Consider the following 57,196-nt stretch of genomic DNA (forward strand, 5'->3'; position numbering starts at 1 on the left):
ACGCCCGTGATCTCGGCCACGGCGTCGGCGAACGGCGTCACGAACACAGGCGTAACGACCTGGCTCGCCACGAAGGACACGGACGAGACGGCGATCCTGGTGGACGGGCTGACGGAAGGCGCGACGCTCAATGCCGGCGACGTCTTCACCATCGCGGGCGTCCATGCCGTGAGTCCCGTCACGAAGCAGGTGCTGCCCTATCTCCAGCAGTTCGTCGTGAAGGCGCCCGTTACGGCAACCGGCACCGCCGACGCGGTGAAGGTGTCGCCCGCGATCATTGTTTCGAGCCAGTATCAGACCGTGAGCGCGGCCCCTGCGGCCAACGCGGCGCTGACATTCGCGGGTGCCGCGGGCGCGAACTATCCGCAGAACCTCGTCTTCCATGAGAACGCGTTCGCGCTTTGCATGGTGCCGATGGAACTGCCGGAGGGCGCGGCCAAGAAGGCGCGGCAGAGCTACAACGGCCTCTCGATCCGCGTCATCTGCGACTACGACATCGTCAACGACATCAACATGTGGCGGCTCGACATCCTCTACGGCGTGAAACCGATTTACCCCGACCTCGCCACGCGCCTTTCCGGTTCGGCCGCGTAAGCCACGAGCGCCGGGCTTCGGCCCGGCCCCCTTCTCCGCCGCCAATCGCTTCATATCAGGAGAACATCCATGCCCGTTCGCCATCTCTCCGACGGCAACCCCGACGGCACAGTGCTCGGCCAAAGCCCGAGCGACCTCATCTCGTTCTACAACGCCACGCCCTCGCCGCAGCGCTGCGGCTCCGCGCAGGCTGCCGTGCCCGACGCCGCACCGACCAACGCCGCGCCCTACGGCTTCAGCGAAGCGCAGGCACAAGCGATCGTCACGCTCCTGAACGAGATCCGCGCGACGCTCGTCGGCCTGGGCCTGATGAAAGGCGCGTGAATGCACCTCGACACACGGCTCTGGATGTACCGGAGGGGCGAAGCTCGCCTTTTCGGTCATCCCGGCGACGTGCCGCACGGGGAAGGCTGGCAGCGCTTTCCGGTCGTTTTCGATGACGACGCGGCGGCGGATTCCCCGGAAGCGGCCTCACCCGACGTCGAGCCCCTCGAAACCATATCGCGCCGAGGGCTTCTCCAACTCGCGGCCGAGTGCGGTCTCAAAGTCGATCCCGGCTGGACGAAAGCGCGGCTCAGGCAGGCGCTCGGCGAGGTTCTGCATGACTACGGCGCGTGACGTCATCACCGGCGCGTATCGGCGGCTGGGTGTCCTGCCGCTCGGCGCGAACCTCGATCCGGCGCGCGCCATCGCCGGGCTGCAAGCCTATGGCGGCATGCTGTCGGCATGGGCCGCCGATGGCATCGTCGCGGGCAGCGTGACGCCCGAGACCGCCGACCTCGACGACGATTTCCCGCTTCCGCCTTGTTTCGTGGAAGGGGCGAAAGCGCTGCTCGCGGTCGAACTGGCGAGCGAAAGCGGGATCGAGGCGCAAACGTCGATCCAGAGCCGCGCGAAGAAAGCCTACGCGGCAATGCTCGCCGCCTTTGTCTGCGCGCCGGGCGCCGCGCAGGACCGGGCGCTCACCGCGCTACCGAGCCAGCGCCGATAGAAGCATGGGGCGGCGCCTGCCGCCGCCCCATGCTCGAAAAACGCTCTCAACCCGTCAACCGCCGTGGCGGTCAAGCTTCCGAGGCATGTCATGGTTTCCGTCGAATTCGGTCACACGTCGAACAAGGACAAAAGCGGCTTCGTGTCGAACCAGCGCCTGCTGAACGGCTATGCCGAGGCCATGGGACGGGCGGCGAAGTCCTCGCTTCCGGTTTACGCCGTGCCGGGCACGAGCCGTTTCGATCAGGGCGATACCGGCCTCGACGGTCCATGCCGGGGCATGCTCTATGTCTATGGCAAGGGGCTTTACGTCATCGCAGGCACCCGCGCCGCGCTGTTCGACGATGCAGGCAACGCCACAGAGGTTACTGGCGAGATCGCGGGCAGCGGCATGGTCATCATGGCCGCGAACCAGGAGACGGACCCGAAGGTCGGCATCGTCGCCGACAGCGTCTACTACGTGCTCGACACCGCGACGAACGCCATCGCCGCGCCCGGCATCACGACGCTTCCCGCGCCGAACAGCGTGACCTTCCTGGACGGCTATCTCGTGTTCTCCATCGCGGACGGGCGCATCTTTCACACCGCGCTGAACGACGCGGAGACGGTGAACGCGCTGTCCTTCGCCACGGCCACGAGCCGCTCGGACGGGCTACGCCGCATCGTCACCCATCGCGGCGCGCTGATCGCGCTCGGCGAGGCCAGCCTCGAGATCTGGGAAAACGCAGGCACAACGCCGTTCGCCTTCGCGCCGATCCGCGCCGACATCGACATCGGCTGCATCGCGGAGCACACGGTCGCGAGCGTGGCGGATTCGCTGCTCTTCGTGGACCACAACGGCGTCGTCCGGCAACTCACCGGCTCGGAGCCGGTCCGCATCTCCACACACGCCATCGAGCGCGCCATCGCCGCGCTGTCGTGGGAGGAGCGGCGCGCGCTCTACGCCGTCTACACGCATTTCAACGGCCACGATTTCTACGCCATCACAAGCGCGTACTGGACGTTCGAGTTCGATGTCGCGACGGGGCTCTGGCATGAGCGCGCGAGCGGCGACCTCGAATACTGGACGGCGCGCGGGCATGCCTCCTTCAACGGCAAGGTGGTGATCGGTTCGAGCCTCGACGCGAGTCTGCACGTGCTCGACGACGCGTCTTACACGGAGAGCGGCCAGCCTTACCTGTTCGTCGCGCAGTCCGCGCCGCTGCACGCCTTCCCGAACGGCCTGATCGTCGACCAACTCGACGTCGACATCATCCCCGGCGTCGGCATCACGAGCGACGACAACGAGGCGGCCGACCCGAAGCTCATGCTCGACTGGTCTGACGACGGCGGCACGACATGGACCGGCGGGCGCGTCGCCGCGCTCGGCCGCGTGGGCGAGCGCTTCACGGTGGCGAGCTTCCATCAACTCGGCGCGGCGCCACGCGGCGGGCGCACCTTTCGCCTCGCGTCATCGTCACCGGTGATGCGCGGCATCCTGTCGGCCAAAGCGCGCGTGCGCGCCATTGCACCGTGAGGGCCGCGACATGAGCGGAAAGGACAATCTGTTCAGCCCGTTCGGCTTTTCGGTCGACGGCAAGGGCCGCGTGGACAACAACACGCGCGCCTTCCTCTCCAAATTCAAGGGCCGCAAGGGCCCCGCCATCCCCGATCTGGCAAGCGACGCCTCATGGACCGAGGTGGCCGCCACGGCGAACGCGCTCATCCGCGAGTTTGCAGCGCAAGGCTGGATCGACAAGGGCTTCGATGCGGACGAGACCGCCTACGCCAGCGCCATCCGCGCCGTGACCATGATCCCCGCCGCGACCGAGTTCGCCTATGCGCCCTATGAGGTCGTGCGCGACCAGATCGTGACCGGCGCGGAATATGTCGCGACCGAAAACGGCTTCAGCATCTATGACCGCGAGGCTTGGCTCATCGCCTATGCCGCCGCGAAAAAGGCCGGGCGCATCGGCAATGCCGCGTGCGACTGGCGCACCTCGCTGGACCTGATGCAAAGCCAGTTGCCGAATGTCGGCCTCGTGAACCTGTTCGTGTCGTGGTACGGCACCGACCTTCGCGCGGGCGAGTGCAAGCTCATGCCGGGCGTCACGCGCGCGAGCTTCGAGACCATGCCGCACCCCTGGAGTTGCGCTGGCATGTCACGCGGCGAGGCGCATGTCGTCTCGCAGGTGGACGACAACGCGGCCTTCGGCGGCACACCCGACGACACGTCGCTGATCGACTGCATCAAGGACATGAAGGCGCGCAAGCTCGAAGTCGCCTTCACGCCGTTCATCCTGATGGACATCCCGGCGGGGAATACGCTGCCGGACCCGTATTGGGGCGGGACCGGACAATCGGTCTATCCCTGGCGCGGGCGCATCACCAAGGCTTACGGCACGGCGGACAAGTCGGCAGGGGTCGAGGGGGAAGTCGCGGCATTCGTGCAGCAGTATCGGGCGTTCGTGCTGCATTATGCGCAGCTTTGCGCCGACGCGGGCGGGGTCGATGTCTTCCTGCTCGGCACGGAGCTTCGCGGCCTCACATGGTTGCGCGGCGTGGGCGGCAGCTATCCGTTCGTGGCGGCGCTGAAGCAACTGGCGGCGGACGTGAAGGCGATCCTGCCGGGCGCGAAGCTATCATACGCGGCCGACTGGTCCGAATGGTTCGCCCACCAGCCGCCCGACGGCTCCGGCGACGCGATCTTTCACCTCGACCCGCTGTGGTCGGATGAAAACATCGACGCCATCGCCTTCGACAATTACTGGCCGCTGTCGGACTGGCGCGACACACCGCCCAACATCGACTGCGCGCTCAAAGACGACGGCACGCTGACCGCCATCACCGATTACGACTATCTGATGGGCAACATCAGGGGCGGTGAGGGCTACGACTGGTACTACGCCAGCACCGCCGACCGCGACGCGCAGGTGCGGTCGCCGATCACCGATGGCGGCTCCAACAAGCCGTGGATCTACCGCTACAAGGACATCTGGGGCTGGTGGTCGAACCCGCATTACAGCCGCCACGGTGGCGTCGAGGCGGCGGAGCCAACGGCGTGGGCGCCATGCTCGAAACCGTTCTGGTTCACCGAACTCGGCTGCCCGTCCATCGATAAGGGTTCGAACCAGCCGAACGTGTTCTACGACCCGAAATCGGCGGAAAGCGCCGTTCCATATTACTCGACCGGCCTGCCCGACAATCTCATCCAGCGCCGTCACCTGCATTCCATGCTGCGCTTCTTCGACGAGACGGACGGCGCTTTCGAGGAAGAGAACAACCCGCAAAGCACGGTCTATGACGGCCGCATGGTCGATGTGTCCCGCATCATGATCTACACGTGGGATGCGCGGCCCTATCCGCACTTTCCGCTCTTCTGGTGGGTCTGGAGCGACGCCGCGAACTGGGCTTACGGCCACTGGATCGCGGGCAAGCTCTCGACCTACGCCTTGCCGACGGAGCTTGACAGCATGGCCAAGACGACGACCTACGCCCCCCGCCACCCTTATATCGTGGACCCGGCGACGGGCAAGCTCGACAAGCAATATGCGGATTTCTTCGAGAGCATCGAATTCGTGCGCGGCAGAGCCATCGCGAACGTGCCGCTCGAACCGACAACGTCGGAAGCATCGGCCACGATCAATTCGCTGCTTGCGGTGCTCCGCGCGCAGAACAAGCTCGCCACATGAGCGGCGTCGTGCGCCAGGCGGGCGAGGCCGACGTCGCCCGCTTCGTGGAACTGGCCCTGCGGTTTTACGCCGAGGAAGGCGGACGCCGCGCCGATCCGCGCGCGCTCGCCCGCTTCGCCTTCGCGCAGGTTTGCGAGCCGAACCGGGTTCTGCTGGCGGCGAAGGAGCCGGCGGTGGCGGTCCTCGCGGGCATGATCGCACCGCATTACCTCACGGGCGAGCCGACCGCGTTCAAGACGGCGTGGTACGCGCTGCCCGGCGCGCGCGGCCACGGCGCATCTCTTCTCCGCGCCTTCGAGGCGTGGGCGAGGGAAAAGGGCGCCACGCGGCTCATCGTGGCCGGGCGCGCGCCGCGCACGCTCACGCTGCTCGAACGGCTTCAGTTCCAGCCCCTCGAAACAGTCTACGCAAAGGATCTTCCATGGCAGAAGCAGCAGTAACGGCCCTCCTCGACGGCGCAACTTCGGCGGCGGCCTCCTATCTCGGTGCGCAGACGACGGCGAAGGCCGCAAAGGAGGCAGCCGCGCTTCAGCAGAAGCGTTACGATCAGGCGGTAAGCTATCAGGAGCCCTATCTCACGGCGGGCACGAACGCGCTCACGCTCTTCAACAACGCGACCGGCGCGAACGGTTCGGCTGCGCAAACGTCCTATTACGAGAGTTTCCAGACCGATCCCGGCTTCACCGCGAGCGTGAATTACGGCCTGAGCAAGATCGAGTCGTCAGCGGCGGCGAGCGGCATGGGGCTGTCGGGCAACACGCTCGCCGCGCTGCAAGACTACTCGCAAACGTCGCTTTCGGATGCCTATCAGACCCGGCTGAACAACCTCTACAAGACGGCGACACTCGGCGCGAACGCGGCGAACTCGCTCACGAGCGCAGCCACATCGAGCGCCTCATCGACAAGCAGCACGCTCCTCTCGGCCGCTTCGACCGAGGCGGCGGCCCTGACCAGCGCCGTCAACTCGCTCACCGGCTCAGCCAAAAACCTCGCCTCCTTTTATTACGGCTCCTGATCTCGGCAGACCCCACGATCCGCTGCCGCCCGGGCCATCGGTCCGACGCGCAGCATAAGCGACAAGGGGCATCGCATGTGATCGGCGAGCGCGCCCCTCACCCCGCCCCTCTTCCGGTGAAGCCGGAGAGGGAACGGTCACATCGCGAACGATCCGAACCAGACGAGAAGCGAGGCGAAGCCCGCGAGGCCGAGCCCGACATGCGAATAGAGCAGCGCGACGCCCCCCTGCTTCGACCGTTGGGCGACAATCGGCGCGACGAACCCCGAAAAGAGCGAAAGCGCGAATAATCCTGCGGCAGCCGTGCCGAATTGTCCCGCCGCCGCCGCGCCACTTGGTCCGGCTCCCCGGATCAGGACCGCGACCTGCTCCAGCCCCGCCATGCCGAGAAGAATATGCGCGCCGAGAATGAGCTTTGCGGGGCGCCTTCGTTGCAGAAACAGGGCGAACAGATAGAGCCCGAGCGCGGCGGCGGTGGTGGTAATCGTGAGGATGACGAAAGGAATAAGCTCCGGCGACATCAACTCCCCTCCCTGATGCGAGGCTGATCGCGACTTAGACGAATTCCAGTTTCTTTGGAACCGCTCTGGCTCGAACGTGTCTTTACACATCGAACGCGGCGCTCGGTCGTCCGTCAACCCGAACATTGTCTCAATCGGGAAAACGGGCGTCGTCCTTGGCGGGTGCGGACGGCTGCGTTCATCGCTCCCGCTTCAGGAAGAAACGAACTGGAGCAAGCAATGAATTTTCGTTACGGGCCGTGGGCCCGCACCTTCCATTGGACGATTGCAATCCTTGCTTTTTTCATGCTCGCGCTTGGCGCTTACATGACGAAGGGCATCGCCCCTGAAGATCCGATACGCGGCCAGCTTTACAGCCTTCACAAGGCGACCGGCGCGCTCATCCTGTTTCTGGTGCTGATCCGCCTGCTCGTGCGCTTTAACAACGAACCTCCCATGCTCGACGATCAGCCGGCGCTGATCCGGATCGGCTCCCGGCTGAACCATTACGCGCTGTATCTCATGCTCATCGCGCAGCCGCTGATCGGTATTTCCCTCTCCCAGGCAGCGGACCGGCCAGTGAGCTTCTACGGCCTCTTCAATTTGCCGACGCTGATCGGCCCGCAGGCCAAGCCCGTGGTGGAAAACCTCGCCGCCGCGCACCAGATCGGCGCCGGTATCCTCGTATTGCTGATCGCGCTTCACATAGCAGGCGCGCTGTATCACTGGCTGATCAAGCAAGACACCGTGATGCGCCGCATGGCCTGGTGGTGAGCTTCTCCACACGATGATATCGGGTCGTACTTTCGTCACCGCATCGCGGGGGGTCGTGACAGGGAAGCTGATATCCGTCAAGGTGATGCCGCGAATGCGAGATTCGCGAGCATCACGGACATGAGCGAGACGGCATGACAACCGAAACCCCGGATCAAACCCTGCTTCTTACGGTTGAGGACGGCATCGCGCGCATCACGATCAACCGTCCCGAGGCGCGCAACGCTTTCACGTTCGAGATGTACGAGAAACTCGCGGAAGCGTGCGAAACCGCGAACGCGGATTCGTCGGTGCGAGCGCTCATAATTACGGGCGCGGGCGACAGGGCGTTTTCCGCCGGAACCGACATCTCGCTGTTTCGCGCGTTCCAGAAGCCGGAAGACGCCATCGGCTACGAAAGCTTCATGGAGCGCGTGCTTTCAGCCATCGAAACCTGCCGCGTCCCGACCATTGCCGCCATCGCTGGCGCGTGCACCGGGGGCGGCGGCGCGATCGCGGCGTGCTGCGACCTGCGTATAGGCACGGTAAACGCGAAGTTCGGCATTCCCATCGCGCGCACGCTCGGCAACTGCCTATCGGTGGCGAACCTCGCGCGGCTTTCGGCGCTGATCGGCGTCGCGCGGGTCAAGCATATGATCCTCACCGCGCGGCTGATCGAGGCGGATGAAGCGCTCGCCATCGGCCTTCTGAACGAGGTCGTTCCCGACCGCGTCGCCCTCGATGCACGCGCGACGGAACTCGCCGCCGAAATCGCGAGCTTTGCGCCGCTTACGCTTCGCGCCACCAAGGAAGGCTTGCGGCGCGTTCTGGCGGCGAAACGACAGGCCGATGATCAGGATCTGATCCTCATGTGCTACATGAGCGAGGACTTCCGCGAAGGCATGGCGGCGTTTCTCGCGAAACGCAAACCGGACTGGAGCGGCCGTTAATCAGCTCCCGGCCTGACAACGCCAAGCCGGGATGGATGATGCTACTGGCAGGCTTTTCCCGCCTCGGTTTCCTGAAGCAGCGAAAGTATGCAGTTTCGCGTCTTCACATTGTGCGTGGAATAGATCTGCCCGTCGAGGAACGCCTGAAGTGGCGGCGACACCCACCAACTGAGCGACACGCTTTTATACTGCGCCTGCTCCTTTGTTTTCTCGCGGATGCGCATCGCGCGCGTTTGTTGTTTCGTAACCTCGTCCTTGTTCGAGAACTTGAGAATTTCCTTCAGAAAGAAATTCTCCCTCGGTTGCGGGCAAATGCTGATCTGCGCTACCGAACGGACGCCGCCATTGAGTTGCTTCACCCGGTCCGGCAGTTCGACGATGGTTCCGTAGCCGCGCGCAATGCGCGTTGAATTCAGCGTCAGGATGTCCGAGATCGCAGCGCCGGGACGGAAGTCGGCTTGATCGGGGATGCGCGGGCGGGTGCCCGGATCGTTTCCGAGGCCGCAGACGCTCGTATCCTTGAACCAGTCGGGCTCGCTCGATACCTGAAGAATAAAGGGCTTCAGCCTGCTATCCTCCGCCTTGAGCGCTGCGGCGATTTCGAGCGCTGTCACGGCACCCGAATTGTCGAAGTAGCCGCCATCGACCACGCTGTCGACGATCTGCGCGCGCCTGTCGCGGATGCCCGCATGCGGCGACACAAAGGGCGAGCGTGAACTCACGCCAGCGGCGGAACTGAGCCGCACGTCGATCGAAACGGGCTTCCTGTCCTTGCAGCGCGCACGCGCCACCGGGCTGAAATACGACGGCAGGGCGCGGGCGATCTCGTCGAGCGTGCCGATGTCGGGAAAGGCGTTCGTGTTCGGGTCTTTATAGGGCGAGCACAGAAGTTCGTGCATGTCATAGGCATCGATGAAGAGCGCGTCGCCGGACTTGGTCGGCTCGGTCATCGTGACCGGCGTTACGATCACTCGGCGACCGGTTTCGTTCGAGGCAGCGTTGAGGAACAGGAGCGGCGTCCAACTCGCGGGCGTCGGCGCCATGGCCAGAAGCGGCCCCGACAAGGGCGATGTCGCGCGCGTCGTCCCGTAGATGCCGTTGAAGGCGTCCTCCCAAGCGGTTTCGAGCACGCCCGCCCGGTCGAGCACGAACGGCAGCCGCGACAGGGTCAGCACGTCGCGGGCGAGAAAGCCGATGGAAACCGGCGAAATGAAATCGTTGGAGAGCGCAGCCTGAAGCGCGTCCTTGTATCCCACGAAATCGGTGAGGAAGGTGCGCGTCAGCGCCTCGCCGCCGCTCGAACGAACAGCGTTCGCGGCCTCAAGGTTGGCCGTTGCTACATTCGGAAACCAGAGCCGCTGGCGAAACAGCGCGGCCTTGAGATCCGCGGTGCTCGTCGCCTGATGCGTCTTGAGCGCACTCGCGTAGAAGGCCGCGCCGACGGAACTGCCCGACACGCTCGAAATTGCGAACAGCTGCAGATGAAAAGGCCGCACCGCGCTGGTCTTCGACCGTTCGAGGCTGTCGTCCTCCAATGAGCCGAGCACGCTTGCGAGAAGGAAAGCCGCACGGCTCCCGCCGCCTTCCCCCGACACGATGATGGGACGCGGGCAGTCGGCGAGTTCCTTTGCGTCCGGCGCTAGCCATTCGCAGCCGCGCGCGTCCCAGCCGCTGGCGGTCTTCCAGCCCTTGACCGCGTCGGTGAAACGGGTGGGCCGGAGCGTGGACCGCTGGTCCTCCGCTATCGTGGCGACACGAACGTCGTGCCCGTCGCCGATGAAGAACGTGAGGCCGATGGCGACGACGACGAGCGCCGCGATGAACGGAAACTGGAAGCGGTTCGAAAGCAGCGCGAGGAACGCGATGAAGGGCAACCACGCGCCGAATACCACGAACAAGAACGAGGCCCGCTTCAGGTAGAGCGTGTCGCCGACGAAATCGAGGGTCTGCTGAACGCCGGGGCTGGATGTCAGATCCGGGAATGAGAACAGCTGCTGCACCGTCTCCGAGTAGGACATGAAATGGATCGCGACGAGGATCAGCAGGAAGACCGTGAGGCGGATCATGTACCGCCACATGAATTCCTTCACGCGCTGCGCGGCGATCCATGTCTCCATGCTGAGCCACGCCGGTTTCAACCCGGACAGGTGCATGTCCATGGCGTCGAGGTCGAGCGTGGTTTTCCGCGTCCAGCGTTCGATGCGGATCAGCGAGCGCTTGAAGCCTTCGGCATCCTTGATCTCGCGGCGGGCCATCGCGCGCCCGTAGCCGCGCAGGAACACATCGCGGAAGATCACCAGCAGCAGCACCACGGCCGTGGCGATCAGAAGCGTGATGAGATGCGTTTCGAGCAGGCGGCGGATCGGCGCTTCGTATTTGTTGCCGCCGTCCTGCAAGGGCACGGGCAGGTTGTTCGCGGCGGCGACGATGCCGACCAGCACGGCGATGAAGGCGAAGACGACGAACAGGCTCGGCAGCCGGAAGACGTAGAACTTGAACCGCGTCTCGTTGTCTATGCCGATGACATCGTAATTCTGCTGGAGCAGGAGCCGCGACGTGAAGACGAGCGGCAGCGCCCAGATGAAGATGCCGATGGCGTAGAAACCCGCCCAGTAGACGATCTCCTGAGCCCAGTAGGGGCGGGCGTCGAACAGCAGATCCTGCACCTGCGGCAGGCTCGAAAATGCAAATAGCGCGATGACGAGGCTCAACACGCTGAAGAACGAGATGCCGACTGTCGCGCGAGTGAAAAGCCTGATGCGCGAGACCCGCCTGGGGGCTTGACCGGTGGGAGCCGGCTGGCTCGTGGGTGGGGAAGCTGTCTCGGTTTCCAACATGGCCCGCGCTCCTGGCTGAAACGGCTTAAGGAATGCGCGAGGCTTGACGCACGCATTCGGCCCGATCATGGCGAGCGGCGTGTGGATCGATCAAATTTGAGGGATGTGCCCAGATTGTCGCGAACTGTATCTTCGCGGTGCCGGTCCGGCCGAACCTGTTAGCGCGTGCGCATCGGCGCGATGGCGAGGCCGAAGAACGCCGGGTCTTCCTTCAGCATGAGGGCGATGGGAACCGCCTTCAGTCGGTCCGACATCGGCCCCTTGTTCTCGAACGCGCCACGCATCGCGCGCGGATCGGTGGCGGCGCAGCCCTTGGCGACGCTGCCGACAAGGAACACACCGTCCCACGCCGTATAGGCAAGCGTCAGGTCGCCGAGCACGCTTCCGGTGATTTCGGCGAAGAGACGGATTGTGGCGGCGGCGGCGGGATCGTACGCGGCATTGGCGCAGATATCGCGCGCGGACAGCCCGTCATCGCGTCCGCTAAGCGCGGCGTGTAGATGGACAAGGCCACGCCCGGAAAGAGCGTGCTCCACGGAGGGAAAGGCCGACCGCAAACCAGCAGGGGCATCGTCTGGCAGGCGCAGCGACATATGCCCCGCCTCGCTCGGACACGAGACCCACACGTTCGCCACCTTGAACAGCGCCGCCGCGCCGAAGCCCGTGCCGATATTCGCGATGAGGAGGCGCCTTGCGCGGCTCAGGTCCGGTGCCGGGCCGCTCAACAGCGCGTAATCCGGCTCCGTCAGTGTGAGCGCACCATAGGCCGCCGCCTCGACATCGTTGAGCAGCGTGCAGGGCGCACATACCTCCGCCTCGACCTCCGCCTCGCGGATCGTCCAGGCGATATTCGTCAGGTGAATTTCGCCCGCCGCGACAGGCCCAGCCGCGCCGATGGCGACCGAAGCGCAGCCCGCAAGACCGCCGGTCTCAGCCGCATAGACGCGCATCGCATGGATGAAGCTTTCGAAGCGCGCGCCTTGGTAAGCGCGGCGCTCAGCAACGACAAGGCCATCGAACACGCGCGCGAACCGCACATTCGTGCCGCCCACGTCGGCGATGAGACGCCACGGCGTCACGCCACGACCTCCGGCGCACCTTCGGCCAGCACCTTGAGGAAGCTCTTGCGCCAGAACGCGACGTCATGCGTGCGAATGCGCGATATGAGCGCGGAGTGGCGCTCCACGCGCTCTTCGAGCGGCATGCGAAGCGCGGTCTGCATCGCGTTGGCCATGTCATCGATGTCGTACGGGTTCACGATCAGCGCCTCTTCGAGTTCTTCCGCCGCGCCCGCAAATTTCGACAGCACGAGCACGCCCGGATCTTCCTCATCCTGCGCGGCCACGTATTCCTTGGCAACTAGGTTCATGCCGTCGCGCAGCGGCGTGACAAGGCCCACCTCGCTGCCCCTGAACAGAGCCGCCAGCGTATCGCGCGGCATCGCCCGGTGTACATAGCGCAATGGCGTCCAGTCGAAATCGCCGAACTCGCCGTTGATCGCGCCGGAGAGGCCCTCCAACTCCTCGCGGATGTTGGCGTAGGCTTCAACCTCGATGCGGGTCGGCGGCGCGATCTGCATCAGCGTCACGGCCTTCCAGTGCTCGGGGTGCATTTCGAGGAACTTGCGAAACGCCTTGAAGCGCTCGGGCAGGCCCTTCGTGTAATCGAGGCGGTCCACGCCGATGATGTGCGAGCGCACGACCGTTCGGCGGTTGAGCCGCTCGATCTGCGAATCGGCCTCCGGCGTTTGTGCGGCGTTGGCAAATTCATCGACATCGATGCCGATGGGAAAGGCCCGCGCGATCACGGTGCGGCCGTAAGCGCGAACCCTGTCATCGTCCAGAATTTCGCCGTCCGCGTGGTTCTCTATGAAACGATGGAAATTGCTGACGTCGTTTTCGGTCTGAAAGCCGATCACGTCGAACTGGAACAGCGCTTCGACAAGCCATTCATGCGTCGGGATGGCTTGCAACAGTTCCGGCGGTGGAAACGGGATATGCAGGAAAAAGCCGAGCCGCTGCTTCGCGCCGAGCGCGCGCAATTCGCTGGCGAACGAGATCAGGTGGTAGTCGTGCGCCCAGACGACGTCGTTAGGCGCGAGAAGCGGAGCCAGCGCCGTCGCGAAGTTGCAGTTGACGCGCTTGTAACCTTCGAAATAGCCCGGTTCGAAATGCACGAGGTCGAGCCGATAGTGGCAGACCGGCCAGAGCACCTTGTTCGCGAAGCCGAGATAATATTCTTCGTAGTCCCGCTCGGTCATCGGGATAGTGGCGGTTGTGACCGCGCCGTTCTCGTTCTTCGACACCGCAGCGGGCTCGCCTCCTTCGACGAGCTTTCCGTCCCAGCCGAACCAGATGCCGCCGACCGTGCGCAACGCATCGCCGAGCGCGACCGCAAGGCCACCTGACTGCACCTGGGCTTCGAGATCCGCGACACGGTTCGAAACGATGATGAGACGGCTCAAACGAAAGCCTCCCATGGCTTGGACAGGCGCGTTGCCCCGTTGATGATGCCGACCATGGAATAAGTTTGAGGGAAATTGCCCCAGGCCGCGCCCGTGACCGGATCGGTATCCTCAGACATAAGTCCCAAATGGTTACGGGCGTTCAAAAGCGACTGGAAAATTTCCCGCGCCTGCTCGCTTTTTCCAACGCGGGCCAGTGCATCGAGCCGCCAGAACGCGCAAATGTTGAAGGCTGTTTCGGGAACGCCGAAATCGTCGGCCGCTTCGTAACGCATCATGAACGGCCCGCGACCCAGCACTTTCTCAAGCTGGGTGACGGTGGAAAGAAAGCGCGGGTCCTGTCCATCGATGAAACCGAGTTCGCCCATCAGAAGCACGCTTGCGTCCAGATGCTCGCCGCCAAAGCTCTCGACGAAAGCCTTGCGCTTATCTGACCATGCGCAGGTAACAATCTTATGCCGGATAAGTTCGGCGCGCTCACGCCAGAAAGCGACACGGTTGTGCTCGCCGACATAGGACGCGAGCTTCGCCAGACGGTCGCACGCGGCCCAGCACATGACGCTTGACGAGGTGTGCACGCGGGCGCGGTTACGAAGTTCCCAGATGCCCGCGTCCGGCACGTCGTGCAGCTTGAACGCCTGCTCGCCGACATGTTCGAGCCGGCGGAAATCTTCCACGCCCGCGCGCGTCAGGAGGCGCTTGTCGATGAAGGCCTGCGCCGCGCCGAGGATCAGGTTGCCGTAGGTGTCGTGCTGGAAATGCTCGTAGGCCTGATTGCCGATGCGCACCGGGCCGTTATCCACGCCGCTTGCGCTCTGGAAGCCGGGCAGAGCTGCCGCCGTGCTTTCGAACAGGTCTTTCTCAAGCGCGATCCCATAGACAGGCTGGATGTGCTCATCCGAAGAAGCGACGATGTTCATGATCCAGCGGTAATAATTCTCAAGCGTGCGGCCCGCCGAGAGGCTCGTCAGCGCGCGGATCACGAAATAGGCGTCGCGCACCCAGCAATAGCGGTAGTCCCAGTTACGGCCCGTGCCCGGAGCTTCGGGGATGCTGGTCGTCATCGCGGCCACGATGGCGCCTGTCGGCTCGTAGGAGCAGAGCTTCAGGGTGACGGCCGCGCGGATCACCGCTTCCTGCCACTCCGGCTGAAGCGCCAGTCTGCCGCTCCAGTTCTGCCAATAGACGGTTGTCTGCTCTTCAAAATCGCGGGCAATGTTGAAGGGGCTGTCCGTCAGCGTCTCATCGGGGCCCATCACGAAATGGATCGGCTCGGTGAGATTGAAGACTGTCTCCTCCAACACGTAGTCGACAGGCGCGTCGGTCGTCACGCGCACCGTCATGTCGGGGCCGATGAAGCGGATGTGGTTCGACCCGGAAGTGATCTGCGGCTCCACCGCGCCATAGCGGAAGCGGGGCCTGATGCGAACCCGGATGCGCGGCGACCCGTCTTTGGCGGTGATGGTGCGGATCAGTGTCTTCGGGCGAAAAGGACGGTTGCGCTTGTAGAAGCGTGGGATGAAGTCCGTAATCTCCACGGAGCCGCTTTCCGCATGCAGCACGGTTTTCAGAATGGCGGTGTTGGGAACGTAGAACTGCTCGGTCGATTTCAGCCCCGGCATCTCGATCGTGAAAGCGCCATCGTCGGGATTGCGGTTCTTGCAGCCGAGAAGCTGATGAAACACCGGATCGCCATCGAAACGCGGAAGGCAGCACCACACGATGCGCGCGCTTGTGTCGACGAGGGCGCTGATATTGCAGTTTCCGATGAGGCCCAGATCGAGATTAGCCATTAAACTCAACGTCCTTCAAATGTGCCGGCGGTGGCATAGAGCCAGGAGAGGAACGACGAAACGTCCGGGACGCGATATTGCGCTGCGCTTTCGCCCGGACCGACCTTCGCGGTGATGCCCCCCAAAGCGTTCACAACGAGGATCGCGTCTTCGTCGGTTGCGTCGTCGCCCGCGAAGAACGGGACGCGCCCCTGAAACGGCGGTTGTTGCATCAACAGGGCGATGGCCGTGCCTTTCGTCGCGCGATGCAGCCGAAGCTCGACAACCATCTTGCCATGCGTGAGAACGAAGCCGGACAGGGGTGCCGCCAATTCCTTCACGAGAGCAAGGCAAAGCGTTTCAAGCTCGGGGCGCAAGCGATAATGGATCGCGAGCGCGCCGCGCTTTCTTTCGAGAAGGAGACCGGGATTTTGAGCGGCGAAGTTGGCAAGCACGCCCTCGATGCGCGCGCCCGCGGCATCGTCCGACGCCTCGGTGAGCCGGAAACCGCGCACATCCCTCAGTTCGTAACCATGGACGCCCGCGACCGGCAGTCTGAGCGGCGCGAGGAACCTGTCGATGGTGTCGATCTCTCGACCTGTCACGATGGCAAGTGCCCCGCCCGTGCCGGCGTGTAGCCTCGCGAGCGCAGCGGGCGTGCGCGGATCGACGGCGACCGCCGCAGGCGTGTCCGCGATCTCGGTCAGCGTGCCGTCGAAATCGAGAAAGAATGCGTATGCGCCGACGTTACTCAGGCTCGGCAGAAAATCCATGGGCAACGTCCGGGGGGCTCGACCGCTCGGGCTATCAACTGGGAACGAGCGGGCGGGAGTGTCGAGTGAAGGCACAGTCAATTTCTCGCGGGTAACAAAAACGAAAGCGGGCTCGGGAAACGGCCTGCCGTCGAGATATGCGGTAGCTGGAGATAAGCCGCAATAGAAGAATAAAGTGCTGATTTTATGGCATTATTTGTGAAGCCCAAGCTTCGAGCGAACAATGTGCCAAGCATCGCACACCGGCTTGAAGCCCAGTTTTGCATAACAGCGGTTGGATGCAGGATTGCTTTTGTGGACATAAAGGCATGCAAACGCGCGGCCTTCGGAAAAGAGCTGCTGCGCAACGACCGCGGTGATTGCGCCTGCATACCCGCGCCCGCGAAACCCCGGCAGCGTATAAACGGAATTGATCGCGCCCGCCGTGCGGTTGCGCCGTCCGATTGCGGCCATTGAGACAGGCACGCCGCCCGCGATCCACACCCAGTGACGGTGTTCGCCAAGAGCCGCGAGAAGCCGTTCATCCGATGGGCAGTCGTCACGCGGAACCGCCTCGCGAATGAAGCCCGCGATCCAATCCCGGAAAAGCGGCAGATCCGGCGTCGCCAACAATCGAGAGAATCCTTCGACGCTCGGCGCCGCTGGCTCTTGATCGAGCGAAAGGATCGCTTGCGGAATTTTCTCGTCAAACACGATCCCGTGCTCGCGGGCGCGTTCGGCGAACTGAAGCGCGGTGTCGCCGGTGCCGACGACGTCCGCAAAATCGAGACCTACGGCCAGATCGGCGAAGCGGCGGCATTCGTCCCGCGAAAGATTGCATAGAAGCAACGGAAAGCCCGGCGTCTGAAGCGCGCACGCGCCCGGATGTCCAAGCGTCCAGTATTTGATACCGCCCGCTTCGCCTTGGGTGCGCAGCCGCTCGATGATGCTCAGCGGCAGATTGTGCCGGACAGCGTCGGACTCAAGCGCAGCCTGATGGAAATCGGCAAAGTCAATCGGATTCATCGGCGCCCCCTTTGACATCGCGATGTCCATGCGCCGCCCCGAGCCGAACGGGTGCGCTCGCGCGAACCGCTTGTGAGCGCCGGTCCAAACGGTCCGCACCGCATGCCGCCAGAGACCTTAACACAACAATGGAGCCTACGCATGATTACGCGACTGCGTTACCCCAAGGGGTATCAGTTCTTCGACAAGAACGGCGATCCGCTTTCGCTGGGCAATCTGTACTACTATCAGGCCGGAACCACCACTCTGCAAGATACGTACTTGGACGATGAAGGCACCATTGCCAACACCAATCCGCTCGTTCTCGACGGTTCGGGCCGCCTCACGACTGACATCTATCTCGGCTCGATCGCGGACTACAAGGAAGTGCTGACGTCGTCGTCCGCCACGGTTTCGCCCTGGCCCGCCGACGACATTCCGCATGCTTCTGCTTCGGAAAGCGGCGGGGGCGGTACGCCGGGCGGCTCTTCCGGTCAGATCCAATACAATAGCGCGGATGCCTTCGCCGGCGTTACCAACTCGGCGTTCGACGGCACCACGCTCTCGCTCCCGTACCTGAAGAGCAATAACACGCCCACCATCACGGGCAGCGGTGCGAGCCGTGTCGGCCTCTACGCCGACCCGCTCTGGACTGTCGACGTCTCGACGCTCGACAACTACACATCGGCGTCCTACGACCTCGCCGTCCGCTGCGGCGGCAATGCGAGCAACACGGATGCCTCGGCCGCTACACGCAACGATGTGACGATGCATCTCGGCTTCAACGTCGCGCCGAACGGCTACAAGAAGAACACGTCTGACGCCTCTCTCATGCTGTCGTGGGAGTCCTGTTACTGGCAGGGTGGAACGGCGTCGGACTCGATCTTCGAGTTCCACCTTCAGGAATATACGATCCAGGGGACGAGCAAGCGCCCCCTGAGCTTCATGCTGCCGCGGAACGATACGTATACAGACACGCCGCCGTGGTGCGCGATCATGGTGGACCGGCTGTATCTGAACGACTGGAATGCGAACAGCCGGATCGTCTATAATCATGGAACCGGCTATACGAGCATTACGCATTTCTTCCAGACGAACTACTACTTCAACGTCAACAACGCGCCACAGCTCTGGCAGGCGAATTCCACGGCAACGCAGTTCCTCGGCCTGCCGTATATCGACTCCGGCAACTGCACCCGCGTGAATACCACGCCCCTCTATGTCAGCCCGAGCACGGTCGAATCGAACTATTCGAGCGCATTCCTGCTGGCACCGACCACCCTCTCCGGCAACCAGAAATGCATGCACATCACCTGGAACGGGTCGGTTTCCGGCAGTGTGTACGCCCAGTACGTCTCGGGCAATGCGACAGGCGTCGTTTATGACTACGTCTATAACTCTGGAACGGGGCCGGTGGTGTCGCAACTGGCCGCGCAGAACTCCAACGCGAACCTCCTCTTTTCGCGCCTCAGCACGAGCAGACACTGGAACATCGGTCTTCATGCCAGCGCATCCGACGCCTTCAAGATCGCGGGATCGGCGACACTCGGCACGAATGACTATCTGACCATCGACACGAGCGGCAACGTGGTTTTCGGCAATGCCGCGCTTGCGACGACTGCGACGGCGGGGTTCATTCACGTACCGTCGAGTGCGGGCGCGCCAACCGGAACGCCCACGAGCTACACCGGCCGGGTGCCGCTGGAAATCGATACGACGAACGGGCGCCTCTACGCCTATTACGGCGGCGCCTGGCATTATGTGAGCCTCACCTAGTGCAGTGAATTTTACATTTGATTCACAACCGCTGATGGCACCGTCATCAAATGTAAAATTCGAAACTGCACTAGAATCAACCGTTTGCTAGTGCTCTTGAGGCGCATGCGTTTGTTTGAGAGCGTGCGGCAATGTGTACCAAACGTATGCGCCAGAGCACTGGGGCAAAACGCGCGTTCAGCACCCTCCTGCACGCGGATCAACTTATCGATAACGATATTTCAACATCGCCGATCTCCGGCGGGGCTGGAGCGTCATTCCCTTTGCCTGGAAACGGCGCTCTGGCCTTTGTTTTATTTGCGCTTCTCGCGAACGGCGGCCAGCGCCCACCCAATGTCCTCGCATCCTCTCTTTCACGGGAACCACGATGAAAACCATCACCCTCACGCTCGACGAAAAAGAACTTCAGGCATTCCAGGGCCTGCTGGACGTGGCGTTGCGTCAGGCGGGGCTCAACGCCCTGCCGGCAGTTTCGCATTTCTCGATGCGTCTCGCGGACGCCCAGAACCAGGCGGAACCGGCCGGACTGACCGCAGCCTCGCCGGCGAAGTAGATCCGCGAACTGCCGACCGATCTCTTTGTCCTTTGGAAGCCGGTCACGACCGGCTTTCTTCATTTATGGGAGGTGCACCATGGCGGCTGGCAATTTCGAGCGCTGCCTTGCCATCACGCTCAAATGGGAGGGGGGCTACTCCAATCACCCGGACGATCCGGGCGGCCCAACCATGCGGGGCGTGATCCAGCGCGAATACGACGCCTGGCGAAAAAGGCAGGGCAAGCGGCCAAGGCCCGTTCGGCAGATCGAAGACGCCGAGCTTCGCGCGATCTATCGCGAGAATTACTGGGACACGATGAACTGCGACGCCCTCCCGGCCGGGCTAGACCTCTGCGTGTTCGACGCGGCCGTGAATTCAGGCCCGGGGCGCGCGCGTCAATGGCTTGAACAGGCGCACTACATCGAGGCCTATTGCGATGCGCGGCTCGCCTTCCTCCAGCGGCTCGGGCGGTTGTGGCGCGTTTTCGGAACCGGGTGGGCGCGCCGCGTCGCCGGGATCAGGATCGACGCGCGAACCATGGCGGGCCAGCCGGAAGCGCAATTGCCGTTCGACGAAACGCTCCATGCCGGGATGCGCGGTCGCGAGGTTCGCAGCCTTCAGGCTCGGCTTCGTGCCCTCGGTTATCCGGCCGGAGCGGTGGACGGGATCTTCGGCGAGCAGACCCATCGCGCGGTCATGCTGTTCCAGCACGATAACGCCCTCGACGGCGAGGCGGGCGTCTGGCAGCCGAACTACGCCAAGGCGCTCGCGGAAGCGACGCCGATGCTGCCGAGGCGACGCGAGGTCTCGCGCCGCGATCTCGAAGCGGCCGGCGACAAGCCGCTGCGCCAGATGAACGTGCTGCAACGCGTCTTTGCTTGGCTATTCGGCGCTGCGGCGGCAACCGAAACCTTCTCCAGCGACAGTGTTCTCGACAGCGTCGGTGGGGCTCGCGCTGCACTCGAACCGCTTCAGGACGTGATTGCGTGGGCCACCACCAACCGCTGGCTGCTTCTTTGCGCCGTTCTCGTGGCGGCTATCGCATTGATCCGGCTCATTCGAAGCGAGCACGTCAAGGCCTACCGCAACTTCGACTATCAGGGCACCTCCGCCCCAACCGCCTCAAACGATTGACGGGAGCAGACACATGAACGCGCTTCTTGCTTTCATTTCATCAGCCGTCGCGGGGAAGCTCGGCCTTTCTGTCGGCGCGCTTGCCTTTCTCGGGCCGCTGGCCCCGGCCGTCAGCGGCGTCGCGCAATTCGTCGGCGCGCTCGTGGCCGCCATCGGGGAAATCCTCGCGTCGCTCTCCAAAAGCCCCGAGGGCCGGGTGGTGCTGGCCATCCTCGCCGCGACGCTCGGGCTTCTTTATCTGCGCTACCACTATATCGAAGAGGGGCGAACCGTCGAGCGGGCCAGGATAGCGGCCTCCCAGAAACCATGTCCCGCGGTAAAGGCGGAGAGGCGCACGCGATGACCCTCCCCGATGACGGGCGGCTCTCGGCCATGTCGTCGGTTGCCACGGCTACCGTCAACGGTCATCACGGCGCCATACCGCTGAGCCGAATTTATCTGCCGTTCGCGATGGTGCTGACGTTCGGCGGCTTTCTGGTCGTCGCCGGATACACCGTCGGCGGCGTGATGTCCGGCATTGCGCGCGACAAGACGGAGACGGACACCCGCCTCAGCGCGATCGAAAAGGAAATGACCGCCATAAAGAATATTCTCATCGACCGCTCGCTTTGCGTGCGGCCCAAATAGCGAAACTTGCCGCGACGAAACGATGTCTTATAGCCGCACCGTTTCGTCGCTGGCCGAACTCGACTGCTTGGACGCGAAACCCTAGATGGACTCGCTCAGATCTTTGGCCGCGCGGAAAGCCACTTTCTTGCTGGCCTTGATTTCAATCGCCTCGCCCGTCGCCGGGTTGCGGCCCGTGCGGGCAGCGCGCTTGCGCACTTCGAGCGTGCCAAGTCCGGCGATACGGATGCGCGCGCCCTTCTTCAGATGCTTGCCGATGCTGGAAACAGCCTCCGACAGAACCTCGTTCGCCTGCTTCTGCGAAAGGCCGTGCGTCTCGGCAACTTCCGTGGCGAGCTGACGAAGCGTCACGATCTCTGCCTTTTCCGCTTTCGCGGGTGCTGCCGCCTTTGCCGCAGCCTTGGGTTTCGCCGCCTCAGATTTCGCAGCCTTGGCCGCAGGCGCCGCTTGCGTTTTCGACATCTCGAGTTCCTTCTTATACATGCCTTAGAAAGAGAAATCCGGGCGTCCGTTACCGATGGCTGATCAAACCAACCCATCCCTTGAGTGCAATCGATGTTGTACGTTCGATCCACCGGGTCAAGAGCACCGATTGCGATTTAGGCCAACAGAATCAGGTCTAAATGGCCGTTTGACGCTACGCAACCTTCGAGCCGTGTAGCGCCGCGCGTCAACAACCTTTTCGAGCGGGAAACGCGCCATATGCTGGTTGGACGGCAATTTTGTAACAAAGTGTGGTTTTTTGGCCCGAAAAATCCTTATTTTACGGGCTGTTTTCCGCAGCGCTGTTAACAAACCGTCTCGGCACCGACGGTGCTTGACACGAACGCCGGGTGCAACTAGAACATAAAGTGAACGTATTTTCTTATACCCATCCCGTGTGGAAAAGCGGATCGTGTGGGTACAGTTGTGTTTTGGGCGCTGACGCTTCATGTAAACTCCGCAGCGACTCAATGTTTGATGAAAGGAGCTCTCATGGCGGGCTCGGTGAATAAGGTCATTCTCATCGGCAATCTCGGGGCCGATCCCGAAGTGCGCCACACGCAGGATGGCCGTTCGATCTGCAATCTACGGCTTGCGACGACGGACTCGTGGCGCGACAAACAGTCGGGAGAACGCCGCGAAAAGACGGAGTGGCACAGCATCGTCATCTTCAACGAGCAACTCGGCAAGGTCGCACAGCAATACCTCCGCAAAGGCGCGAAGGTTTATATCGAAGGCCAGTTGCAGACGCGGAAATGGCAGGACAATGCGGGTAACGACCGCTACACGACCGAAGTCGTCCTGCAAAACTACAACGGCCAGCTCACCATGCTCGACGGACGCGCAGGCGGCGGGGCGGGCGGTTACGGCGAAGGCGGTAGCGGCTTCAATGAAGGCGGCGCCAGCAGTTTCGACCGGGGCGACAGTGGCCGTAGTGGCGGAAGCGGCTTCCGGAGTGGTGGCGGTTCGGCCGCGAAGCCGCGCGACGCGGGTCAGCCGAAGCCCTTCGACAAGGATCTCGACGACGAGATCCCCTTTTAACGTCTGCTGCGGGTGAATGCTTTCCGCGGCAGGATCATCGCCCGAAGCGGCAAAAACAAAACAGGCGTCTCCCAAGGGGTAGATGGACAGCGTCCTTGTGCTCGCGGAGGGCAGCCTGTAAATTCCGGCTAGGTTCGACGGCAGTTTCTGGCCGTCCTTTTCATTTCACGAGACCAAGGGTCAGGTTTTGGCAGATCCGTCAGACGGCAATAAGGGCGATCGCGGAGCGGGGGACATTCGTCCCATCCTCATCACCGACGAGATGAAGCGCTCCTATCTCGATTACGCGATGAGCGTGATCGTGTCTCGCGCGCTGCCCGACGTGCGCGACGGGCTGAAACCCGTCCATCGCCGCATCCTCTTCTCGATGAGCGAGAACGGCTACTCCTGGAACAAGCCCTACCGTAAATCCGCGCGCATCGTCGGCGATGTCATCGGTAAGTATCACCCTCACGGGGACCAGTCGGTTTACGACGCGCTCGTCCGCATGGTGCAGGACTTTTCCATGCGCGTGCCCCTGATCGATGGACAGGGCAATTTCGGCTCGGTCGATGGCGATCCACCGGCGGCCATGCGTTACACCGAGGTGCGCCTCCAGAAAATCTCCGACTCCCTGCTCAACGACCTTGAGAACGACACCGTCGATTTTCAGGACAACTACGACAATTCAGAGCGGGAGCCGACAGTCCTCCCCGCGCGCTTCCCGAACCTCCTCGTCAACGGCGCGGGCGGCATCGCCGTCGGCATGGCAACGAACATCCCGCCGCACAATCTCGGCGAGGTCATCGACGCCTGCCTCGCCTTTCTCGAAAATCCCGCGCTCAGCATCGAGCAGCTCATGGAGCACATCCCGGGGCCGGACTTCCCGACCGGCGGCGTGATCATGGGCCGCGCCGGCATCCGCGCCGCTTATCTCAAAGGTCGCGGCTCCGTCGTCGTGCGCGGCAAGGTGCATGTCGAGACGATCCGCAAGGATCGCGATGCGCTGATCGTTACCGAAATCCCCTATCAGGTGAACAAGGCGACGCTTCAGGAGCGCATCGCCGAACTCGTGCGCGAGAAGCGCGTCGAAGGCATCTCCGACGTGCGCGATGAGAGCGACCGCTCGGGTTATCGCGTCGTCATCGAGTTGAAGCGCGACGCCATGCCGGACGTGGTGCTGAATCAGCTTTACCGCTTCACGTCGCTGCAATCGGTGTTCGCCGCCAACATGGTGGCGCTCAACAGCGGCCGCCCGGAACAGCACACCCTCCTCGACTTCATCCAGGCTTTCACGCAATTCCGCGAAACCGTCATCACGCGGCGCACGAAATTCCTACTCGGTAAGGCGCGCGACCGTGCGCATGTGCTTGTCGGTCTCGCCACCGCCGTCGCCAATATCGATGAGGTTATCAAGCTCATCCGCTCCGCGCCGGACCCGGCGAGCGCGCGCGAGGCGCTCATGTCGCGCGACTGGCCAGCCGACGACATCGCGCCATTGCTGCTCCTCATCGAAGATCCGCGCTCGCGCATCCACGAGGGCAACGTCTATCGCCTGTCCATCGATCAGGCGAAGGCGATCCTCGAACTGCGCCTGCAGCGCCTGACCGCGCTCGGCCGCGACGAAATCGCCGATGAACTTAAGGCGCTTGCCGACAAGATCCGCGACTATCTCAATATTCTCTCTTCGCGCGCCCGCGTGATCTCCATCGTCCGCGACGAACTCACCGCGATAAAGGAAGAGTTCGCCACGCCGCGCCGCACCGAGATCCTCGACGTCGAGGGCGAGGTCGACGACGAAGACCTGATCCAGAAAGAGGATATGGTCGTTACCGTCAGCCATCGCGGCTACATCAAGCGCGTGCCGCTGTCGACCTATCGCGCGCAACGTCGCGGCGGCAAAGGCCGCTCCGGCATGACCACGCGCGACGAGGATTTCGTCACGCGCCTGTTCGTCGCGAATACGCACACGCCCGTGCTGTTCCTTTCTTCGCGCGGCATGGCCTACAAGATGAAGGTCTGGCGGCTGCCGCTGTCCGCCCCGCAGGCGCGCGGCAAGGCGCTCATCAACCTTCTGCCGCTTCAACAGGACGAGACGATCACCTCCATCCTGCCGCTGCCCGAGGAGCGCGATGAGTCCGGCGTCTTCATACTGTTCGCGACACGCTCGGGCAATGTGCGGCGCAACGAACTCGCCGACTTCGCCGAGGTCCGCCAGAACGGCAAGATCGCGATGAAGCTCGATCCGGGCGACGATATCGCCGGCGCGCAGCTCTGCCGCGAGACAGACGACATTCTCCTCACGACAGCCAACGGTCAGGCGATCCGCTTCCCGGTAACGGACGTGCGCATCTTCAAGGGCCGCGAGTCGACCGGTGTGCGCGGCGTCCGCCTTGAAGAGAACGACACCGTTATCTCTCTCGCCATCCTCCGGCATATGAACGCGACGCCCGCCGAGCGCGCCGCCTACCTCAAGCAGGCGAACGCCATGCGCCGAGCCGCCGCCGGTGAACGCGCCGCTACCGAGGGCGACATCGCCGAGCAGGAGGCCGCAGCGGCCTCCGAGGCGGTGGAAGCCCTCGACGACGGCGAGGCAATCGAAAGCACCGATATCGCCGATCTCACGCCCGCGCGTTATGGCGAAATGGGCGCGGCCGAGCAATATGTGCTGACCATGTCGGAACGCGGCTTCGGCAAGCGCACCTCGTCCTACGAGTACCGGACGTCGGGTCGCGGCGGCAAAGGCATCATCGCCATGGCCGTCAACGAGCGAAACGGCCGCCTCATCGCGTCCTTCCCCGTGGAAGACACGGACCAGATCATGCTCGTGACGAATGGCGGCAAGCTGATCCGCTGCCCCATCGAAGGCATCTCGATCACCGGCCGGTCCGCGCAGGGCGTCACGATCTTCCGCACCGATCAGGACGAACGCGTCGTCTCGGCCGAACTCATCAGCGATGACGGGACGGGCAACGGCAATGGCGACGGCCCGGATGCCGGCGGCGATGCCGAGGGCGAGGAACCAACCGAATGATCGCGAGGTAACGCCGCATGCGTTCCGGTTTCTACGCTGGCAGCTTTGATCCGCCGACACTCGGCCACAGGGACATCATGGCTCGCGGTCTGGCTCTGTTCGACCGGCTCGTTGTCGGCGTGGGGGTGCACCCGTCGAAAGCGCCGCTTTTCACGGCCGAAGAGCGCGCGGGGATGCTGCGCGACGAGCTTTCGAGCCTCGGCGCGGGCGAACGCGGCGCGGTGGTTTTCTTCGACCGCCTGACGGTTGACGCAGCGCGCGCGCACGGAGCGGCGTTCATGCTGCGCGGCGTGCGCGATGCTGCGGACCTCGGCTACGAGACGCAACTTTTCGGTATGAACCGGGCCATGGCGCCGGACATCGACACCGTGTTTCTTGCCGCCACACCCGGCTTGGCACATATAACCGCGACACTCGTCCGCCAGATTGCTCAGCTCGGCGGCGATGTTTCGCCATTCGTTTCTCCTGGCGTGCTCCAGCGCATCATTGCAAAGGTCGGCAGGTCAGCTAACGGCCCCAATGCCGCCCCTATGGCGCGCTAGTGGAGCGATTTTGACATTTGAGTTTCGTTTGCAGCTAGCTATAGCTCAGATGTTAAATACAAAGGCTCCTCAATGGTCCTCGGGATTCCAACATTGCTTGCGAGCGTACAGCAAACGAATGCAAGTGCCGGGATCAGACCATTAGGCGCTCGAAATCGCATACGAAATCGATAAGCAAAGGGTTTCCATGTTCCGTTCCCTGATGTTAGTAGCGCTGCTTGCCGTCGCCACTCTCGGCCTTGCCGCTCGATCCGCCAGCGCAGCGGGCCCCGAGAACACGCTCTACCTCGACCTGAAGGATGGCCGCGTGGTCATCGAGCTTCTCCCCAACGTCGCGCCAAAACATGTCGAGCGCGTCAAGAAGCTCGTTCGCGAGGGCTTCTACAACGGCCTGTCGTTCCATCGCGTCATCACGGGCTTCATGGCCCAGACGGGCGACCCGAAAGGCGACGGCACCGGTGGTTCGAAATATGCCGACCTTCCGGCGGAGTTCAATTCCACGCCATTCAAGCGCGGCACCATCGGCGCGGCGCGCACGGGCAACCCCAATTCGGCGAACAGCCAGTTTTTCATCTGTCTTGAGGACACTCCGCATCTCAACGGGCAATACACCGTCTGGGGCCGCGTGACGGAAGGCATCCAGTTCGTCGACCGGATCAAAAAGGGAGCAGGCGGCGACGGCCGCGTGTTCAATCCGGACAAGATCATCAAGATGCAGCTTGCGTCCGACGCCCGCTGATCACCACATTCCTGATGAGATAATATTGTTGCCGCACCTCAGGTTGGCGTAGATCCGGTCAAGGCGGCGCGAGGAAAGAGCTTGAACATGACATCTTCAGATAAAGAAAATCTGGTTCTGGAAACAACCAAGGGGCGCGTCGTAATTGAACTTCGCCCCGATCTTGCGCCGAGCCATGTCGCGCGCATCAAGGAGCTTGCCGACGAGAAGTTTTACGACGGCGTTGTTTTCCACCGCGTCATCGACGGCTTCATGGCGCAGACGGGTGATCCCACGGGAACCGGGCGCGGCGGTTCGGGCAAGAACCTCAAGGCCGAATTCAGCCGGGAAAGCCATCAACGTGGCGTCGTTTCCATGGCGCGCGCGAACCACCCCGATAGCGCCGACAGCCAGTTCTTCATCTGCTTCGACGATGCGTCGTTCCTCGACGGAAAATATACCGTTTGGGGCAAGGTGATCGAGGGCATGGATAACGTCGACAAAATCGAGCGCGGCGAGCCGGTGAAAAATCCCGACAAGATCGTAACTGCTCGCGTTGAAAAGGCCGCCTAGCCCGAGATTGCGAACGATTCTTCGAGACCGAGCGCCAGTGTCCGGCAGGACGCGGGCGCTCATCTTTTATTTTGGCACCTGCCCACCCCTGGGCTTGCCGTTTCTTCGGCGACGCATTGTGCACCTCAAGGACTTCGACTTCGAGCTTCCCAAATCGGCCATCGCGCTCCGCCCCGCGAGTCCGCGCGATGCCGCGCGGCTGCTACGCGTCGACCCCGCCGCGCCGGAACCGCTCTCCGAAGCCACGATCCGCGACCTTCCTGCCTTTTTCCGTCCCGGCGACATCATGGTGTTCAACGACACCCGCGTCCTGTCCGCCGAGCTGTCAGGCACCCGTCCGCCACGCGATGCGGACGCGCCCGCCGTGGACGTCTCCCTGAACCTGATCGAACGTGAAGCGTCCGGCTCGTGGAAAGCCTTTGCGCGGCCCGCGCGGCGGCTCCGGCCGGGCGACGCGATCCATTTCGAGACAGGCGGACAAGCGTCCCGGCTGATCGTTGTCGCCAAGTCGGACGAGGGCGAAATCACGTTGGCCGCGCCAGACGGCGACAGCGTCGAGGCCGTCATGCAGCGCCACGGCGCGATGCCGCTTCCGCCCTATATTGCGCGCCAGCGCCCCGCCGACGAACGCGACCGATCGGACTATCAAACCGTTTTCGCGCGGAACGAGGGGGCCGTCGCCGCGCCAACCGCCGGGCTTCACTTCACACCCGAGTTGCTCGCGCGGCTTGCCGAACGAGGCGTCGAGACCGCCTTCGTCACGCTCCACGTGGGCGCGGGCACCTTCCTGCCGGTGAAGTCGGAGACGGTCGAGGATCACGAAATCCACGCGGAGTGGTTCGAGATCGGCGACGAGACGGCGCGCGCAATCAACGCGGCCCGCGAGCGCGGCAGCCGCATCATTGCCGCCGGCACGACCTCGCTGCGCGTGCTTGAGACGGCCACGCGCGAAGACGGCTTTATCGAGCCCGCCAAAGGCTTTACAAGGATCTTCATCAAGCCCGGCCACCGTTTCAGAAGCGCGGACCTCCTCGTGACGAATTTCCATCTGCCGAAATCGACGCTGTTCATGCTCGTCTGTGCCTTCTCCGGCACCGACATCATGAAGCGCGCCTACGCCCACGCCGTCGACGCGGGCTTTCGCTTCTATTCCTACGGCGACGCGTGCCTGCTCTCGCGCGCGGACGCGCTGCCCTCGGCGGCCCGCCCATGACGCAGCCTTTTTCCTACAAGCTCCTCGCGCAGGACGGCGCGGCGCGTCTCGGCGAAATCGCAACGCCACGCGGCGTCATCCGCACGCCAGCCTTCATGCCGGTCGGCACCACCGCGTCGGTGAAGGCTGTTTTCCTGGATGATGTGAAGGCGGCGGGCTCGGACATCATCCTCGGCAACACCTATCATCTGATGCTGCGCCCCGGCGCGGAGCGCATCGCGAAGCTAGGCGGCCTTCACAGCTTCATGCGCTGGGATGGGCCGATCCTCACCGATTCCGGCGGCTTTCAGGTGATGTCGCTCGCGCAGCTTCGGAAGCTGACCGAGAAGGGCGTTACGTTCCGCTCGCATATCGACGGCGCGATGTATGAATTGACGCCCGAGCGCTCGATCGAGGTGCAGAACCTGCTCGGCTCCGACATCCAGATGCAGTTCGATGAATGCACGCCGTTTCCTGCGACCTTCGGGGAGGCGGAAAGCTCGATGCGGCTGTCGCTGCGCTGGGCGGAGCGCTCGCTGGCGGCGTTCGCGCAATATGGCCAGCCGGGCCGTGCGCTGTTCGGCATCGTCCAGGGCAGCACCTTCCCTGAGCTTCGGAAGGAGTCGGCGGCGAAGCTTACGTCAATGGATTTTCACGGCTATTCAGTCGGCGGGCTCGCGGTCGGCGAAGGCCAGCGCGCCATGTTCGATACGCTGGATTTCACCACGCCGCTGTTGCCCACGAACAAGCCGCGCTACCTCATGGGCGTCGGCACGCCGGCGGACATCGTGGGCGCTGTCGAGCGCGGTATCGACATGTTCGACTGCGTGATGCCGACGCGTTCCGGCCGCCACGGGCAGGCGTTCACATGGGCGGGCAAACTCAACATCAAGAACGCGGCGCATGTCGAGGATTTGCGCCCGCTCGACGAGACGAGCACCTGCCCCGCCTCGCGCGATTATTCCCGCGCCTACATTCACCACCTGTTCCGCTCCGGCGAGTATCTCGCGCCGATGATCCTGTCATGGGCGAACATCGGCTTCTATCAGGAGCTTATGGCCGCGATCCGCAAATCCATCGCGGAAGGTACGTTCGCCGATGTCGCCGCTCGCGTGCGCGCCGTTTACCCTTCGACGGTGGATGACGACGCGGGTGCGGACGCCGAAACCGCCCGCTCCCTGAAGAGCAAATAAATTCCCGACGCCACGATGATTGCCGCGCCGACGAGCGTCCAGATGTCGGGCACATCGCCGAAGACGAGGTAGCCAAGGCACGTCACGAGCAGCAGGTTGATGTAGGTGAACGGCGCGATCACGGGCGCGGGCGCGCGGTCGTGGGCGAGGATCAGGAACCAGTGCCCCATCCCGCCGAGAAGCCCCATGCTCAGCAAAATGCCCCAGGCGAGCGCGTCCGGCGGCATCTGCCAGTTCCAAAGCGCGACCGGCGCCATGATGACCGCTCCCGCTAGCGGCGTATAGACGAGCGTCGTCCGCGGCGCGTCGAAGCGGGCGAGATAGCGCGTCCACAAGCTGTAGAGCGAGTGGCAAAACACCGAGCCGAGCGCGAGCGTCACCGCCCAGTGGATGCCGCCGAAGCCTGGTTTCGTCACGAAGATGATGCCGGTGAAACCGACGCAGATCGCCGCGAGCCGATGCCAGCCCACCCATTCCCCAAGCAGCGGACCGGCAAGCGCAGCCACGAAGAACGGCGCGAGGAAGTAGATCGTCGATGTCTGATCGAGCTGGAGAAACTGAAGCGCCGCGAAATTGAACGCCGTCGTCGCGAGGAGCAACGCGCTCCGCAGAATCTGCTGGCCGGGCCTTTTCGACGGCGCGGCGCGCATCACTCCCCGAGGCCCGAGCATCACGACGATGAGCACCTCGTTCATCAGAAAGCGCACCCAGATAATCTCGACCACGGGAATGTGTTCGATGGTGCCGAGAAACTTCGCGCTCGTGTCGAGGAAGGCAAAGAAGCTCACCGCCGTCAGCATGAAGCCGATGCCGACGAGGCGGCGGTCGGTAGAAGGACGCTGGGCGGCGGAAGCCGGTGCCGTCGCGGCGGGCTTCGTGAGGAGATCGGTCATGAGAGGGTGAGCAAGGGCCGGGTTGGTTACGAGACGGAACGCTGCCGTTTCCCTGCAAGGCGACGGTGCGACATTTCAACATAGCATGGATGAGCGCAGAATGTGACCAGCCGATGATGGCGTCGCAAGCATGCCCGCATAGCGAATTTGCAACGCCGGACAAAACTTCGCCATTCCGGGGTTGGCACGAAGCTATTCACCTTCCTATATCGTCAGTATGAAAATCATTGTCTTTGGAGCGACGGGCGGCACGGGCCGCGCAACCGTCGAAAAACTTCTCGCCGACGGGCACCAGGTGACGGCACTCGTGCGCGATCCGTCGAAATTGCCATCCGACAACGCGCTCACCGTCGTCAAGGGCGACGCGCTGTCCGCTGAGGATGTCGCGCGTGTGCTTCCGGGCCACGACGTCTGCGTCATCAGCCTCGGAAATTCCCGCAGCACGCAGGGAAGAAAGCGCACGATCAATCCGCACATCTGCGAATATGGAACGCGCAACATCCTCGCGGCCGCCGACCCCGACTTGCGACTGATCGCGGTGACAGCCTTCGGCATCGGCGACACGCGGGACAAAAAGTCTTTCCTGTTTTCCATCGCAGCGGCGCTGTTCATGCGGGCAATCCTCGCCGACAAGGAAAAGCAGGAAGCCGCGATCAAGGCAGCGCCGAACGATTTCGTTCTGGTGCAGCCCGTGGGACTGACGAATGGCCCAGCGACCGGAGATTATCTCGCGAGCGCCGACCGAAAGGCGCGCAAGATGACCATCGCGCGCGCGGACGTCGCCGACTTCATCGCGAAGGAAATCGCCTCGCCCGAGTATCACCGGCAGACGGTGGCCCTGTCCGGCTAGGCGCGCGGCCTGGGTCGATCAAACGTCGAGGATCTTTCTGAACCGCCGAAAATCATGCGCATGCCATCGAAAGGCATCTCGCCGATCTGCTGCATGCGCGGATCGCCTTCGCATGGATCTCGACGCGCTATGCGCCCGTGACGTCAGCGAGGGCGGCACGGCAGGATATAAGTGAAGCCCTTGAAACGAGAATAGTCGGCGTCGTCGAAGAAGGGAGCGATCTCCACGCGCTTGTCGGCGCGTATCCCGCGATGTCGCCCGAGCATATATAGCGGATCGATCAACTCGGCCGTCTTGTTGAGGAAGTATTTCAAGCCGTTCGACTTCTCAACCCACTCTATTTCATCGGGATCGTCCACCTCGTATATCTCCCAATGGACTTCCGGCAGATAGATCCTGTTGCTTCCCGGTGTGGTCACGCGGCCGATCACCTGCCCGCGCTCGATCCTGTCTCCCTCCTGAAGCCGTTTGACTTCATTCCAGCGAAGATGGTCGAACTCGGAATAATAGTAGGGAGCGCCGCCGGACATGTTCAGATCCTCGCGGCTATGCAGAATGAGGAGCGACGCTTCCTGCCCCCAGCCGAAATTGGTCTTCCAGGCAGCCACGACCCGACCGGGTCCGGGAGCATGAATTGTATCGCCGAGCTTGCCGCCGTCGACGCCCGAATGCGCCTCGGAGCGGCGTGTCCCGTCGACATCGATCCAACTCGCGTAGAGCGAGGTAAGCTGCGAGCAAACGAAGCCGCCCGGATAGGCGGGCTTGAGCCCGGTCGGCTTTAGGCCGATCCCTTTGATAGCCGCCTCTTCTGTATCCGCTGTCGCTGCCATGATTGGCGTTATAACAAAGGCGAGCAAAAAAAGCGTTGCCTTGCAGATCGATAGCCGTTCTGGAGGCGTGCCCGGCAGGAAGATCATTTGCTTTCCCGATGTTCGGCATGTTTCGGTCAGTCCAAAATTGCTTGCACGCCCGGCGCAGAACGCCCCACCGCGAGGTCGCGGCACCCATGGCGACGATCCGGATAATGCCTCACGCCTCTTTCAAAACTGTCGCCCGTGGAGTAATTGCCGAACGCCCCCCATGCTGCGGTTCGAAGCCCCATATTGACAATTTTACAACTATGCCGGGCTATCATGAAGATAATAACTACCTTTGATTGTGGATCGCGGGCGAATCGCGGCTTTCTTTCCTTGCAAAGCAAACGTTGGGAACGGGGATATTTGCATGAAGAACTTTTCGCCGGCGGCTGTCTTTGCCCTGCCGCTTATACTCGCTCTCAACCCGGCGATGGCGCAGGGTACAGATGATGATGATGAGGCTCCGCCAATATCTGCTGCGCTGTGGCAAGGTACAGACATCGCCAACCGTTCGACAGCTGTCTGGGTAGGCGGCGCATACGCCGTCAACAACGATTTGACGACACACGGCTTCATGCTGCGCGCCGATGCTGAATACAATGAATACAGCTATTTCACCAACGACCTCGGGAAGGTCAACGGCAAGGAATGGCAAGGCGACGTGATGCTCGGCTATCAGTTGGTCTATACGACTTTCTCGGCCGGACTGTATCTCGGCGTCGATTTCCGTGACGATCACCTCAGTCCGCGCGATCTCTCGAACAGCGTGAGAGGCAACGAGGTCGGCTTCAAGATCGACGCCGATTTCGAGACGGAAACGGAACTTCCGTACTATTTCGGCGCGGACGGTTACTACTCAACCGCCTTCTATAGCTACCTCGCGCGCGGTCGCGTCGGCGTCAAGGTGATTGAGGAGCTGGATGTCAACTTCAAGCAGATCTTCGTCGGCGCCGAAGGGTACGCGCTCGGCAACGAGGAAAGCGACGCGCAGCGCGCGGGCGGCTTCCTGAAGTTCGAGCTTTCCAATCTCCTGGTTCGAACGGCGTCCGTCACGCTGTCCGGCGGCTACCAGTTCGTGGATGGCAACGACAACGGGGCGGGAACCACGTCCACCTCAACGGCTGGTGGCGAAGGCGGCTACGGAATGATCGAATTCAAATATCTCTTCCGTCCGTAAGCGGCAGGGAGCGTCGCTTCAACCGGAATCCGGCGCGAAACGACGTCCTCGGACGTACGGAAAGCAAAGCATCCAGATTGCGGGCGACAATTTCATCTGTAGGCGGATGAAAGGTGCGTCCCCGTAAACAGAAGGCCAGGATCATGCGCTTATCCCTCAAAGCACTCTTTTTATCTTCATTTCTCGTCGCGCCGAGTAGCGCATTGCTGGCCCAGACAGCCGATTACGATCTATGCCGCGACGACGACTCCGTGACAGGGATCAGGATTGCCGCCTGCTCCCGGATCATTGACGACGTCAAGGTGCCGCAGGATTTTCGCGCCGATGCGTATCTCAATCGCGGCGAAGCCTTGGCCGATAAGGGCGATTTCGACGCCGCCATCGCTGACGAAACTCTCGCGCTGAAGATCAAGCCCAACTTCGCCGAGGCGCATAATCTACGCGCCTGGATCTACTTCAAGGCCGGCAAGTCACGCGAAGGGCTGCCGGACGCGGAGCGCGCCGTCACGTTGGCACCGTTGGACGCCCATGCGCTCGACACGCGCGCCCATATCTATGAGGCGCTCGGCCGAAAGGAAGAGGCGCTGGCCGATTATCGCAGGGCGCTGTCGATCGATGCGGACTTGACCGAAAGCAAGGACGGCGTAGCGCGCTTGCTGGCGGCTCGCCCCGCACTTTGACAACGATGGACGGCTTTTTGCAGTCGTCCGAACCGATGGCCGCCTCTCACGATCTGGCCGGGATAAGCGCGCCGCTTGGCGCGTTTTTTATCTCACTTCAGTCAGGACGGATCGTTTCAGAGCAACCGGTTGAAGCGGCATGCTGCTTCCAGCGCGTCATTTGCCTTCTCATTCCGCAGGCCGCGCGCCACCGTCTGGCGTCCCTCTCATCCTGCATTGACGAGGAAGACCTGCGCGAAATCGGCCGTTACAGGAAGCGCGAGCGGCAACTCGGCATGGCGGCCGCGCGCGTCGCGCTTCGCGCCTCTCTCTGCGACCTGACGGGGCACCGCTTTCCGGGCGATATCGCGCTCGGAAAGACCGAGACCGGAAAACCCTTGGTCGCGCGTCCCGCAGGCTTTCATCCAAGCATCTCTCACACTGAACGCCTCGATGCGGTTGCGGTTGCCGAGGAGATCGATCTGGGGCTCGACGTTGAATCCACAGACATTGCATCTGCCAAGCCCATGCTCGCGGCCCTTCTTTCGCAAAGCGAAATCCTCACACTTGAAAGAGTCGACGCCGACTTGAGTCATGATCGCTTTCTCAAACTCTGGACGGTGAAGGAGGCGCTTGCCAAGCTCACGGGCGAAGGGCTGAGCGAAGCCGTTTCCGGCTGCGAAGTGCCGCGCCACGACGGGGCTTTTCTTCATGCCGACGCTGACGGCCGTCGATGCGTCGTCTTCTCCGCGCGGATCGCCGATCTGACAGGCGGGCAGGAGCGTGGCCGTCTGGCGCTTGCCATCGACGCGCGTTGCCGGGCCGGAGAGGACATCGTCCGGCTTGAATTTCGCCTCGTGCACGGCACCGGCGGGCGAACCGCAGATCACCCGAAACTTGCGCATTCCGGCTGCGACTGAGATAAGGAAAAGCCCGCCGTTTGAAGGCGGGCTCCGATGCCCCGACGCGGTAAGCCGTCAAGCGGCGTTCGCATGCTCCAGGCTACGCTCGGCCGACACGCCACCGCCTTTCGCCTCAAGAACCGGCAGGCGTTGCAGTGCGTCTGCCCGAGGAACGGGTGAGGCCGGAATGCCAACCGAATACGATCCCGGCGTGAGCGTTTCGCCCTTCATCAGCACCGACAGCGGCCCAAGCACCGCGCCCCGTTCCATGGACGTGCTGTAGAGCACAACGGCCATGTTCCCGACTGTGCACCCCTCGCCGATCACGAGTTTGTCAGCCTTCATCACGCGATCTTCGAAAAGATGCGTCTGAACGGTCGCGCCCAGATTGAGGGCAGCATGGTCGCGGATTTCCACGAGGTCGAATTCCGAGAACAGTGTCGTGTCCACGAACACCCATCGGCCGACTTTGCAGCCGAACAGCCCCAGGCACGGCCCGGCATACGGCGTCCCGAGAACCGGCTCCATGATGTTGGCCGCAAGCGTCTCGAATACGCCGTTAATCACCTCCGTGAACCACACATAGCTCGACCACAGCGGCTTGATCACGGGATGGAACGTCCCCCGCAGCGCCACCTTCACCGCGGCGGCTGCAAACAGCAGCCCCAGCGCCGACGCGAAGGACAGCAGCGGACTGAACAGGACCGTTTCTTCGGGGGAATGCGAGTTGCGGATGGCAATCAGCGCATAGCAGAATGCGACGAGGGCCGCGCCGGAGAGCCATCCCGGCAGGCAGATGCGGAGGAGGTCGACGCAGGCGCGCGCGAACACCATCGAACGCGACGGCTTGTAGGTCTTCGAATCCGCGAAAGAGCAGCTTGGTTGGACCACCGGCGGGGGCAATTCGAAGCCCGGCGAGCCGAGCCAGCGGCTGTTGGCCTCCAACGGCTCTTTCGTCTGGGGCGGTGTCGACAGGACGCCGACGAGGCTATCGTCGCCGATCGTTGTGCCGCCGGGGACGAAGGCGCTGTTGCCGACGAAGGTCCGCGCGCCGATGTTCACCGCCTCGATCGAAAGCGCACCGCGATGGATGCGGGCGCCTCCGACGATGCAGGCATCCGCCAGAAAGCTTCCGCCCTTCACGGTAAGGAGGTCCGGCGTAAACTGCATTACCGTCGATACCTCGACGCCCTTGCCGATCTTCGCGCCCAGCAGCCGCAGGACGGTCGGAAAGAACAGCGTTGAATAGAGCGGCTGAAGGATTTCGCGCGTGTTGTTCAGGAGATAGCTCAGGAACCAGTGCCGCAGATAGGTCAGGCTGCGCACCGAATATGTTCCGGGCCGTATCCTCCCCAGCACGACACGCTTCATCAGCACGGCGCAGGCGATGTACCACGCGACCGCTAGCGGCACCGCCACGAGAAGCGCGGCAGCGCCAACATACACCCCGTAGTTGATGAGGACGAGGGCCACGAGAGCGATCGGCGGGAGCAGCGCGACGATCAGGAAATAGCCCATGACATAGACGAGGGCGAGATGGATCAGTCCCCACACCGCCTCGCCGCCACGACGCGCCGTATTGGCTGGCGGCAGGTCGAAATCGGCCAGAGCCGCAGGCACGCCGCGCCACTTCACGTCGGACTGAAGGCGCGCGCCATCGATGAGGAGGGACATGTCGTCGAGCGCGGAACCCGCCGCCATCTCGACATTGAGACCAAGCGCGCAGTGCTGACCGATGAAGCAGTTTTCGCCGATGGTGACGGGCGCGATGACGAGCATTCCGTCTTCAACACGGCAACCAAGGAACTGCGTTTCCGCGCCAATGCAAGCGCCGTCGCCGATGGAGATGAGATCGAAGGCCGAGCAATGCGCCGTCCCGATGACGCAGTTCTTGCCGACGCGCGCCCCCATCGCGCGAAAATAGAGGCTCATCAGCGGCGAGCCAACGAACATGGACGACCAACTCAGGCTCTGGAACTTGCCTACGAACCACCAGCGAAAATAATACAGGCCCCAAAGCGGGTAGCGGCCGGGCTTGTATCGGCCAATCACGAGCCATTTCAAAATGATGCTCAGGGAGAGCATGGACGGCCAGATCAGGAACCCGGCCGCGGTCAGGATCAGCGCCGCATCCTCGGCTGTGGTCGCGCCTTCATAGGCCGATTTGAGAACGAGCACGGTCAGCGTCACAGGCGCGCTCAGGACGAGGTAGTAAAGCGCGATCGAAAGCGTTTGCAGCCCCACGCAGAGCCAACGCTCCCAGGGCGGAACGAGTTTGAACGCGCGCAGGCTCGGCAATTCCTCTTGCGGACCTTCCCGGGATCGTTCATCGGGCGCAGGTTGCGCGTGGCCGCCGAGCGCCGCCGCGAGGGCGCGGATCGTGCGGTGTTGGTAGAGGTGGCGCACCGACACCGAGGGCAGTCCGAGGCGCTCGCGCATTTCGGTGGCGACGCGCGCCGCCAGCAGGGAATGGCCGCCGAGATCGAGAAAGAAGTCATCTTCGACCGACACCGACGTGACCCCGAGGCACGCCCCCCAGACCTCGGCGATCCCGCGCTCGAAGTCGGTTTCCGGCGCCACGATCTGCTGCTCGCCCTTCAGCAACGTCTGCGGCAGCGGAAGCTGCCTGCGGTCCACCTTGCCGCTCGTCATCAAGGGCAGTGCGTCGATCACGTCGAGATACTTCGGAACCATGTATTCCGGCACGCGGCGGCGCAGCAGGTCCGCAAGCTCGACACGGATTTCGCTGGTGATTTCCGCATTCGGCACAATGAATGCGCCGAGCTCCTTGGAGCCGTTCACGTCGAAAACATTCACCGACGAGGCCGCGACCTGCGGATGGTCGAGAAGAACGGCTTCGATCTCCGGCAACTCGATCCTGAAGCCGCGAAGCTTGATCTGCCCGTCGATGCGTCCAAGGAAGTAGAGTTCTCCATCATACCCGAGCCGCACCAGATCGGACGTGCGGTAGAGCCGCCCGCGCGTGCCGGAGAGGCGATCGGGCAGGAAGCGCTCGGCTGTCTGGCTCGCGCGGTTGATGTAACCGGGCGATACGGCCGCGCCGCCGATGTATAGCTCGCCCTCCTCGCCGGGGCGCACCGGGTTGCCTCGTTCGTCGAGGACGTGGATCGCGTAGCCGGGAATGGCGGTGCCGATGCTGACGGGTTGTCCCGCTACACATTCCGCGAGCGTTGCCACCACCGTCGCCTCGGTCGGGCCGTAGGTATTCAGCATGCGACGGCCGGGCTTAGCCCAGCGGTTGACGAGATCGGGCGGGCAAGCTTCGCCGCCGAGCACGAGAAGCCGCACGTTCGGCAGATCGCGGGGGATCATCGCGAGAAACGACGGCACGGTCGAGAAGTAGGAGACGCCCTCCTGCTCGATGAAGTCGGCCGCATCGGACGGGGAGCGGCCGATGTCCTCCGTCGGGATGACGAGCGTCGCACCGGTTGAAAAGGCCGCCCAGATTTCTTCGACCGAAGCATCGAATGCCACCGAAAATCCCTGATAGATCCGGTCGCTTTTCTTGATGCCGTAGCTGGCTTTCATCGCCTTGACGAAGGCCAGCGCATTCTTGTGCGTGATCTTCACGCCCTTCGGCCGCCCGGTCGAGCCCGAGGTGTAAATGGCGTAGGCCGCGCTTGTCGGCCGCACCGGAACTGGCGCAAGGCGAGCGGCCCGGATGCGCCGACGCGCCGCGCGTTCTTCATCTGCGTCGAGGAGCAGCCACTCGACGCTGTCGATGCTGTCCGCGATCTCGCGCCCCAAGGTGCCTTCGGACAGCACCAGCGACACGCGCGCGTCCTCGCAGATATCGACAATCCTTTCGGCGGGAAACTTCGGGTCCAGCGGCACGTAACCCGCCCCCGCTTTCAACACGCCGAGGATCGCGGCGAAAAGATTCACCGACTTCCGGAAGTATATCCCGACGAGGCTCCCCGGCTTCACGCCCTTGTCGATGCAGCGGCGGGCAATCTTGGACGAGAGTCTGTCAAGCTGTGAATATGTGAGCGAAACGCTGTCGCATTTTACGGCAACGCTGTGTGGCCATCTCTTCGCCTGCTGTTCGAATACGTGATGCAAGAGCATCGGTCTGCGCATTCGATCGTAAAGCAAATGTCTTCTCGCCATCGTTCGGCTCCCGCGTACGCGCAACGCTGCGCTCCGGTTCAGGTCGAGCTTTAAGGGTCTATGAAAAATGTCTCGTTGGCCGGCGAGCCGGGCGGTGTCCACCTCGCTAAGCGAGGCCCGCCATCTCAGATGCAGAGCGCCTGATAGGTTTCCCGCCGGATGGCAAGGCAGGCTCCGTTGCGAAAGCCCGGGACAGAGCTTCTAATTCCAACTCGGAAAGTAACGATCCGGTTTTCTTTTGGCGATGTGCATTTCATGGGATTCGCGTTCACTCATCAACTTTTATAATCTGACTTATAGTGCAAAGATATGAATGCACATCTAAGATGATGTTTTTCCATTATATGAATTGCTTATAGAGAGTTATCCAATGCATTAGCGCCCCAATTATTTGTATTGAAGAAACCTTCAGACGGACGGCGCAGCCGCTCGCGATCTATGCCGCGCGTTTTGTCCGTTTTCCGCAATCGTCGCGCGGGTGCCTTGCTTTCCGCGTTTGCGCTTCCTAAAACCATTCAAGAGAACAAGCGCGCTCGCCAGCCCGAGCGGAACGGACCGATCATGGCAAAGACACTTTACGATAAAATCTGGGACGATCACGTCGTTGAAACGCAGGCGGACGGCACGAGCCTTCTCTATATCGACCGCCACCTCGTGCATGAGGTGACGAGCCCGCAGGCGTTCGAGGGGCTTCGCACTGCTGGACGCCGCGTTCGCGCGCCGCAGAAGACGCTGGCGGTTGTGGATCACAACGTGCCGACGACGGACCGCAGCCACGGCATCGACGACCCGGAAGCAGCCCTTCAGGTGCAGACGCTCGGCGAGAACTGCGCTGAATTCGGCATCGAATATTATAATGAACTCGACAAGCGCCAGGGCGTCGTCCACATCGTCGGCCCGGAACAGGGCTTCACGCTCCCCGGCACGACCATCGTCTGCGGCGACAGCCATACCTCGACGCATGGCGCTTTCGGCTCGCTCGCGCACGGCATCGGCACGTCCGAAGTTGAGCATGTGCTCGCCACGCAGACGCTGATCCAGAAAAAAGCGAAGAACATGCGCGTGACGGTCGACGGCATTTTGCCGGACGGCGTGACCGCGAAGGACATCATCCTCGCCATCATCGGCGAGATCGGCACCGCGGGCGGCACGGGCTATGTCATCGAATATGCGGGCGAGGCCATCCGCGCGCTGTCGATGGAAGGCCGCATGACGGTCTGCAACATGTCGATCGAGGCGGGCGCACGTGCCGGACTCGTCGCGCCGGACGAGAAGACGTTCGCCTATATCGCGGGCCGTCCGCGCGCGCCGAAGGGCGCCGCGTGGGAACTCGCGCGGAAATACTGGGAGACGCTGCCCTCCGATGAAGGCGCGCATTTCGACCGCGAAGTGAAGCTCGACGCCGCCTCGCTGCCGCCCATCGTCACCTGGGGCACAAGCCCGGAAGACGTCGTGGCGATCACGGGCACCGTGCCCGATCCCGCGAAGGTCGCCGACGAAGGCAAGCGTGCCGCCGTATCCCGCGCCCTCGCGTATATGGGCCTTGAGCCGGGCGTGAAGATGACGGACATCGCCATCGACCGCGTGTTCATCGGCTCATGTACGAACGGCCGCATCGAGGATCTGCGCGCAGCCGCCGCGATCGTTGAAGGCCGCCGCGTCGCCGAAACGGTGAGCGCCATGGTCGTGCCGGGCTCCGGCCTCGTGAAGGAGCAGGCCGAGGCGGAAGGGCTCGACCAGATCTTTCTCGCGGCAGGCTTCGAATGGCGCGAGCCGGGCTGCTCGATGTGCCTTGCGATGAATGCCGACAAGCTCAGCCCCGGTGAGCGCTGCGCCTCGACCTCGAACCGCAATTTCGAGGGACGGCAAGGCTTCAAGGGCCGCACGCATCTCGTCTCGCCAGCGATGGCGGCGGCGGCGGCGGTCGCGGGTCACTTTGTGGATGTGCGCGAGTTCGGCAAGAGCTGAGCACGCTTCACCCAAGACGATCCCGCGTTGTGGTCGACGCCGCGCGGGATCGTAAACCATCAGGCGGATAGCGCTGGACGATAAGTCTCGCGTCTCTTAATGCGGGCGCGTTGTTGTTTACCGCTGACTTCTGAAAACGTTTCGGGCCGTATCTCATGCTGAAAGCGTCAATCGCTTTCACTTGAGCCAAAACGATTTTTGAAATCGAGGTACATCAAACGTAGCCCCGCGAAACGCCACTCAATCATCAAGACGCTTCGCTGCCCAACCTTTCCCGGCACTCGGGAATGGTCCGCCGTCCGTGAAGCGGTAGCGAAACAGCGCGCACATCCGTCTCAGTGCGCTTCTTCGGGCATCGAAACGATGCGTTTCATTCCCAATATCATTCCCATCTGGCATGCCAGAAGAGGTGCGCTTTTGCAAAGTCTTGATATGATTGAGAAATATGGCGATCCCGGGAGGGCTCGAACCTCCAACCCCCTGCTTAGAAGGCAGGTGCTCTGTCCTGTTGAGCTACGGGACCCGCGCGGCAACACTACCTGCGCTCGCGTATCCTGTAAATCGCCGGATTGGGATCGGCCACGCAAACGCTGCGTTTCGTGCTTGCACCCGCGCGTCAAGGGGACATTGAGGCGCGCCGGCTGTCAGTCGTGCGGCTGGAAACCTCGCGCCATTTTTCTGAATTCAGGCAAGTAATTCTCGCGCGCATCCTCGGGCGCCATGCCGAGCAGGCGGAAATAACCCCCCTTGCGTGCCGCGACGACAACCTGAAACAGGAGCGTGGGCCGCCCCGTGCCCCCGTTGATCCCTCGCCCGATCGCTTCCACAGCGTCGAGCCCGGCAATCTTCATTTCGCTCGTTTCAAGGAGCTGCTTGTCGCGAAATTGTTCGATGCCGTCGAAGGCGCGCCTGGAAAACGCGCCGATGTCCTCAACCGGCACGCGAGCGAGCGATGGCGCCACGAGAAACAGCGGCTGCGATCCGCGACCTCCGCTGGCGTGCGCCTTTTCAGCCCCCTTGAGACGGTATCCTTTCGTGGTGCCCAACAGAGACGGGTCTTCCTCGAACGGCCCGCTATACGACATCGAAAACAGCGGCTTGCCTTCCGCAGCTTTGGCACGAATCGTCGCCGATGCGAGGATTGTTTCGATCTGAGGCTCCGTCACGACGCCCGACGAGAGCGCCGCGACCGGAATGTTTGCCGTCACCATGCCAGTCGCGCCGGCATCGCGGAAAATGAGGATGTATTTCGCGTAGTCTATGAGCGAGGTCGTTTTCTCGCCGCGAAAATAGATGTAGTCGCCGCCCCGCGAAGGCAGCAGATGCTGCGAGACGCCGCTCACGCCCTGCGCCTTGAGACGCTCAGCCGCATTGCCGAGTTTGCTGAACTGCTCAAAGGCCACCAACGGCAGATCGGTGAGGATAAGCGATGTGCCGCTCGCTTCATGGACGAACCCCGCAAACCGCTCCGATGGCGCGAACGTTTCGTCCACCGCGAGCGCGATCCGGCTGCCGGGCGGTTGACGCAGCGTGTCCCGGCCGTAGCTTCGCGAATAGAAGCTGCAAACCGCAAACGAGAGCGCGACGGCGGCGCAAATCCATATAATCCAGTATTGCCGAGGCAGGCTGTCGGCGAGTTCCTGCCAAACTCCTGTCATTCTCAAAACCTGCGAGGGCCAAGGGAAAGGTTAGCTGATTTTTATAAAGCTAGCTTCCTGTCAAAAGGTCCGGTTACGCAACATGAATCGTGCTGCTCCCGCTCAAGTTTCGGATGACACGCGACCGAGAAGACGTTCCACCAGGTCTGGAAGCTCGGCAAAACTTTCGAGGACTGCGTCTGCGCCGAGCGCGTCCGCAGGCACGGCCGCATAACCGAAGCGGACGGCAATCGCCGCAATGCCCGCTCCCCGTGCGGCTGCGATATCGGCCTCGCTGTCCCCGATCATCACCGCAAAGGGAACCCGGCCTCCTGCTTGTGCGACGAGTTGGGTAATATGGCGCGGGTCCGGCTTGTGGAACGGGAAGGTGTCGCGCCCCGCTGCGGCCTCGAAAAGCTCAGCGATGCCGAGTTCCGAAAGCAGCCGTGTCATCAGCCGCTCGGTCTTGTTGGTGCAGAGCGCGAGCTTTGCGCCACGGCCGCGAAGCGAATGAGCGACGTCGAGGAAGCCCGGAAAGAGCGTCGTTTGCACGGCGATGCGCTGCTCGTAGAGGGCGACGAGCTGCTGCGCGAGATGGTTCAGTTCGGCCTCATCGGCCGCTTCGCGCGTTTCGTCGAGAGCGGCCCGCAGCATCGCTTTCGCGCCATATCCGACGCCGTGACGGATGGCCGCCGGAGATGCCGTGGAAAAGCCTTGCGCCGCAAGTGCGACATTGGCCGCCTCGATCAGATCGCCGGCCGTATCGGCGATCGTTCCATCGAGATCGAAAACGAGTGTCGCGTTGCGAATGAGATTCCCCCGTGGCGAAACGGCAGCGTGCCGACGCGACGGTAACGCCATGACTCAGGCGAATCCATGCCACGAGGCGCTTTTCAAATGCCACCGTTCCGCATAGTGACCAAACTGCCACTCTACATTACAGAAAAACTGTTTTAACGCTGGAGAGCGAAAGCCCGCACTTGCTAAGCGCACATGGCGCAACTTATAGTTGATAAACCGTATAATTATCCAGCCATTCCCGAGTATCAGTTCCAGATCTGGCGAGGTTTGAGTCACATGAATGCGCGCCGAAAACAACTGTATCTTGCACACGTCATGACCGAAGACAGCATCGGGGAAACCGATGCTACGTATGATGACGATGTGGTGGATATGACGCCTCCCGAAGCGGCTGAATATATCGCCTCGCTTCTTTCATCGCTACGCCTCGTGGCGGCGAAATCGCAGTTCCGGCTGCTCGCCGATCTCATCTCCGTGGCGGAAGAAGAGGCTCGATTTCATTGTCAGGCCTGAGGGTTCGGGGCAATTGCGATCGCTTGAGCGACGACTACTATCGAAAATAAGTGTCTGCGCTCGAAAGGACGCGCGAGGCACCTCAAGCTCGCAGAACGATGTGGCTTGAGCCGCGTCGCTCAAGGCGCCCCGCCAGGTCGAGAGACATGATCGCGGCGTGAACCTCGCGCGTTTGCTTCCCCGTCATTCGGCAGATGTCGTCGATGGCGATCGGGGAGAAACTCAGCAATTGCATGACGCTTGCGATGGTCGCGTCCAGCGAGGCGAGCCCGTCGCCGCCCGTCGCACCTGCCGGAGCGCGGACGGGGCCGTCGTCGCGCGCTGCAAGCTTGGGTGCTCGTTGCGGCTGAGGGACCTCGACGCCGAAGCGCGCCCAGTCGACGAGCTTGCCCTTCAGCGCATCCACGATGTCTTCTGCCGAGGTCGTCAGCACGGCGCCTTCCTTGATGAGCCGGTTCGTTCCCGTCGCGCGCGTATCGAGCGGATGGCCCGGCACGGCGAAGACCTCTCGGCTCTGCTCACCCGCGAGACGCGCCGTGATCAAGGAACCGGATCGTTCGGCGGCCTCGACGACAAGCACGCCGAGGCTGGCACCGGAGATGATGCGGTTACGTCGCGGGAAATCCTGAGCGCGCGCGACGAAACCCGGAGGGCATTCCCCGACAAGCAAGCCGTTTTGCGCGATGTCGGCGGCGAGCCTGACATGTTCAGGCGGATAGATGCGGTCGAGCCCGCCCGGCAGCACTGCGCATGTGCCGTACGGCAGCGCGCCCCGATGAGCCGCGCCATCGATGCCGCGCGCCAGTCCCGACACGACGAGCAAACCGAGACGCGAAAGCTCGGCGCTGATTTCAGCGGTGAATTTCAGGCCCGCGCCGGACGCATTGCGCGAGCCGACGATACCGAAGGCGGGCCTTTGCCAGATGCGCGGGTCGCCCTTGATATAGAGAAGGGGCGGCGGTGCTTCGATCTCCGCGAGCAGAGGCGGATAGCCCGCTTCGCCGACCGCGACAAGCGTCAATCCAGCGGCCGCCGCGCGCTCCATCTCTGCCTCGGCGGTGCCGATTGAGGGCACGCTTTTCGGCGAAACGCGGCTTCCATGCTTGACGAATTCGGGCAGCGCATCGATGGCCGCGGTCGCCGATCCGAAATGCGCGATAAGCTGCCAGAAGGTGACTGTGCCGATATGCGGCGTGCGGATCAGGCGAAGGCGGTCGCGTTTCTCGGCGTCGGGCGTCGACGCGGTTGTTTTGCCCGCGCGAGGCGGTTCGGGCGAATAGTCGAAGTCGGCACCCGGTTCACGCAACACCGCCGTTGCCGCCGACGAAACGCACCCGGCGTTGCGCGCATCCGGCCGCTCGGGGTAGGTCAGATCGTGATAAGGTCCATTCGATGCGGTTGGATGAGCGGCGGATCGGCGGCCGGGCGAAGTGTCGCCAGACGACTTGCTCTTCGCCGACCCAACTTTTTCGGCGCGCTTTCGGCGAAGCTTTGCGTGCGGTTCACCGACGCTGTCGGGCGAAACCGCCGCGGACGACAATGCAGGCGTCGCCATTCCGGCAGCGCTCGCATCCGCGATTGCTTCATCAGACGCTTCTGCCGCTCCAGACACCGAAGACGCCGCGCGCGAACGCTTGGGCTTCCCGGTTGCCTTTTCGTCAGGCGCCTTTCGCTGGCGCGGCTTTCTGGCCGATTTTTGATTCATGCCCGTCAATCAGTTTACGGATATTCTGATGATGGCGTTGAATGAGAACCGCTGAAAGTGCAAGCAGAAAGATAAAAAGCGGCACCGACGTCATCGCGAGCACGAAAAACGGGGTCGCCGCCGCTGCGATCAATGCGGAGAGCGAAGAATAGCGCGTCACAAGGGCGATGATGAGCCACAGCGCGCAGAAGAATGCACCCGCTGGCCAGTAGAGCGCAGTGATCACGCCGATATAGGTCGCGACGCCCTTGCCGCCCTTGAAGCCGAGCCATACCGGGAAGAGATGGCCGAGGAAAGCGCCCACGGCGACGGCCATCGCCGCTTCCATGCCGAGATATTGGCGGGCGAGGAGAACCGGCACGAAGCCTTTCGCCGCGTCGAAAATCAATGTCGCCGCCGCGAGGCCCTTGTTGCCCGTGCGCAGCACGTTGGTCGCGCCGATATTGCCGGAGCCGATGGTACGGATGTCGCCGAGCCCCGCCATGCGGCTGAACAGGTAGCCGAACGGGATCGAGCCGCATAGGTAGCCTGCCAGGAGGGCCGCGCCCCAGACAACCCAGATGTTCGCGCCGAGAAAAACGGCAAACCACAGGTCTTGTTCGTTCAGAGCCATCGCTCTTTCTTGTCCTTTCATTCCGCGTGACCGCGAGAAAAGTCGATTTACGGTGCGTTCTGCGCGAGCCAGATGAATAAGGGAAGCGTCGCTATCGACGCAATGCTCTGCACGGTCACAATCTGCGCCATCAGCGGTGCATCGCCGCCCATGATGCGCGCCGTCGTGTAGGCCGACGCGGCTGTGGGTACCGCCGCGCCAATTACGGCGGCGGTCCGGGCGATCCCCGTCAGCCCCGTGAGCCACGACAGCCCGAAGACGAGCAGCGGCATGAGGATCAGTCGGAGAACCGTGCTCGCCGCGACGAGGTTCATCGCCGCTCGCGCCGCGCCCATATTGAAGCCCGCGCCGACCGAAAGCAGCGTCAAGCCGATGGAGGCCGAGCCGAGAAGCGACAGCGTCTGAAACGCGAAGTCCGGCGCGCCTGTCACGTTGAGGGTCAGCCCGACGACGCAGGCGAGAAAAAGCGGGTTCAGCATTACGCGGCGCAAGGCCTGGCGGACATTCATCTCACCCGCACCTTCGCCGAACACCGACAGCGCGAGCACCGAATAAAGCTGCACCGTCGGCACGACGGATGCCACCGTGAGCGCGGCGAAGGTCAGCCCGCGCTCGCCGAACAGCGCGGACGCGACGGCAACCGACACGATGCTCTGGAAGCGGATCGCGCCTTGCAGGAAGCTCGTGAAGGCGGGGCCGGAAATCGGCCGACCGAATGAGAGCCAGCCCGCAAGCAACGCTCCCGCCATGATCGTCACCGACGCGACCGAAACGAAGACATAGTCGGCGGCGGGCACGTTGTGGAGATCGGCGCGCATCAGCGTTTTCACGAGCAGCGCCGGAAACAGCACGTAAAACACAAGCGTGTCGAGCGCGCGCCACAGCGCTTCGCTGCCGAAGCGTATCTGCGCGAGGCCGTAACCCAGCGCCGTGATGAGAAACAGCGGCGCGAGCGCTTCGAGGATCGCCGTCATGCGTAATTCACGCGGTCGAGCGCGCCCTGCAAGATATAGGCGGCGGCCATCTTGTCGATGACTTCGGCGCGGCGTTTGCGGCTGGCGTCCGCTTCGAGCAGCACGCGCTCGGCGGCGGCGGTGGACAGCCGCTCATCCCAGAACGCCATCGGCATATCGGTGAGCGCGCCGAGGCTGCGCACGAAAGCGCGGGTGGACTGCGCGCGCGGACCTTCCGTGCCGTCGAGGTTCACCGGCAGGCCGACGACGAGGCCGCCCACGTCCTGCGCCTTGCAGTGCTCCAGCAGCTTCACCGCGTCGGCCGTGAATTTCGTACGCCGGATGGTGTCAAACGGCGTTGCGATCTGGCGCATCACGTCCGAGAGCGCAAGCCCCACGGTCTTGGTGCCGACATCGAGGCCCATCAGCCGCTCGTCGCGTTTGAGCCTTGATATAAGGTCGGGAAGCGGCACGAGTTTGGAGGGCACTAAAGTCACCTGCGGGAGTTTTTTACAAATTGCGGGCGCGCCACATTTTCATATAGTGCGGGCACCGCTTTTACTCGTCGCTCATCTTCGGGAGATTTGCAAATTGAAGCTGACATGGTTCGGGCACTCCGCCGTTCGCGCGGAAAACGGCAGTCACGTCATCCTGATCGACCCGTTCCTTACGGGCAATCCAAGTTTCACCGGCTCGGTGGACGAGGCGGCTGCGGGCGCGACGCATGTTGTGCTGACGCACGGCCATGACGACCACGTCGGCGACGCGGTGGCGATCTGCAAGAAGACCGGCGCGACGCTGGTTGCGGTATACGAGCTGGCGCTGCACCTCGTGGCGCAGGGCGTGGAGAAGGTGGAGGTCGGCAATCCCGGCGGCACGATCGATCTCGGCGGCGGCGTTTCGGTGAGCTTCGTGAACGCGTTCCACTCGTCGTCAACCGCCGTGAACGGTCAGGCCGTCTATCTCGGCAACCCGACCGGCATTGTGATCGAGGGCCTCGGCAAGACGATCTACCACGCGGGCGACACCGGCATTTTCGGCGACATGGCGCTGATCGACGAGCTTTACGCGCCGAAGGTGGGCTTCCTGCCCATCGGCGACCGCTTCACCATGGGCGCGAAGCAGGCGGCGTTCGCGGCGCGGAAGTTCTTCCACTTCGACGTGGTGGTGCCGATCCACTACGGCACGTTCCCGATCATCGACCAGACGGCGGATGAGTTCGTGGCTCTGGCCGAGGGCGTGAATGTGGTGGTGCCGGAGGTTGGGAAGGCTTTTGAGGACTAAGCCCCTTAGTCCCATTGTGTAACGGTCTGGTTTTCGGACGAAGAGATCCGGCTTTTCCTCGCTGAGCTTCCAGATAGCCTCGAAGGGTGTTCGGAACCGCAAGGCCTTGAGTTGCCTGGCAAAGTTGTAGGCGGCCAGCCAGTCCCGGACGTGACGGCGGAGATCGTCGATCAAGCCATAATGGTAGGTTCTGGTGGTTGCCTCCTTGATGGTTCGCACCATCCGTTCGGCCTGATCGTTCGTCCAGGGATGGCAGAGTTTGGTAAGCCGGGTGCTCGACGCCGTGCTCGTCGCAGACCCCGCCGGAGACCTGAACGACGAAGTCGCAGGACCTGTCGCGCTGCACGAAGCGCGCCAGATCCTCACGGTCTTCGCGTTGACGCCGAAGCGTTTCGCGAGTTCAGCGACCGGAGCTTCATCGCTGTAGTTCCGCTCGAGTGGCGTGCATTGTCGAGGGCAAACCAGCCCTCCCGACAACGGAGCGCGGGCTTCCGTTCTGGTCATTGGCATCGCTCCGGTCGACCTTCGCGTCATGCGGCTTCGGCTCGCCGAGCTGCCGCCACCTCGCCCCGCAGGCTCAGCGCCTCGGCGATGTGAATCGCATGAACCCCGGCGCTTGCGTCAAGATCGGCCACGGTGCGCGCCAGCCTCAGGGTGCGGTGATAGCCCCGCGCCGAAAGCCTTGCGATATCCGCTGCCTTCTCAAGCATGGCGAGGGCTTCGCGACTGAGGGCGCAGAAGTCGTCGAGCAGCGCGGCCGGACAATTGGCGTTTGTCGTGATCGATTCATTACCGATGATGGAATAGCGTTTCATCTGGATGGAACGCGCCGCAGCCACACGCGCCGCAACCTCTGCGCTGCCTTCTTGCGCTGGCGGAAGGGCGAGGTCGGTCGCCTTGACCGGCGCCACGGGGGTCTGGATATCGATCCTGTCCCAGAGTGGACCGGAAATGCGTCCTCGATAGCTTTCCTCGCAGCGCTTTCCGTGCTTGCAGGTCATCCCCGGTGTCCAGGCGTGGCCGCAGCGGCACGGGTTCATCGCCGCCACGAGTTGGAAGCGCGATGGATAGCGGATGCGGTGGTTGACGCGGGCGATGATAGTCTCGCCGCTTTCGATGGGTTGCCGGAGCGCATCGAGCACATGCGGTGGAAATTCGGGCAGCTCGTCAAGAAAGAGAACGCCGTGATGGGCGAGCGCCACCTCCCCCGGCTTTGGCTTCGCACCACCGCCCACCAGAGCGGCCATGCTCGCCGAATGATGCGGCGCGCGGAATGGCCTGGTCGCGGTCAGCGTTCCATTCACAATAGTCCCAGCGATGCTTTGTACCATCGCAACCTCGAGCAGTTCGTGAGGCTCGAGTGGTGGCAAGATACCTGGCAATCGCTGGGCCATCATGGATTTGCCCGCACCCGGCGGGCCAATCATCAACATATGATGTCCGCCAGCGGCCGCGACCTCCAGCGCGCGTTTGGCGCTTTCCTGCCCGCGCACGTCCCTCAGGTCGGAGGAAGATCCGGCGCTGCGTTCGAGATGGGGCTTCGGCCGTGCAAGCGTGGACGTGCCCTTGAGGTGATTGACAAGTTGCGTGAGATGCGAAGGCGCAACAATGGGCATTTCCGCCGAAGCCCATGCTGCCTCCGGCCCGGAACCGGCGGGGCAGATCAACCCTTTGTCGAGGCCGCTCGCGCCAAAAGCTGCAGGCAGCGCGCCTGTGATCGGACCGAGCGAACCGTCGAGGCCGAGTTCACCGATAACGATGAAATCCTTCAGCAAGTCGCCGGGGATCGCCCCGGCCGCAGCCATCACGCCGAGCGCAATGGGCAGATCGTAATGCGTGCCTTCCTTCGGCATGTCGGCGGGTGCGAGGTTGACGGTGATGCGCTTCGCGGGCAGGCCAAGGCCGATTGCGGTAAGTGCGGCACGAACGCGTTCGCGGCTTTCTCCCACGGATTTGTCTGGCAGGCCCACGATGGAAAAGGACGGAAGCCCCGGTGCGATCAGCACCTGGACATCGACCTGTTTCGCGTCGATGCCCTCGAACGTTACGGTTGATACCTGCGCGAACATTTACGCCACCCACTCGCCTACCTTCAATAAGTGGAATGGATATTATCGCCAGAATTTACAAAATCAAGAACATTTAAGGAACTTTAACGGAACAAACTTTCTCTTCCACAACATCCCAGACGAGCGCTGCGATGTCCGCACCGCCGAAGCGTTTCACCTCGCGAATGCCCGTCGGCGAGGTGACGTTGATCTCGGTCAGATAGTCGCCGATGACATCGATGCCGACGAAAATGAGGCCCCGCTTCTTCAGCTCGGGCCCGATGGCGGCGCAGATCTCGCGCTCGCGCGGCGTCAGCTCCGTCGCTTCTGGGCGCCCGCCCACATGCATGTTGGAGCGCGTTTCGTTCGCAGCTGGCACGCGGTTGATCGCGCCTACCGGCTCGCCGTCGACGAGGATGATGCGCTTGTCGCCCGCGCGTACGTCCGGCAAATAGCGCTGCACGACGAACGGTTCGCGGAACACGGTTTGGAACAGCTCGACGAGCGAGCCGGTGTTCGTGTCGTCCGGCTTGATCCGGAACACGGCCGCGCCGCCATTGCCGTAGAGCGGCTTGACAATGATGTCGCCGAACTCCTCACGAAACGCGGTGACGTCGTCGAGGGTGCGGGCGATGAGCGTCGGCGGCATGAGGTCGGGGAACTGCGTGACGAACAGCTTTTCCGGCGCGTTGCGGACGCTGGTCGGATCGTTCACCACGAGCGTTTTCGGATGGACGCTGTCGAGAATGTGTGTCGTCGTGATGTAGGCCATGTCGAACGGCGGGTCTTGCCGCAGATGGATCACGTCGAGTTCGTCGAGCGCCAGCTTCTGCCGCGCGCCAAGCTCGAAATGCGCTCCCTCGACATCGTGCACGCGCAGTTCGTGCCCCTCGGCGAAGGCACGACCTCCGCGCAGAATCAGCTTGTCCGGCGTATAATAGAAAATGCTGTGCTGGCGCTTCTGCGCTTCGAGAAGGAGCGCGAAGGTTGAATCGCCCCGAATGTTGATTTTCTCGATCGGGTCCATCTGGACCCCGGTTTTCAGACGCATCCGGTCCTCGCTTGGAGAGGGTTCGGAGGAGACTTAAAGGGCAGCCGCGATTTAGGCAAGGAAGGCTTGCTCGATATGGGAGAGGCCCTGCGTCGGGCTCACGAGAATGACATCGAAACTGGCCGACTCGTGGGAAAGCCCGGCATGCTCACCGAGAAAAACCTCTGCGGCGGTTGCGATCCGGGCCTGCTGCCGCGGCAGCACCGCATAGGCCGCTTCCTCCTGAGTGCGGCGGCACTTCACTTCAACGAAGGCGAGATGATCGCCACGCTGGGCCACGAGGTCGATCTCACCACCCTTCGTCTTGTAACGCTCGGCGAGAATGCGATAGCTCTTCGCCTCAAGGAGCAGTTTCGCGCGCGTTTCCGCCGCGACGCCGATCTTGTACGAATTGGGAGCATTTCCGGCCCGACTGGCTGCGATCATGACGCTTCACCCTTGATCTTCAATGCCAAGTTGTAAGCCAATTTTCTTGCTACCCCAAGTCCTTTCGATACGTCTTCAACAGCCTCCTTGAGCGTCGCCGTTTTCAGCGCGGCGCGGAGTGCGATTTCGACATCGGCTTCCGTTGCGGCGGCGGCTTCGCCGGGTGCGATGAGGAGCACGATCTCACCTTGCGGCGGCTCGATCTCGAAGGCCGCCGCCAGTTCGCGCGCGGTCCCTTTCGCTATCGTCTCATGCAGCTTCGTGAGTTCGCGAGCGACCGCCACCATCCTGTCCGGATACACGGTCTCGATGGCGGCGAGCGCGGCTCCGATACGCGACGGCGTTTCATAGAAGACGAGCGTTCCCGGCACAGCGCGCATGGTTTCGAGTGCTTCCAGCCGCGCACCCTCCTTTGGTGGCAGAAAGCCGCCGAAAAAGAAGCGGTCGGTCGGCAGGCCGCTCGCTACAAGCGCTGACAGGATCGCCGAAGCGCCAGGCACCGGAAAGACACGAATGCCCTCGGCGACCGCATCGCGCACAAGCTTGTAGCCGGGGTCCGCGATGAGAGGCGTGCCGGCGTCCGAGATAAGCGCGACCGCCTTACCCTCGCGTAGCGCGTCGAGAATACGCTCGCGGTCTGCCTCGCCCGAAAAGTCGTGATAGGTTTCGAGCTTGCGCCCCATGTCGAACGCGGAAAACAGCTTCCGGCTGTGGCGCGTGTCCTCGCAGTAGACGCGGTCGGCGGACGCCAGCACGGAAAGTGCGCGGATCGAGATATCGGAGAGATTGCCGATGGGGGTCGAAACGAGATAAAGGCCAGGGTCGAGGGGGCTCGCGCCCAGCTTGTCGAACTGCCTCGACACGGCCGCCAGAAGCGCCGCCGCGCGCTCCGCCTCTATCGCTGCGGTCGCATCGCTGTCGGCATCCGGTTGTGGAATTTTCGGCGCCCGTCGCTTCGTCATCACCAATCAGCCACAGTTGCCAAACACGGTAAACGTGCTCGAAGCGCTTCGCGTCAGACGCGACTCGTAACAAGGTGGTCTTGCCTTCATAACCGGCGCAGGTCAACGGAAAGCTGATATTCGATCCCGATGAAACTCACGAGTGAACACGCCTTCGCGCGATCCCGCATCTTTCTCGGCTTCGCATTTCTGTTCGTATGCCTCGGCCTCGCGGCCTGCTCGGTCGGGGGTGGCACGGGTAGCGGCAACATTTCGTCCGCAACGCCGGCACGCGGCGCGCCCGCCGGCGGAACTGTGAAGGTGGCGCTCCTGCTGCCGCTGACGGGCAATGTTAACGCGCAGCAGGTCGCCAAGGCCATGAAGCAGGCGGGCGAACTCGCGCTGTTCGATTTCGACAAGCCGAACGTCCAGCTCATTCCAAAGGACACGCGCGGAACGCCGGACGGCGCGCGTCGGGCCGCCGACGAGGCCGTCAAGGAAGGCGCCGAACTCATCATTGGCCCGCTGTTCGCCAATGAAGTGACGGCCGTTGCGCCCGTGGCTCAAGCCGCCCGCGTGCCGGTGCTCGCCTTCTCAAGCGACCGCACCGTCGCCGGAAACGGCGTCTATCTCCTGAGTTTCGTGGCGGGCAGCGACGTCCCGCGCATGGTTTCCTACGCTGCGGCGAACGGCAAGAAGCGCTTCGCCGCGCTGTTTCCGCAAAATGATTACGGTCGTATCGTCGAGCAGACCTTCAACCGCGCCGTGCAGGCGAATGGCGGTCAGGTCGTGCTCACGAAAACCTTTCCGCCCGAAGCAAATGGCATGCTCGCCTCCGTGAAAGAGCTCGCGCCGCTTGCGAAGAAGGGCTCCGCTCCGCAGGTCGACGCAATCTTCGTGCCCGCGGGCGGCGACACGCTGCCCTCGCTCGCGCCGCTGTTCCCCTATTATGAGATGGATACGCAGGCGGTGAAGATGATCGGTCTTTCCGGCTGGGACTATGTCGGCGTCGGCAAGGAAGCCTCCTTGCAGGGCGGCTGGTTTCCCGCGACTGATTCGAAGGGCTGGCAGGACTTCACGCGCCGCTATTCCGAGACTTACGGCGACACGCCGCCCCGCCTCGCGAGCCTTTCCTATGACGCGGTCAGCCTTGCGATCTCGCTATCCGGCAATCCGCCCGAGCGGCGGTTCGCGTCGTCCGAGCTGATGCGCGCGAGCGGATTCAATGGCGTGGACGGCCTGTTCCGGCTCCGTCCGGACGGCACGGCCGAGCGCGGCTTCGCGATCATGGAAGTGCGCGCCACCGGCAACCAGACCATCGATCCTGCGCCCGCAAGCTTTGGTACGGCCGTCGCGGCGCAGTATTAAGTCGTCGGCAAATGGGAGGCTTGGTCTGCCGGTTCGAGGCTCGATGCGACGGTCTCCACCACGGCATTCAGCACGAGGCGCCCCGCAGCCGTGGTGCTGATCCGGCCGTCGCCGCTGGCGATCAGCGCTTCACTCTCCAGCATCGCGAGCGTGGAAGCGGCGGGGCGAAACCCTGTCCTTGCCTCCAGACGACGCAAATCGACTCCTTCACTGATACGGAGGCCCATCAGCACGGCCTCCTCGGCCTCCTCCTGCGCGCCAAGCTCGACGCGCTCCTCGCGGCCATGCCCCAGCGCTTCCACCTTCTTAGCCCACGCGAGCGGCGACTTCAGCGCCGCCGTGGCGATCTTTCGTTCCGCCGCCCCGCAATATCGTCCATGCGCGCCCGGTCCAGCGCCGACGTAATCGCCATAGCGCCAATAAGCGAGGTTGTGCCGGCTCTCTTCGCCCGGTGCCGCGTGGTTTGATACCTCGTAGGCCGGCAACCCCGCCGCCTCGCAAAGCTCCTGCGTGAGCGTGTAGAACTCGGCCGCGAGTTCCGCCTCGGGAAGCCGGAGCCTCCCCCGTCGCTGAAGCGCGAAGAACGCCGTCTCCGGCTCGATGGTGAGCTGGTACAGCGAGAGATGCCCGCGCGCGAGGGAAAGCGCCTCGATGAGTTCGGTGCGCCACGCATCGAGCGTCTGGCCGGGGCGCGCGTAGATCAGATCGAAGCTCATACGGTCGAAGGTGCGCGCGGCGATGTCGAGCGCGGTGCGCGCCTCGGCTGCGTCGTGGATGCGGCCGAGCGCCTTGAGCGCGTCATCGTGGAGCGACTGAATGCCGAGCGAAATGCGGTTTACGCCCGCAGCACGATAGGCCGCGAAGCGCCCCGCCTCAACGCTCGACGGGTTCGCTTCGAGCGTGATTTCGCAAGTTTCGGAGATCGGCCACAGCGCAGCGACCCGGTCGAGCACCGCGCCCACCGAGCGCGCCTGCATCAGCGATGGCGTGCCGCCGCCGAAAAATACGCTCGCAACGGGCTGGCGCGCCGTCTCGGCTGCGTAAGTCTCAAGCTCGCGCAGGATCGCGGCGAGCCAGCGGGCTTCGTCAATGCTGTTTGCGGCGTGGGAATTGAAATCGCAATAGGGGCACTTCTTTTCGCAGAAGGGCCAATGCACGTAGACGGCCAGCGGCTCTACGGCCGCGCGCGCCTCAGCGCGGGGAAGCGAGAGCGGCCTTGAAAGCGGCAAAGGCGTTAGCGCGGTGGGAGATCGCATGCTTCGCGGCCGGGTCCATTTCGCCGAAGGTGATATCGCGGCCGTCGGCGACGAACATCGGATCGAAGCCAAAACCGTTTGTTCCGCGCGGCGGCCACACGAGATGGCCCGCGACAGTTCCCTCGAAGAATTGGACCTCGCCCGCCGGATTGGCAAGACAGAGCACGCAAACGAATTGCGCGCGGCGTGCCTCGGGCGCAGTCGCGCCACGAGCGGCAAGCTCCGCCTCGACGCGCCGCATGGCCGCGCCGAAATCGCGAGGTTCGCCCGCCCAACGCGCCGAATAGATGCCCGGCGCTCCGTCAAGCGCATCGACTGCCAACCCCGAATCGTCGCCGAGCGCAATCTTGCCCGTCGCGACGGCGGTCGCCACAGCCTTCAGCCTCGCGTTTTCCGCGAAGGTCGTGCCCGTCTCTTCCGGCTCCGGCAGGCCAAGCGCAGCCGAAGACACCACGCTTACGCCCAGCGGCGCGCACAGGTCTTCAAACTCGCGGACCTTGCCCTTGTTGTGCGTCGCGATGACGAGGCAATCGCCGTTTGTCAGCTTGAGACTGGTCAACAATACGCCCTCCTCGTTGCTTCGAGGCAAGAGACAGCTTTCGCGCAGCATCCGAAGGGCGCGCGGAAAGCCACCGGGCGGAGGCCGATCAACCCTGGCGAGCCTTGTAGCGGCGAACCTTCTTGTTGATGATGTAGAGGCGGCCACGGCGACGAACGACCTGGTTTTCGCGATGGCGCGTGCGAAGCGTCTTGATTGAATTCTTGATCTTCATGGTCAAATTCCAAGCGCTCCACTCAGTCGCCATCAGGCCGGTGGCAAGCGCAAGCCAATAAGGTTGAGGTTGCGAACGCGCGAAGACAAAATGCGCACGTTGTCGAGCGCTTTTGCTAGCATGCTTTTTTGCGCTTTCCAACCCCTCTCCGGCGTTGGACAATAGGAGAAGCGCCTGCGTAACCGGCAAAAGGCCGCGAAAGCGCCCAAAAAGAACCCGCGTTGGGTGGTCGTTTAAGCGTTCAGTGAAAGTTTTGCGT

General features: G+C 63.0%; 55 protein-coding genes, 1 tRNA gene and 1 pseudogene (1 of these 57 cut by a window edge). 31 read left to right on the forward strand and 26 right to left on the reverse strand.

Going from position 1 to position 57,196, the window contains the following annotated elements; all coding sequences use genetic code 11:
• From T281_RS02420 to T281_RS02455, 8 genes are all read left to right on the forward strand, one after another.
• Positions 1-594 (forward strand): P22 phage major capsid protein family protein (locus T281_RS02420; protein WP_276324610.1); only part of this gene is annotated, 594 nt, incomplete at its 5' end.
• Between the two features lie 69 nt (positions 595-663).
• Positions 664-918, forward strand: a complete 255-nt coding sequence (locus tag T281_RS02425) for a hypothetical protein (RefSeq protein WP_037233577.1) — start codon at positions 664-666, stop codon at positions 916-918.
• Positions 919-1,212, forward strand: a complete 294-nt coding sequence (locus T281_RS02430; protein ID WP_037233581.1) for a hypothetical protein — start codon at positions 919-921, stop codon at positions 1,210-1,212. It abuts the gene before it with no gap.
• Positions 1,196-1,585, forward strand: a complete 390-nt coding sequence (locus tag T281_RS02435) for a hypothetical protein (protein ID WP_037233584.1) — start codon at positions 1,196-1,198, stop codon at positions 1,583-1,585. The genes T281_RS02430 and T281_RS02435 overlap by 17 nt, the downstream gene beginning before the upstream one ends.
• Positions 1,586-1,675: 90 nt before the next feature.
• Complete coding sequence (locus T281_RS02440; protein WP_037233588.1) at positions 1,676-3,100, forward strand: hypothetical protein; 1,425 nt, start codon at positions 1,676-1,678, stop codon at positions 3,098-3,100.
• Between the two features lie 10 nt (positions 3,101-3,110).
• Complete coding sequence (locus T281_RS02445) at positions 3,111-5,255, forward strand: baseplate megatron protein TIM-barrel domain-containing protein (RefSeq protein ID WP_052036938.1); 2,145 nt, start codon at positions 3,111-3,113, stop codon at positions 5,253-5,255.
• Complete coding sequence (locus T281_RS02450) at positions 5,252-5,695, forward strand: GNAT family N-acetyltransferase (RefSeq protein ID WP_037233591.1); 444 nt, start codon at positions 5,252-5,254, stop codon at positions 5,693-5,695. The genes T281_RS02445 and T281_RS02450 overlap by 4 nt, the downstream gene beginning before the upstream one ends.
• Positions 5,677-6,270: a hypothetical protein gene (locus tag T281_RS02455; RefSeq protein WP_037233594.1), complete on the forward strand. Its 594-nt coding sequence runs from the start codon at positions 5,677-5,679 to the stop codon at positions 6,268-6,270. Before T281_RS02450 ends, T281_RS02455 begins: the two co-directional genes overlap by 19 nt.
• A gap of 137 nt (positions 6,271-6,407) precedes the next feature.
• Here the strand turns inward: T281_RS02455 and T281_RS02460 are convergent, their stop codons facing one another.
• Complete coding sequence (locus T281_RS02460) at positions 6,408-6,791, reverse strand: hypothetical protein (RefSeq protein ID WP_037233597.1); 384 nt, start codon at positions 6,789-6,791, stop codon at positions 6,408-6,410.
• 54 nt (positions 6,792-6,845) lie between these two features.
• Between T281_RS02460 and T281_RS02465 the strand changes: the two genes are divergently transcribed.
• Positions 6,846-7,544, forward strand: coding sequence for a cytochrome b (locus T281_RS02465; protein ID WP_155955020.1), 699 nt, complete (start codon positions 6,846-6,848; stop codon positions 7,542-7,544).
• A gap of 134 nt (positions 7,545-7,678) precedes the next feature.
• Positions 7,679-8,473 carry an enoyl-CoA hydratase/isomerase family protein gene (locus T281_RS02470; RefSeq protein WP_037233603.1) on the forward strand — a complete coding sequence of 265 codons (795 nt, stop codon included), beginning with the start codon at positions 7,679-7,681 and terminating at the stop codon, positions 8,471-8,473.
• Between the two features lie 41 nt (positions 8,474-8,514).
• On the opposite strand, the gene T281_RS02475 is transcribed toward T281_RS02470, so the two are convergent.
• The 6 genes from T281_RS02475 to T281_RS17340 form a co-directional block, all read right to left on the reverse strand.
• Entirely contained in the window at positions 8,515-11,310 is a 2,796-nt protein-coding gene (locus T281_RS02475) for a hypothetical protein (protein WP_155955022.1), read from the reverse strand.
• Between the two features lie 158 nt (positions 11,311-11,468).
• Positions 11,469-12,389, reverse strand: coding sequence for a glucokinase (locus T281_RS02480; protein ID WP_037233609.1), 921 nt, complete (start codon positions 12,387-12,389; stop codon positions 11,469-11,471).
• Entirely contained in the window at positions 12,386-13,774 is a 1,389-nt protein-coding gene (otsA, locus tag T281_RS02485) for an alpha,alpha-trehalose-phosphate synthase (UDP-forming) (RefSeq protein ID WP_037233612.1), read from the reverse strand. The genes T281_RS02480 and otsA overlap by 4 nt, the downstream gene beginning before the upstream one ends.
• Positions 13,771-15,567 carry a glycoside hydrolase family 15 protein gene (locus tag T281_RS02490; protein WP_037233614.1) on the reverse strand — a complete coding sequence of 599 codons (1,797 nt, stop codon included), beginning with the start codon at positions 15,565-15,567 and terminating at the stop codon, positions 13,771-13,773. Before T281_RS02490 ends, otsA begins: the two co-directional genes overlap by 4 nt.
• A 5-nt stretch (positions 15,568-15,572) precedes the next feature.
• Positions 15,573-16,319 carry a trehalose-phosphatase gene (gene otsB, locus T281_RS02495; protein ID WP_037233617.1) on the reverse strand — a complete coding sequence of 249 codons (747 nt, stop codon included), beginning with the start codon at positions 16,317-16,319 and terminating at the stop codon, positions 15,573-15,575.
• A gap of 192 nt (positions 16,320-16,511) precedes the next feature.
• Positions 16,512-17,324, reverse strand: coding sequence for a GNAT family N-acetyltransferase (locus T281_RS17340; protein ID WP_162173094.1), 813 nt, complete (start codon positions 17,322-17,324; stop codon positions 16,512-16,514).
• Between the two features lie 141 nt (positions 17,325-17,465).
• Here T281_RS17340 and T281_RS02505 point away from each other — a divergent pair, with 141 nt between their 5' ends.
• The 5 genes from T281_RS02505 (at position 17,466) to T281_RS02525 (ending at position 21,376) form a co-directional block, all read left to right on the forward strand.
• Positions 17,466-19,079 carry a hypothetical protein gene (locus tag T281_RS02505; protein ID WP_037233619.1) on the forward strand — a complete coding sequence of 538 codons (1,614 nt, stop codon included), beginning with the start codon at positions 17,466-17,468 and terminating at the stop codon, positions 19,077-19,079.
• A 367-nt stretch (positions 19,080-19,446) separates the two neighbouring features.
• Complete coding sequence (locus T281_RS02510; RefSeq protein ID WP_037233622.1) at positions 19,447-19,632, forward strand: hypothetical protein; 186 nt, start codon at positions 19,447-19,449, stop codon at positions 19,630-19,632.
• Between the two features lie 79 nt (positions 19,633-19,711).
• Positions 19,712-20,749 (forward strand): glycosyl hydrolase 108 family protein, encoded by a 1,038-nt coding sequence (locus T281_RS17345; RefSeq protein ID WP_052036940.1) that lies wholly within the window; start codon positions 19,712-19,714, stop codon positions 20,747-20,749.
• Between the two features lie 13 nt (positions 20,750-20,762).
• Positions 20,763-21,092, forward strand: coding sequence for a hypothetical protein (locus T281_RS02520; protein WP_037233624.1), 330 nt, complete (start codon positions 20,763-20,765; stop codon positions 21,090-21,092).
• Positions 21,089-21,376: a hypothetical protein gene (locus T281_RS02525; RefSeq protein ID WP_037233626.1), complete on the forward strand. Its 288-nt coding sequence runs from the start codon at positions 21,089-21,091 to the stop codon at positions 21,374-21,376. Before T281_RS02520 ends, T281_RS02525 begins: the two co-directional genes overlap by 4 nt.
• 81 nt (positions 21,377-21,457) lie before the next feature.
• Here T281_RS02525 and T281_RS02530 read toward each other — a convergent pair whose 3' ends face one another.
• The gene (locus tag T281_RS02530) at positions 21,458-21,838 is read right to left on the reverse strand and encodes an HU family DNA-binding protein (protein ID WP_037233695.1); all 381 of its coding nucleotides are present in this window, start codon (positions 21,836-21,838) and stop codon (positions 21,458-21,460) included.
• A 513-nt stretch (positions 21,839-22,351) separates the two neighbouring features.
• Between T281_RS02530 and ssb the strand changes: the two genes are divergently transcribed.
• The 7 genes from ssb (at position 22,352) to tgt (ending at position 30,131) form a co-directional block, all read left to right on the forward strand.
• A complete protein-coding gene (ssb, locus tag T281_RS02535; RefSeq protein WP_013420884.1) occupies positions 22,352-22,900 on the forward strand; it encodes a single-stranded DNA-binding protein in 549 nt (182 codons plus the stop codon).
• 187 nt (positions 22,901-23,087) lie between these two features.
• Positions 23,088-25,913 carry a DNA gyrase subunit A gene (gyrA, locus tag T281_RS02540; RefSeq protein WP_037233630.1) on the forward strand — a complete coding sequence of 942 codons (2,826 nt, stop codon included), beginning with the start codon at positions 23,088-23,090 and terminating at the stop codon, positions 25,911-25,913.
• A 17-nt stretch (positions 25,914-25,930) separates the two neighbouring features.
• Positions 25,931-26,455, forward strand: a complete 525-nt coding sequence (gene coaD / locus T281_RS02545) for a pantetheine-phosphate adenylyltransferase (protein WP_037233633.1) — start codon at positions 25,931-25,933, stop codon at positions 26,453-26,455.
• A 187-nt stretch (positions 26,456-26,642) separates the two neighbouring features.
• A complete protein-coding gene (locus tag T281_RS02550; RefSeq protein WP_037233635.1) occupies positions 26,643-27,194 on the forward strand; it encodes a peptidylprolyl isomerase in 552 nt (183 codons plus the stop codon).
• Between the two features lie 87 nt (positions 27,195-27,281).
• The gene (locus T281_RS02555; protein WP_037233637.1) at positions 27,282-27,746 is read left to right on the forward strand and encodes a peptidylprolyl isomerase; all 465 of its coding nucleotides are present in this window, start codon (positions 27,282-27,284) and stop codon (positions 27,744-27,746) included.
• A gap of 118 nt (positions 27,747-27,864) precedes the next feature.
• On the forward strand, positions 27,865-28,959 hold the full coding sequence (gene queA, locus T281_RS02560; protein WP_037233699.1) for a tRNA preQ1(34) S-adenosylmethionine ribosyltransferase-isomerase QueA: 1,095 nt from the start codon (positions 27,865-27,867) through the stop codon (positions 28,957-28,959).
• Positions 28,956-30,131 (forward strand): tRNA guanosine(34) transglycosylase Tgt, encoded by a 1,176-nt coding sequence (gene tgt, locus T281_RS02565; protein ID WP_037233702.1) that lies wholly within the window; start codon positions 28,956-28,958, stop codon positions 30,129-30,131. The genes queA and tgt overlap by 4 nt, the downstream gene beginning before the upstream one ends.
• On the opposite strand, the gene T281_RS02570 is transcribed toward tgt, so the two are convergent.
• Positions 30,062-31,024, reverse strand: a complete 963-nt coding sequence (locus T281_RS02570; RefSeq protein ID WP_037233640.1) for a DMT family transporter — start codon at positions 31,022-31,024, stop codon at positions 30,062-30,064. The genes tgt and T281_RS02570 overlap by 70 nt on opposite strands.
• A 217-nt stretch (positions 31,025-31,241) precedes the next feature.
• On the opposite strand from T281_RS02570, the gene T281_RS02575 reads away from it, so the two are divergent.
• Complete coding sequence (locus T281_RS02575; RefSeq protein ID WP_037233644.1) at positions 31,242-31,874, forward strand: NAD(P)-dependent oxidoreductase; 633 nt, start codon at positions 31,242-31,244, stop codon at positions 31,872-31,874.
• A gap of 143 nt (positions 31,875-32,017) precedes the next feature.
• On the opposite strand, the gene T281_RS02580 is transcribed toward T281_RS02575, so the two are convergent.
• On the reverse strand, positions 32,018-32,704 hold the full coding sequence (locus T281_RS02580; protein ID WP_162173095.1) for a M23 family metallopeptidase: 687 nt from the start codon (positions 32,702-32,704) through the stop codon (positions 32,018-32,020).
• Positions 32,705-33,032: 328 nt separating this feature from the next.
• On the opposite strand from T281_RS02580, the gene bcsS reads away from it, so the two are divergent.
• The 3 genes from bcsS to T281_RS02595 all read left to right on the forward strand — a co-directional run bounded on the left by bcsS (position 33,033) and on the right by T281_RS02595 (position 35,487).
• Positions 33,033-33,908, forward strand: a complete 876-nt coding sequence (gene bcsS / locus T281_RS02585) for a cellulose biosynthesis protein BcsS (protein ID WP_245269135.1) — start codon at positions 33,033-33,035, stop codon at positions 33,906-33,908.
• 203 nt (positions 33,909-34,111) lie between these two features.
• On the forward strand, positions 34,112-34,588 hold the full coding sequence (locus tag T281_RS02590) for a tetratricopeptide repeat protein (RefSeq protein ID WP_037233649.1): 477 nt from the start codon (positions 34,112-34,114) through the stop codon (positions 34,586-34,588).
• A gap of 17 nt (positions 34,589-34,605) precedes the next feature.
• Positions 34,606-35,487 carry a 4'-phosphopantetheinyl transferase family protein gene (locus tag T281_RS02595; protein WP_199502393.1) on the forward strand — a complete coding sequence of 294 codons (882 nt, stop codon included), beginning with the start codon at positions 34,606-34,608 and terminating at the stop codon, positions 35,485-35,487.
• 57 nt (positions 35,488-35,544) lie between these two features.
• Here T281_RS02595 and T281_RS02600 read toward each other — a convergent pair whose 3' ends face one another.
• Positions 35,545-39,600 (reverse strand): Pls/PosA family non-ribosomal peptide synthetase, encoded by a 4,056-nt coding sequence (locus T281_RS02600; RefSeq protein WP_037233653.1) that lies wholly within the window; start codon positions 39,598-39,600, stop codon positions 35,545-35,547.
• Positions 39,601-40,161: 561 nt separating this feature from the next.
• Between T281_RS02600 and leuC the strand changes: the two genes are divergently transcribed.
• Positions 40,162-41,568: a 3-isopropylmalate dehydratase large subunit gene (gene leuC / locus T281_RS02605; protein WP_037233709.1), complete on the forward strand. Its 1,407-nt coding sequence runs from the start codon at positions 40,162-40,164 to the stop codon at positions 41,566-41,568.
• Positions 41,569-42,014: 446 nt separating this feature from the next.
• Here leuC and T281_RS02610 read toward each other — a convergent pair.
• The 3 genes from T281_RS02610 to T281_RS02620 form a co-directional block, all read right to left on the reverse strand.
• Positions 42,015-42,091: transfer RNA gene (locus T281_RS02610), tRNA-Arg, on the reverse strand.
• A 121-nt stretch (positions 42,092-42,212) separates the two neighbouring features.
• Positions 42,213-43,226, reverse strand: coding sequence for a hypothetical protein (locus T281_RS02615; RefSeq protein WP_037233655.1), 1,014 nt, complete (start codon positions 43,224-43,226; stop codon positions 42,213-42,215).
• A 102-nt stretch (positions 43,227-43,328) separates the two neighbouring features.
• Positions 43,329-44,066 carry an HAD-IA family hydrolase gene (locus T281_RS02620; RefSeq protein ID WP_081796541.1) on the reverse strand — a complete coding sequence of 246 codons (738 nt, stop codon included), beginning with the start codon at positions 44,064-44,066 and terminating at the stop codon, positions 43,329-43,331.
• A gap of 132 nt (positions 44,067-44,198) precedes the next feature.
• Here T281_RS02620 and T281_RS02625 point away from each other — a divergent pair, with 132 nt between their 5' ends.
• Entirely contained in the window at positions 44,199-44,519 is a 321-nt protein-coding gene (locus T281_RS02625) for a hypothetical protein (RefSeq protein ID WP_155955028.1), read from the forward strand.
• Positions 44,520-44,601: 82 nt separating this feature from the next.
• Here T281_RS02625 and dprA read toward each other — a convergent pair whose 3' ends face one another.
• The 4 genes from dprA to ruvX are packed head-to-tail and all read right to left on the reverse strand — an operon-like array spanning position 44,602 to position 48,278.
• Positions 44,602-46,131 carry a DNA-processing protein DprA gene (gene dprA / locus T281_RS02630; RefSeq protein ID WP_338053292.1) on the reverse strand — a complete coding sequence of 510 codons (1,530 nt, stop codon included), beginning with the start codon at positions 46,129-46,131 and terminating at the stop codon, positions 44,602-44,604.
• A gap of 46 nt (positions 46,132-46,177) precedes the next feature.
• Positions 46,178-46,837, reverse strand: a complete 660-nt coding sequence (gene plsY, locus T281_RS02635) for a glycerol-3-phosphate 1-O-acyltransferase PlsY (RefSeq protein ID WP_199502394.1) — start codon at positions 46,835-46,837, stop codon at positions 46,178-46,180.
• 47 nt (positions 46,838-46,884) lie between these two features.
• Positions 46,885-47,811 (reverse strand): AEC family transporter, encoded by a 927-nt coding sequence (locus tag T281_RS02640; protein ID WP_037233659.1) that lies wholly within the window; start codon positions 47,809-47,811, stop codon positions 46,885-46,887.
• On the reverse strand, positions 47,808-48,278 hold the full coding sequence (ruvX, locus tag T281_RS02645; RefSeq protein WP_037233661.1) for a Holliday junction resolvase RuvX: 471 nt from the start codon (positions 48,276-48,278) through the stop codon (positions 47,808-47,810). The genes T281_RS02640 and ruvX overlap by 4 nt, the downstream gene beginning before the upstream one ends.
• 103 nt (positions 48,279-48,381) lie before the next feature.
• Between ruvX and T281_RS02650 the strand changes: the two genes are divergently transcribed.
• A complete protein-coding gene (locus T281_RS02650) occupies positions 48,382-49,074 on the forward strand; it encodes a metal-dependent hydrolase (RefSeq protein ID WP_037233664.1) in 693 nt (230 codons plus the stop codon).
• Between the two features lie 71 nt (positions 49,075-49,145).
• Here T281_RS02650 and T281_RS19460 read toward each other — a convergent pair.
• The 5 genes and pseudogenes from T281_RS19460 to rsmI form a co-directional block, all read right to left on the reverse strand.
• A pseudogene (locus tag T281_RS19460) lies at positions 49,146-49,372 on the reverse strand (integrase core domain-containing protein); the annotation flags it as partial.
• 232 nt (positions 49,373-49,604) lie between these two features.
• Positions 49,605-51,143, reverse strand: coding sequence for a YifB family Mg chelatase-like AAA ATPase (locus tag T281_RS02655; protein WP_037233667.1), 1,539 nt, complete (start codon positions 51,141-51,143; stop codon positions 49,605-49,607).
• Positions 51,144-51,216: 73 nt separating this feature from the next.
• Positions 51,217-52,173: a glutathione synthase gene (gene gshB, locus T281_RS02660; protein ID WP_037233670.1), complete on the reverse strand. Its 957-nt coding sequence runs from the start codon at positions 52,171-52,173 to the stop codon at positions 51,217-51,219.
• A 51-nt stretch (positions 52,174-52,224) separates the two neighbouring features.
• On the reverse strand, positions 52,225-52,599 hold the full coding sequence (locus T281_RS02665) for a YraN family protein (RefSeq protein ID WP_052036942.1): 375 nt from the start codon (positions 52,597-52,599) through the stop codon (positions 52,225-52,227).
• The gene (gene rsmI / locus T281_RS02670; protein WP_081796542.1) at positions 52,596-53,561 is read right to left on the reverse strand and encodes a 16S rRNA (cytidine(1402)-2'-O)-methyltransferase; all 966 of its coding nucleotides are present in this window, start codon (positions 53,559-53,561) and stop codon (positions 52,596-52,598) included. Before rsmI ends, T281_RS02665 begins: the two co-directional genes overlap by 4 nt.
• A gap of 129 nt (positions 53,562-53,690) precedes the next feature.
• Here rsmI and T281_RS02675 point away from each other — a divergent pair, with 129 nt between their 5' ends.
• On the forward strand, positions 53,691-54,908 hold the full coding sequence (locus tag T281_RS02675; protein WP_052036943.1) for a penicillin-binding protein activator: 1,218 nt from the start codon (positions 53,691-53,693) through the stop codon (positions 54,906-54,908).
• Here the strand turns inward: T281_RS02675 and hemW are convergent.
• The 3 genes from hemW to ykgO form a co-directional block, all read right to left on the reverse strand.
• The gene (gene hemW, locus T281_RS02680; RefSeq protein WP_245269136.1) at positions 54,905-56,065 is read right to left on the reverse strand and encodes a radical SAM family heme chaperone HemW; all 1,161 of its coding nucleotides are present in this window, start codon (positions 56,063-56,065) and stop codon (positions 54,905-54,907) included. The genes T281_RS02675 and hemW overlap by 4 nt on opposite strands.
• Positions 56,066-56,099: 34 nt before the next feature.
• Positions 56,100-56,723 carry an RdgB/HAM1 family non-canonical purine NTP pyrophosphatase gene (gene rdgB, locus T281_RS02685; RefSeq protein ID WP_037233746.1) on the reverse strand — a complete coding sequence of 208 codons (624 nt, stop codon included), beginning with the start codon at positions 56,721-56,723 and terminating at the stop codon, positions 56,100-56,102.
• 88 nt (positions 56,724-56,811) lie between these two features.
• Complete coding sequence (gene ykgO / locus T281_RS02690; protein WP_013419275.1) at positions 56,812-56,937, reverse strand: type B 50S ribosomal protein L36; 126 nt, start codon at positions 56,935-56,937, stop codon at positions 56,812-56,814.
• Positions 56,938-57,194: 257 nt separating this feature from the next.
• Here ykgO and T281_RS02695 point away from each other — a divergent pair, with 257 nt between their 5' ends.
• A protein-coding gene (locus T281_RS02695; RefSeq protein WP_155955030.1) for a hypothetical protein crosses the window boundary here: on the forward strand, positions 57,195-57,196 show a 2-nt sliver of it. The gene runs 403 nt beyond the window's last position; a 2-nt sliver of its 405-nt coding sequence is all that appears in the window; its start codon straddles the right edge of the window (only 2 of its three bases are visible, at positions 57,195-57,196); the stop codon falls past the right edge of the window.

It is taken from the genome of Rhodomicrobium udaipurense JA643, from assembly GCF_000636015.1.
GTDB classification, from domain to species: Bacteria; Pseudomonadota; Alphaproteobacteria; order Rhizobiales; family Rhodomicrobiaceae; genus Rhodomicrobium; species Rhodomicrobium udaipurense.

Bases quoted from the DNA above. Each gene is read 5' to 3' on its own strand.
- T281_RS02425 (WP_037233577.1), top strand. From the start codon at position 664: ATGCCCGTTCGCCATCTCTCCGACGGCAACCCCGACGGCACAGTGCTC.
- T281_RS02430 (WP_037233581.1), top strand. From the start codon at position 919: ATGCACCTCGACACACGGCTCTGGATGTACCGGAGGGGCGAAGCTCGC.
- T281_RS02435 (WP_037233584.1), top strand. From the start codon at position 1,196: ATGACTACGGCGCGTGACGTCATCACCGGCGCGTATCGGCGGCTGGGT.
- T281_RS02440 (WP_037233588.1), top strand. From the start codon at position 1,676: ATGGTTTCCGTCGAATTCGGTCACACGTCGAACAAGGACAAAAGCGGC.
- T281_RS02445 (WP_052036938.1), top strand. From the start codon at position 3,111: ATGAGCGGAAAGGACAATCTGTTCAGCCCGTTCGGCTTTTCGGTCGAC.
- T281_RS02450 (WP_037233591.1), top strand. From the start codon at position 5,252: ATGAGCGGCGTCGTGCGCCAGGCGGGCGAGGCCGACGTCGCCCGCTTC.
- T281_RS02455 (WP_037233594.1), top strand. From the start codon at position 5,677: ATGGCAGAAGCAGCAGTAACGGCCCTCCTCGACGGCGCAACTTCGGCG.
- T281_RS02460 (WP_037233597.1), bottom strand. From the start codon at position 6,791: ATGTCGCCGGAGCTTATTCCTTTCGTCATCCTCACGATTACCACCACC.
- T281_RS02470 (WP_037233603.1), top strand. From the start codon at position 7,679: ATGACAACCGAAACCCCGGATCAAACCCTGCTTCTTACGGTTGAGGAC.
- T281_RS02475 (WP_155955022.1), bottom strand. From the start codon at position 11,310: ATGTTGGAAACCGAGACAGCTTCCCCACCCACGAGCCAGCCGGCTCCC.
- T281_RS02490 (WP_037233614.1), bottom strand. From the start codon at position 15,567: ATGGCTAATCTCGATCTGGGCCTCATCGGAAACTGCAATATCAGCGCC.
- otsB (WP_037233617.1), bottom strand. From the start codon at position 16,319: ATGGATTTTCTGCCGAGCCTGAGTAACGTCGGCGCATACGCATTCTTT.
- T281_RS17340 (WP_162173094.1), bottom strand. From the start codon at position 17,324: ATGAATCCGATTGACTTTGCCGATTTCCATCAGGCTGCGCTTGAGTCC.
- T281_RS02505 (WP_037233619.1), top strand. From the start codon at position 17,466: ATGATTACGCGACTGCGTTACCCCAAGGGGTATCAGTTCTTCGACAAG.
- T281_RS02510 (WP_037233622.1), top strand. From the start codon at position 19,447: ATGAAAACCATCACCCTCACGCTCGACGAAAAAGAACTTCAGGCATTC.
- T281_RS17345 (WP_052036940.1), top strand. From the start codon at position 19,712: ATGGCGGCTGGCAATTTCGAGCGCTGCCTTGCCATCACGCTCAAATGG.
- T281_RS02520 (WP_037233624.1), top strand. From the start codon at position 20,763: ATGAACGCGCTTCTTGCTTTCATTTCATCAGCCGTCGCGGGGAAGCTC.
- T281_RS02525 (WP_037233626.1), top strand. From the start codon at position 21,089: ATGACCCTCCCCGATGACGGGCGGCTCTCGGCCATGTCGTCGGTTGCC.
- T281_RS02530 (WP_037233695.1), bottom strand. From the start codon at position 21,838: ATGTCGAAAACGCAAGCGGCGCCTGCGGCCAAGGCTGCGAAATCTGAG.
- ssb (WP_013420884.1), top strand. From the start codon at position 22,352: ATGGCGGGCTCGGTGAATAAGGTCATTCTCATCGGCAATCTCGGGGCC.
- coaD (WP_037233633.1), top strand. From the start codon at position 25,931: ATGCGTTCCGGTTTCTACGCTGGCAGCTTTGATCCGCCGACACTCGGC.
- T281_RS02550 (WP_037233635.1), top strand. From the start codon at position 26,643: ATGTTCCGTTCCCTGATGTTAGTAGCGCTGCTTGCCGTCGCCACTCTC.
- T281_RS02555 (WP_037233637.1), top strand. From the start codon at position 27,282: ATGACATCTTCAGATAAAGAAAATCTGGTTCTGGAAACAACCAAGGGG.
- tgt (WP_037233702.1), top strand. From the start codon at position 28,956: ATGACGCAGCCTTTTTCCTACAAGCTCCTCGCGCAGGACGGCGCGGCG.
- T281_RS02570 (WP_037233640.1), bottom strand. From the start codon at position 31,024: ATGACCGATCTCCTCACGAAGCCCGCCGCGACGGCACCGGCTTCCGCC.
- T281_RS02575 (WP_037233644.1), top strand. From the start codon at position 31,242: ATGAAAATCATTGTCTTTGGAGCGACGGGCGGCACGGGCCGCGCAACC.
- T281_RS02580 (WP_162173095.1), bottom strand. From the start codon at position 32,704: ATGGCAGCGACAGCGGATACAGAAGAGGCGGCTATCAAAGGGATCGGC.
- T281_RS02600 (WP_037233653.1), bottom strand. From the start codon at position 39,600: ATGGCGAGAAGACATTTGCTTTACGATCGAATGCGCAGACCGATGCTC.
- leuC (WP_037233709.1), top strand. From the start codon at position 40,162: ATGGCAAAGACACTTTACGATAAAATCTGGGACGATCACGTCGTTGAA.
- T281_RS02615 (WP_037233655.1), bottom strand. From the start codon at position 43,226: ATGACAGGAGTTTGGCAGGAACTCGCCGACAGCCTGCCTCGGCAATAC.
- T281_RS02620 (WP_081796541.1), bottom strand. From the start codon at position 44,066: ATGGCGTTACCGTCGCGTCGGCACGCTGCCGTTTCGCCACGGGGGAAT.
- T281_RS02625 (WP_155955028.1), top strand. From the start codon at position 44,199: ATGGCGCAACTTATAGTTGATAAACCGTATAATTATCCAGCCATTCCC.
- plsY (WP_199502394.1), bottom strand. From the start codon at position 46,837: ATGGCTCTGAACGAACAAGACCTGTGGTTTGCCGTTTTTCTCGGCGCG.
- T281_RS02640 (WP_037233659.1), bottom strand. From the start codon at position 47,811: ATGACGGCGATCCTCGAAGCGCTCGCGCCGCTGTTTCTCATCACGGCG.
- T281_RS02655 (WP_037233667.1), bottom strand. From the start codon at position 51,143: ATGTTCGCGCAGGTATCAACCGTAACGTTCGAGGGCATCGACGCGAAA.
- gshB (WP_037233670.1), bottom strand. From the start codon at position 52,173: ATGCGTCTGAAAACCGGGGTCCAGATGGACCCGATCGAGAAAATCAAC.
- T281_RS02665 (WP_052036942.1), bottom strand. From the start codon at position 52,599: ATGATCGCAGCCAGTCGGGCCGGAAATGCTCCCAATTCGTACAAGATC.
- rsmI (WP_081796542.1), bottom strand. From the start codon at position 53,561: ATGACGAAGCGACGGGCGCCGAAAATTCCACAACCGGATGCCGACAGC.
- T281_RS02675 (WP_052036943.1), top strand. From the start codon at position 53,691: ATGAAACTCACGAGTGAACACGCCTTCGCGCGATCCCGCATCTTTCTC.
- ykgO (WP_013419275.1), bottom strand. From the start codon at position 56,937: ATGAAGATCAAGAATTCAATCAAGACGCTTCGCACGCGCCATCGCGAA.